The organism is Paraburkholderia silvatlantica (genome assembly GCF_003096715.1).
Taxonomy (GTDB): Bacteria; Pseudomonadota; Gammaproteobacteria; order Burkholderiales; family Burkholderiaceae; genus Paraburkholderia; species Paraburkholderia silvatlantica.
In genome coordinates this window covers 54,625-107,407 of sequence record NZ_QEOL01000030.1, presented here as the reverse complement: position 1 = coordinate 107,407, position 52,783 = coordinate 54,625, and the positions used below count along the sequence as shown (strand labels likewise).

Annotated in this window: 52 protein-coding genes and 2 pseudogenes (1 of these 54 cut by a window edge); 19 read left to right on the top strand and 35 right to left on the bottom strand. The window is 62.0% G+C overall.

Features of this window, described 5'->3' with window-relative positions; all coding sequences use genetic code 11:
- Nucleotides 1-226: 226 nt before the first annotated feature.
- Nucleotides 227-790, bottom strand: a complete 564-nt coding sequence (locus C7411_RS31545) for a YSC84-related protein (protein ID WP_110387972.1) — start codon at nt 788-790, stop codon at nt 227-229.
- Between the two features lie 312 nt (nt 791-1,102).
- Nucleotides 1,103-1,756, bottom strand: coding sequence for a hypothetical protein (locus tag C7411_RS31540; RefSeq protein ID WP_110387971.1), 654 nt, complete (start codon nt 1,754-1,756; stop codon nt 1,103-1,105).
- A gap of 564 nt (nt 1,757-2,320) precedes the next feature.
- On the opposite strand from C7411_RS31540, the gene C7411_RS31535 reads away from it, so the two are divergent.
- Both C7411_RS31535 and C7411_RS31530 read left to right on the top strand, forming a co-directional pair.
- A complete protein-coding gene (locus C7411_RS31535; protein WP_110387970.1) occupies nt 2,321-3,610 on the top strand; it encodes an LssY C-terminal domain-containing protein in 1,290 nt (429 codons plus the stop codon).
- The gene (locus C7411_RS31530; protein WP_110387969.1) at nt 3,607-4,860 is read left to right on the top strand and encodes an LssY C-terminal domain-containing protein; all 1,254 of its coding nucleotides are present in this window, start codon (nt 3,607-3,609) and stop codon (nt 4,858-4,860) included. Before C7411_RS31535 ends, C7411_RS31530 begins: the two co-directional genes overlap by 4 nt.
- A gap of 986 nt (nt 4,861-5,846) precedes the next feature.
- Here C7411_RS31530 and C7411_RS31520 read toward each other — a convergent pair.
- Together C7411_RS31520 and C7411_RS31515 are read right to left on the bottom strand one after the other, a co-directional pair.
- Nucleotides 5,847-6,761, bottom strand: coding sequence for a tyrosine-type recombinase/integrase (locus C7411_RS31520; RefSeq protein WP_243413414.1), 915 nt, complete (start codon nt 6,759-6,761; stop codon nt 5,847-5,849).
- A gap of 213 nt (nt 6,762-6,974) precedes the next feature.
- Nucleotides 6,975-7,397: a DUF3224 domain-containing protein gene (locus tag C7411_RS31515; RefSeq protein WP_110387967.1), complete on the bottom strand. Its 423-nt coding sequence runs from the start codon at nt 7,395-7,397 to the stop codon at nt 6,975-6,977.
- Nucleotides 7,398-7,526: 129 nt separating this feature from the next.
- Between C7411_RS31515 and C7411_RS31510 the strand changes: the two are divergent.
- Nucleotides 7,527-8,340: pseudogene (locus tag C7411_RS31510) on the top strand (IS5 family transposase).
- A gap of 333 nt (nt 8,341-8,673) precedes the next feature.
- Here C7411_RS31510 and C7411_RS31505 read toward each other — a convergent pair.
- Nucleotides 8,674-9,700: pseudogene (locus tag C7411_RS31505) on the bottom strand (IS110 family RNA-guided transposase).
- Nucleotides 9,701-9,756: 56 nt separating this feature from the next.
- Here C7411_RS31505 and C7411_RS31500 point away from each other — a divergent pair.
- Nucleotides 9,757-11,355, top strand: a complete 1,599-nt coding sequence (locus tag C7411_RS31500; protein WP_110387966.1) for a GMC family oxidoreductase — start codon at nt 9,757-9,759, stop codon at nt 11,353-11,355.
- Between the two features lie 556 nt (nt 11,356-11,911).
- Here the strand turns inward: C7411_RS31500 and C7411_RS31495 are convergent.
- The 5 genes from C7411_RS31495 to C7411_RS31475 form a co-directional block, all read right to left on the bottom strand.
- Complete coding sequence (locus C7411_RS31495; RefSeq protein WP_110387965.1) at nt 11,912-12,550, bottom strand: ANTAR domain-containing response regulator; 639 nt, start codon at nt 12,548-12,550, stop codon at nt 11,912-11,914.
- 16 nt (nt 12,551-12,566) lie between these two features.
- Nucleotides 12,567-13,688: a transporter substrate-binding domain-containing protein gene (locus tag C7411_RS31490; protein WP_110387964.1), complete on the bottom strand. Its 1,122-nt coding sequence runs from the start codon at nt 13,686-13,688 to the stop codon at nt 12,567-12,569.
- Between the two features lie 174 nt (nt 13,689-13,862).
- Nucleotides 13,863-15,638, bottom strand: a complete 1,776-nt coding sequence (locus C7411_RS31485; RefSeq protein ID WP_110387963.1) for a nitric oxide reductase activation protein NorD — start codon at nt 15,636-15,638, stop codon at nt 13,863-13,865.
- A gap of 11 nt (nt 15,639-15,649) precedes the next feature.
- The gene (locus C7411_RS31480) at nt 15,650-16,453 is read right to left on the bottom strand and encodes a CbbQ/NirQ/NorQ/GpvN family protein (RefSeq protein WP_110387962.1); all 804 of its coding nucleotides are present in this window, start codon (nt 16,451-16,453) and stop codon (nt 15,650-15,652) included.
- A 58-nt stretch (nt 16,454-16,511) separates the two neighbouring features.
- Nucleotides 16,512-17,549, bottom strand: a complete 1,038-nt coding sequence (locus tag C7411_RS31475) for an aliphatic amidase (protein WP_110387961.1) — start codon at nt 17,547-17,549, stop codon at nt 16,512-16,514.
- A 237-nt stretch (nt 17,550-17,786) separates the two neighbouring features.
- Between C7411_RS31475 and C7411_RS31470 the strand changes: the two genes are divergently transcribed.
- From C7411_RS31470 to C7411_RS31460, 3 genes are all read left to right on the top strand, one after another.
- Entirely contained in the window at nt 17,787-19,295 is a 1,509-nt protein-coding gene (locus tag C7411_RS31470; RefSeq protein WP_243413415.1) for a purine-cytosine permease family protein, read from the top strand.
- Between the two features lie 86 nt (nt 19,296-19,381).
- A complete protein-coding gene (locus tag C7411_RS31465; protein ID WP_110387959.1) occupies nt 19,382-20,398 on the top strand; it encodes an alpha/beta fold hydrolase in 1,017 nt (338 codons plus the stop codon).
- A gap of 156 nt (nt 20,399-20,554) precedes the next feature.
- The gene (locus C7411_RS31460) at nt 20,555-20,890 is read left to right on the top strand and encodes a porin (protein WP_110387958.1); all 336 of its coding nucleotides are present in this window, start codon (nt 20,555-20,557) and stop codon (nt 20,888-20,890) included.
- Nucleotides 20,891-21,378: 488 nt separating this feature from the next.
- Here the strand turns inward: C7411_RS31460 and C7411_RS31455 are convergent, their stop codons facing one another.
- A complete protein-coding gene (locus C7411_RS31455) occupies nt 21,379-22,065 on the bottom strand; it encodes a GntR family transcriptional regulator (RefSeq protein WP_110387957.1) in 687 nt (228 codons plus the stop codon).
- Nucleotides 22,066-22,184: 119 nt separating this feature from the next.
- Nucleotides 22,185-23,198 (bottom strand): multidrug resistance efflux transporter family protein, encoded by a 1,014-nt coding sequence (locus tag C7411_RS31450; RefSeq protein ID WP_110387956.1) that lies wholly within the window; start codon nt 23,196-23,198, stop codon nt 22,185-22,187.
- A gap of 89 nt (nt 23,199-23,287) precedes the next feature.
- Between C7411_RS31450 and C7411_RS31445 the strand changes: the two genes are divergently transcribed.
- The gene (locus tag C7411_RS31445) at nt 23,288-24,964 is read left to right on the top strand and encodes a B12-binding domain/radical SAM domain-containing protein (RefSeq protein ID WP_110387986.1); all 1,677 of its coding nucleotides are present in this window, start codon (nt 23,288-23,290) and stop codon (nt 24,962-24,964) included.
- On the top strand, nt 24,961-26,184 hold the full coding sequence (locus tag C7411_RS31440; RefSeq protein WP_110387955.1) for a PLP-dependent transferase: 1,224 nt from the start codon (nt 24,961-24,963) through the stop codon (nt 26,182-26,184). Before C7411_RS31445 ends, C7411_RS31440 begins: the two co-directional genes overlap by 4 nt.
- 172 nt (nt 26,185-26,356) lie before the next feature.
- On the opposite strand, the gene C7411_RS31435 is transcribed toward C7411_RS31440, so the two are convergent.
- Together C7411_RS31435 and hisN are read right to left on the bottom strand one after the other, a co-directional pair.
- Entirely contained in the window at nt 26,357-27,127 is a 771-nt protein-coding gene (locus C7411_RS31435; RefSeq protein WP_110387954.1) for a DeoR/GlpR family DNA-binding transcription regulator, read from the bottom strand.
- Between the two features lie 44 nt (nt 27,128-27,171).
- On the bottom strand, nt 27,172-27,963 hold the full coding sequence (hisN, locus tag C7411_RS31430; protein ID WP_110387953.1) for a histidinol-phosphatase: 792 nt from the start codon (nt 27,961-27,963) through the stop codon (nt 27,172-27,174).
- Nucleotides 27,964-28,251: 288 nt separating this feature from the next.
- Here hisN and C7411_RS31425 point away from each other — a divergent pair, with 288 nt between their 5' ends.
- The 3 genes from C7411_RS31425 to C7411_RS31415 all read left to right on the top strand — a co-directional run bounded on the left by C7411_RS31425 (nt 28,252) and on the right by C7411_RS31415 (nt 32,048).
- Nucleotides 28,252-29,268, top strand: coding sequence for an ABC transporter substrate-binding protein (locus C7411_RS31425; protein WP_181431398.1), 1,017 nt, complete (start codon nt 28,252-28,254; stop codon nt 29,266-29,268).
- A gap of 81 nt (nt 29,269-29,349) precedes the next feature.
- Entirely contained in the window at nt 29,350-30,366 is a 1,017-nt protein-coding gene (locus C7411_RS31420) for an ABC transporter ATP-binding protein (protein WP_110387952.1), read from the top strand.
- A complete protein-coding gene (locus C7411_RS31415) occupies nt 30,363-32,048 on the top strand; it encodes an ABC transporter permease subunit (RefSeq protein WP_207786578.1) in 1,686 nt (561 codons plus the stop codon). Before C7411_RS31420 ends, C7411_RS31415 begins: the two co-directional genes overlap by 4 nt.
- Before the next feature lie 282 nt (nt 32,049-32,330).
- Here C7411_RS31415 and C7411_RS31410 read toward each other — a convergent pair whose 3' ends face one another.
- From C7411_RS31410 to nifH, 19 genes are all read right to left on the bottom strand, one after another.
- The gene (locus tag C7411_RS31410) at nt 32,331-33,143 is read right to left on the bottom strand and encodes a TOBE domain-containing protein (RefSeq protein WP_110387951.1); all 813 of its coding nucleotides are present in this window, start codon (nt 33,141-33,143) and stop codon (nt 32,331-32,333) included.
- Nucleotide 33,144: 1 nt separating this feature from the next.
- Entirely contained in the window at nt 33,145-33,936 is a 792-nt protein-coding gene (locus C7411_RS31405; protein ID WP_110387950.1) for an ABC transporter ATP-binding protein, read from the bottom strand.
- Between the two features lie 12 nt (nt 33,937-33,948).
- Nucleotides 33,949-34,701: a molybdate ABC transporter substrate-binding protein gene (modA, locus tag C7411_RS31400; RefSeq protein ID WP_110387949.1), complete on the bottom strand. Its 753-nt coding sequence runs from the start codon at nt 34,699-34,701 to the stop codon at nt 33,949-33,951.
- 17 nt (nt 34,702-34,718) lie between these two features.
- Entirely contained in the window at nt 34,719-35,393 is a 675-nt protein-coding gene (gene modB / locus C7411_RS31395; protein WP_110387948.1) for a molybdate ABC transporter permease subunit, read from the bottom strand.
- A 113-nt stretch (nt 35,394-35,506) separates the two neighbouring features.
- Nucleotides 35,507-36,493, bottom strand: a complete 987-nt coding sequence (locus C7411_RS31390; protein WP_110387947.1) for an LLM class flavin-dependent oxidoreductase — start codon at nt 36,491-36,493, stop codon at nt 35,507-35,509.
- A gap of 73 nt (nt 36,494-36,566) precedes the next feature.
- The gene (locus C7411_RS31385) at nt 36,567-37,118 is read right to left on the bottom strand and encodes a DUF2325 domain-containing protein (protein ID WP_110387946.1); all 552 of its coding nucleotides are present in this window, start codon (nt 37,116-37,118) and stop codon (nt 36,567-36,569) included.
- Nucleotides 37,106-37,723 carry a globin family protein gene (locus tag C7411_RS31380; protein ID WP_181431397.1) on the bottom strand — a complete coding sequence of 206 codons (618 nt, stop codon included), beginning with the start codon at nt 37,721-37,723 and terminating at the stop codon, nt 37,106-37,108. Before C7411_RS31380 ends, C7411_RS31385 begins: the two co-directional genes overlap by 13 nt.
- A gap of 98 nt (nt 37,724-37,821) precedes the next feature.
- A complete protein-coding gene (locus C7411_RS31375) occupies nt 37,822-38,391 on the bottom strand; it encodes a nitrogen fixation protein NifQ (protein ID WP_110387945.1) in 570 nt (189 codons plus the stop codon).
- 10 nt (nt 38,392-38,401) lie between these two features.
- Nucleotides 38,402-38,707, bottom strand: coding sequence for a ferredoxin III, nif-specific (gene fdxB, locus C7411_RS31370; RefSeq protein WP_110387944.1), 306 nt, complete (start codon nt 38,705-38,707; stop codon nt 38,402-38,404).
- Between the two features lie 21 nt (nt 38,708-38,728).
- Nucleotides 38,729-38,926: a CCE_0567 family metalloprotein gene (locus C7411_RS31365; RefSeq protein WP_042270764.1), complete on the bottom strand. Its 198-nt coding sequence runs from the start codon at nt 38,924-38,926 to the stop codon at nt 38,729-38,731.
- Nucleotides 38,927-38,940: 14 nt separating this feature from the next.
- Complete coding sequence (locus C7411_RS31360) at nt 38,941-39,435, bottom strand: NifX-associated nitrogen fixation protein (protein WP_042270762.1); 495 nt, start codon at nt 39,433-39,435, stop codon at nt 38,941-38,943.
- Nucleotides 39,428-39,841, bottom strand: coding sequence for a nitrogen fixation protein NifX (gene nifX, locus C7411_RS31355; RefSeq protein ID WP_042270761.1), 414 nt, complete (start codon nt 39,839-39,841; stop codon nt 39,428-39,430). The genes C7411_RS31360 and nifX overlap by 8 nt, the downstream gene beginning before the upstream one ends.
- Complete coding sequence (gene nifN, locus C7411_RS31350; protein ID WP_110387943.1) at nt 39,838-41,253, bottom strand: nitrogenase iron-molybdenum cofactor biosynthesis protein NifN; 1,416 nt, start codon at nt 41,251-41,253, stop codon at nt 39,838-39,840. Before nifN ends, nifX begins: the two co-directional genes overlap by 4 nt.
- Before the next feature lie 21 nt (nt 41,254-41,274).
- The gene (gene nifE, locus C7411_RS31345; protein WP_110387942.1) at nt 41,275-42,771 is read right to left on the bottom strand and encodes a nitrogenase iron-molybdenum cofactor biosynthesis protein NifE; all 1,497 of its coding nucleotides are present in this window, start codon (nt 42,769-42,771) and stop codon (nt 41,275-41,277) included.
- A 266-nt stretch (nt 42,772-43,037) separates the two neighbouring features.
- Nucleotides 43,038-43,517, bottom strand: a complete 480-nt coding sequence (locus C7411_RS31340; protein WP_110387941.1) for a hypothetical protein — start codon at nt 43,515-43,517, stop codon at nt 43,038-43,040.
- A gap of 146 nt (nt 43,518-43,663) precedes the next feature.
- A complete protein-coding gene (locus tag C7411_RS31335; RefSeq protein WP_110387940.1) occupies nt 43,664-43,984 on the bottom strand; it encodes a hypothetical protein in 321 nt (106 codons plus the stop codon).
- A gap of 13 nt (nt 43,985-43,997) precedes the next feature.
- Nucleotides 43,998-45,557, bottom strand: a complete 1,560-nt coding sequence (nifK, locus tag C7411_RS31330) for a nitrogenase molybdenum-iron protein subunit beta (RefSeq protein WP_110387939.1) — start codon at nt 45,555-45,557, stop codon at nt 43,998-44,000.
- A 91-nt stretch (nt 45,558-45,648) separates the two neighbouring features.
- A complete protein-coding gene (nifD, locus tag C7411_RS31325; RefSeq protein WP_110387938.1) occupies nt 45,649-47,112 on the bottom strand; it encodes a nitrogenase molybdenum-iron protein alpha chain in 1,464 nt (487 codons plus the stop codon).
- Nucleotides 47,113-47,198: 86 nt separating this feature from the next.
- Nucleotides 47,199-48,080, bottom strand: coding sequence for a nitrogenase iron protein (gene nifH / locus C7411_RS31320; RefSeq protein ID WP_042270746.1), 882 nt, complete (start codon nt 48,078-48,080; stop codon nt 47,199-47,201).
- A 226-nt stretch (nt 48,081-48,306) separates the two neighbouring features.
- Here nifH and C7411_RS31315 point away from each other — a divergent pair, with 226 nt between their 5' ends.
- The 7 genes from C7411_RS31315 (at nt 48,307) to C7411_RS31285 (ending at nt 51,875) form a co-directional block, all read left to right on the top strand.
- Entirely contained in the window at nt 48,307-48,894 is a 588-nt protein-coding gene (locus C7411_RS31315) for a group II truncated hemoglobin (protein WP_373682717.1), read from the top strand.
- A gap of 80 nt (nt 48,895-48,974) precedes the next feature.
- Nucleotides 48,975-49,583 (top strand): hypothetical protein, encoded by a 609-nt coding sequence (locus tag C7411_RS31310; protein WP_042270742.1) that lies wholly within the window; start codon nt 48,975-48,977, stop codon nt 49,581-49,583.
- An 86-nt stretch (nt 49,584-49,669) separates the two neighbouring features.
- A complete protein-coding gene (locus tag C7411_RS31305) occupies nt 49,670-50,293 on the top strand; it encodes an ankyrin repeat domain-containing protein (protein WP_110387982.1) in 624 nt (207 codons plus the stop codon).
- Between the two features lie 126 nt (nt 50,294-50,419).
- On the top strand, nt 50,420-50,854 hold the full coding sequence (locus tag C7411_RS31300; RefSeq protein ID WP_110387936.1) for a thioredoxin domain-containing protein: 435 nt from the start codon (nt 50,420-50,422) through the stop codon (nt 50,852-50,854).
- Between the two features lie 19 nt (nt 50,855-50,873).
- Nucleotides 50,874-51,110 (top strand): FmdB family zinc ribbon protein, encoded by a 237-nt coding sequence (locus C7411_RS31295; RefSeq protein ID WP_110387935.1) that lies wholly within the window; start codon nt 50,874-50,876, stop codon nt 51,108-51,110.
- A gap of 76 nt (nt 51,111-51,186) precedes the next feature.
- Nucleotides 51,187-51,624: an Ohr family peroxiredoxin gene (locus tag C7411_RS31290; RefSeq protein ID WP_110387934.1), complete on the top strand. Its 438-nt coding sequence runs from the start codon at nt 51,187-51,189 to the stop codon at nt 51,622-51,624.
- A complete protein-coding gene (locus C7411_RS31285; protein WP_110387933.1) occupies nt 51,621-51,875 on the top strand; it encodes a hypothetical protein in 255 nt (84 codons plus the stop codon). The genes C7411_RS31290 and C7411_RS31285 overlap by 4 nt, the downstream gene beginning before the upstream one ends.
- A gap of 115 nt (nt 51,876-51,990) precedes the next feature.
- Here the strand turns inward: C7411_RS31285 and C7411_RS31280 are convergent, their stop codons facing one another.
- A complete protein-coding gene (locus C7411_RS31280) occupies nt 51,991-52,362 on the bottom strand; it encodes a Fis family transcriptional regulator (protein ID WP_243413413.1) in 372 nt (123 codons plus the stop codon).
- Between the two features lie 354 nt (nt 52,363-52,716).
- On the bottom strand, nt 52,717-52,783 hold the final stretch of the coding sequence (locus C7411_RS31275) for a hypothetical protein (protein ID WP_221207226.1). Its footprint extends 308 nt past the window's final position; 67 of the gene's 375 nt are visible here — the last part of the coding sequence; its start codon lies beyond the right edge, outside the window; its stop codon occupies nt 52,717-52,719.

Here is a 52,783-nt window from a genome sequence, read left to right as displayed (position 1 = left end):
TTTCCTCCATCGAGGCTTATTCGACGCCTGCCGACACGCGCGGAGGCACCGTCACATTCCTGTGGCCGATGGCAGGCATCGAATAACCCTTAACGATTTGCGCCGACCGCGTCGGGCGGTCATCGGCCAGTTGCAGTCGTCCATAATTTCGCTTCGACGGACACTCATGCGTCTCTTTCGCGCAAGTTTCAGACTTTCAATGGCGTACGTTGACACTCGGTAAAAATCAACGAGGCTTATAAGAGAATTTCTGGCCGCCCACGCTTGCCTCGTACATCAGCCCACCCTTGGCCACTGTAAATACGGCCACGCCTTTTCGATACCCGCCGGCAGTCTTCGCGTCTTTCTTGCCAGCGCTGACGTTAGCCGACGTGCCCGTCGTGCCTGCCTGTGCGCCCGCAGCCGCAGTGATCGCGATCGCATTGGCATCTGCGCCGAATTCGAAGTTGCCATTGGTGAATTCTTTGAGTGCTCGCTCATCTTCGAACAAGATGAGTTCACTGTACACCTGGCCGCCAAGTTGCAAACCCACAGTGACCTGAGTCATCGATGCATCGCCGATATGTTTCCCTTGCTCGTAGACGCGGCCCTTGCCGTGGGCTCCGCCTATACCGACCCCTCCCTTGCCAATCTTCGGAAACAACGCGTAGCCATAGGCACTATGCAGAAGACTGCCGCTTTCCCCCGCGTTCTTGAACAGGCTGAGCGCGTCCGCATATTCGTCGGCCCAAGCGGCAGAAATAGGCAACATCAGCAGGATCAAGAGCGTCGATATCAGACGTTTGAGCATGATATGTTTCTCCACGGATTGATCGCACGAATGGCCAACATGGCGTCATGGACTAGTGCGTCCGGTATTGACGAAGTCTTGGCGTAAGCACGCTGCGTGCAAATGCCTTCCTGCAATACGGATCGTGGTGAACTCGCAACAGCGGGTCAATAAGACTTAGGTCTTACTTTACGCGATGTCCCGTGTCGCGAAGTTAACATAGGATAACTTCGCATCCGCAGGACGCGAAGCCGACAATGTCGACGTGCCCGGCCAGCAGCGTCTGGCGGAACTCATCTAGCTCAATTACACGGCGCTCAATGGGTGAACACATCAGCCTGCGCCTTGTCTCTTTACGAGGAGAATGTAGATGCTAACCATCAGCGTCCATAGCGGAAACAGCATCACAATCCACAACCAGCCCCAGATGACGAGTAGAAGCGCCAGGCTGCCCGCATATCCGATGAACGCAATCCAGCGTGGGAGGATTGCTGTGCGCAAGGCAATGGCGCAGCCTGCACCCATGAAGACACCCGCCATCTTGACGGCGAATATGTTCATAAACGCATATGCGACTTCCCGCGCGAAAAAGTAAACTTCGCCGCTGGTCCGAACGGCCGATAGCGAGCTGATGGAACTTACAATTGCTCCGGAAACAGCAGCCGAGGCGAACAGGCATGCTACGAAAAGTAGTCCGCTCCCCAACATCAACGTTCCGGAGAAACGGTCTTCCAGCGCGCCGATCCTGTCGCGCAGCACGCCGAGTAGCCAAAGGAACGCTATGCCCGCAAAGGGTATGAGGTGCAGGGCAAGCGAGATGGCACGGCCAAAACCGTACTCCAGGGGCCCCTTTTCTGCCGTGAGATCCGGGACCGCAAGGCACATGATCACGAGACTGGTGATCAGCAACAGCGAAAAGACGAGCCCGGCGACCGCCGCTGCCGGTGGTACGGCAGGTGGTTGGGCTGCTGTAACGAGGCGCTTCATTGCTGACTGGCCCTCATCAACGTGGCCACACTTTGAAAAGTGACGTTGAGGGAGCAAACAACGCACTGCAAATGCCACTACTTACACGTGCGCATACACGTCGTGCGCGACGGCTACGAGACTCAAAGAGTAGTGCTGGAATGATCGCGAGAATTGACGCACTTCAATAGCCAAACTGGGCAGCTCATATTCTACGATCAGGGTGCGGGTGGAAACACGCTTTTAGGTTACGGGTACGGATCACCGGGCGCGGGGGCGATGCTGGTTGGCTGGCCCCCATCTGACAATCGGGCGCTTCCTCGTGAGCGGACCGACCGATTGCCCCAAATGAGGCGATCGCGACGGCGATCGTGCGCTTCGTGGCCAGGAACTCGATCTGTCAATGCGATTTGCTTGACACGTTCGGTGCAACACGCATGGTTCGGCCCCCAATCAACTAAACTGGGTTGTACATTTCGCGGATTGCTATGTGCGCGTTGCGAACAGCCTGTTTGCCTCTGGCAACAGGAGAAGCGCGATCGTCCCGCGAGCACCTCGACCGGGATTCCGCAAAGAGGTTTCCTCATGCACCGCATCGTGATGCAGACACTGGCTGTTGCCTTCGTCGGCTGCGTGCTGGCAGGTTGTCTCGCGATCCATTCGACGGCTTCCGTACCGGGATATCGAAATCGCGCTGTGCCGTACACCGAGGGTGGCATCGAAGTGTCGACCGCTGCGCTGTCGCCGGAGGAGAGCGCAGCGGTGTACGGCGTACCGCTTGCCGGCAGGAAGATTCAGCCCGTCTGGATCGAAGTCCGGAATCGCGAGGATCGCAGTTACTTTCTCCTGTCACCCGGCCTCGATCCGGACTTCTTTCCCGCGTCGGAGGCGGCCGAGGCGTTTTCCGGCACGGCTTCACACGAACAGCGGGCCGACCTCGACCGCCGCTTCCGTGATCTTGCTTTCCATAACCCTATCCGTCCCGGAGAAACTGTCTCCGGGTTTGTGCTGACCAATCTCAACGAAGGGGCGAAACTCGTACAGATTGACCTCGTCGCAAAGGAGCGCGCCCGGACATTTTCGATTTTCGTGGCCGTGCCGGGATTCGAGGGTGACTACACGCGCAGCGAGGTATTCAAACGCATCGCCAATCCGCAAGAGCCCCCCGTGAACTACACGGATGACGCGAGCTTCCGCGCAGCGCTCGAAGCCCTGCCGTGCTGCGCGACAAACGAAGACGGCTCGAAGGAGGGCGACCCGCTCAATCTCGTGATCGTCGGCAGCCGAGACGACGCCCTTCCCGCGCTCGTGCGGCGGGGCTGGAGCCTCACGGAGCAGAAGTGGTCGGGCGCGATCCGGCGGATGATTGGCGCTGCGCTGTCCGGTGAACCCTATGTCAACGCCCCTGTGAGCGACCTTTATCTGTTCGGACGCGCGCAGGACCTGGCGCTGCAAAAGGCGCGGAGCGACATCCACCAGCGCAACCATATGCGCCTGTGGCTCAGCAATATGCGCTACCACGACAAACTCGTGTGGGTAGGACAGGTCAGCCGTGATATCGGCATCCGTCTGACCTGGCACTCTTCAACGTTCACCACACACAAGATCGACCCGGACGTGGATGAGGCACGCACCGCGCTGACCGAGGACATGGCGTATTCGCAGAATCTCATGAAAATCGGTCTCGTGGCAGGGGTGGGTGCCGCGCAGGAAAGCGCGCATCGCACAAATCTGACGACCGATCCGTATTACACCGATGGCAATCGTGTCCTGCTGGTATTCGACCGCACGCCGAGGCCGCTATCGGAGATCGAAATCTTCCCGTGGATCACTCCGTACAAGGTCATGCACATGACGCCCGGAGCGAAGCCATGAGCACTGCACACACCCTGCATCGTGCACGGCTCCACGCGGGATGTGCACTATACCTTACGTTTGCGCTGGCCGGTTGTGTGACGTGGCATGCTCCGCCTGAGGCCGACGACGGACCGCTGCGTGAGCGCGAGGTCAGTGCTACCGGTTGGGGCGTGCGCGTAAGCGCAACTGTGCTCGGCAGTGAAGACAGCATTCGGATGTATGGCGTCGACGTCAACAGCAAGGGTGTCCAGCCGCTGTGGCTCGAAGTGCGGAACGGGACATCGCAGGCGCTGTGGCTGTTGCGCTCGGGCACCGATCCAGAGTACTTCTCACCTCATGAAGTCGCATGGTCCATGCATACGTTGTTCGGCGGTACAACAAATGCGCGCATGGACGACTATTTCCGCGACCTCGGATTCAGCAATCCGATTCCACCGGGTGCCATACGATCGGGCATTCTTTTCACCAACCCCGAACAGGGCATCAAGCTCGTCAATGTCGATCTGTTAGGAAACCAGACGTTGATTCCGTTCTCGCTCTTTCTGCGCGTGCCCGGCGGCACGATAGATCCAGAACTCGCGCAGATACCCTTTCCGTTCCCCGAATCTTCGATCACGGACTACCAGGACCTCGCGTCGCTGCGCGCCGCGCTTGAGCGACTGCCATGCTGCGCCACCGACGCGAGCGGGACGATTCAGGCCGATCCCCTGAACGCCGTTGGCATCGGCCAGCTCACCGACATCGGGGCCGCGCTGGTGCGGCGCGATTACAGGCGTGACGCGCGCGAGTCCGATCTCGCGCAGCGGGTCTTTGGACGCGAGCCGGACTTCGTCATGCGCAAGCAGGCGCAAGGTAGCGCGCCTGCGACCTGGATACGGGGATGGCTTGTCCCGATCCGCTTTCATGGGCAACTCATCTATGTCGCGCAAGTTGGCCGCCCAGTCGGCGGGCGTTTTGCGCCACGCGGCGAAACGCGCCTCACCCTGCATGAGAACGTAGACGAGGCACGCAACCTCCTGATCCAGGACCTCATGTACTCGGGCGGGCTTGACAGGCTCGGATACGTGAACGGTGTTGGCGTGGCATTGCCGACCCGTCCCCGTACGACGCTCGATGGCGCGACCTACTACACGGACGGATTGCGTGCAGTCGTGTTCTTCGCGACCCGGCCGCGCAGCCTCTCGGACGTGGACTTCCTCGACTGGGTGCCCTATCTGGAGGAGCGCGATACCCGTCAGCCTGGGGGAACCGGCGATGCACGTCAGTGATCCGAACCGGAAACCATCGCACGTGTCATCAGGACGGCAGGTTGCCGCCCTCAGTGCGTGGCGCCGGAACTGCAGCGTAGTGGCGACGATGATCTTGAGTGTCCTGTTCGGCGCGTGCGCTTCGAGGCCGCTTATCCCGTACTCGGCCGATACGCCGCCGATGGTTCTCATGCCCGCATCCCAGGCCGGGATCGTGGACAAGCGGGGGCGATTCCGGGAAATCTATTGTGCAGTGCTTGCAGCGCGCGCACCGGGGCTGCCTGACTACCGGCCCTGTGAGGACGCATTGACCCGCGTGGGCACCGAGCCCGCCGGCACGGGCGAGCCCGTCGATCTGGGTCAATCGCGACGGCACCTCATCGCGACAGTCGTGCCGGGCATTGGCTACGACTGCTTCAAGCCCTGGCTGAATCCGCCCGATACCGTCGTCACGCACCTGCGCCAGTTCGGCTTCGATGCAGCGCTAATCGACGTCGATGCGCTGTCGAGCTCCACCAACAACGCACGCCAGATTCGCGATGCGATCATGGCCATGCCTGCACCCGCTGGCGCGCCGCACATCGTGCTGGTCGGCTATTCAAAGGGTGCTCCAGACATGCTCGAAGCGCTGGTCAACTATCCGGAGATCCGGAGCCGCGTGGCGGCAGTGGTGAGTGCCGCCGGCGCGATTGGCGGGTCGCCGCTCGCCAACGACGCCGAGCAGTATCAGGCCGACCTGCTGCGATATGTGCCGGGCGCGACCTGCACATCGGGCGACGGCGGCGCCGTGCAAAGCCTGAGACCGGCGACCCGCAAGGCGTGGCTCGCCGACCACCTGTTTCCGGGCGAACTGCATTACTATTCGATCGTGACATTCCCGCAGCAGGAGCGCATCTCGTCTATCCTGAAGTCGAGCTACAACAAGCTCTCGCGCGTCGATTCGCGCAACGACAGTCAGGTCATCTTCTACGATCAGGTTATGCCCGGCAGCAAGCTTCTTGCGTACGTCAATGCGGATCACTGGGCACTTGCGGTACCCATTGCCCGAACGCATCCGATGATCGGTGCGCTCTTCGTGACACAGAACGCCTACCCGCGTGAGGCCCTGGTGGAGGCCATCCTCCGGTTCGTAGAGGAGGATCTCGAAAAGCCGAACCGCTAATGCCATGCGCACGGACACGTCCATTCATCCCCGAACGCGCCAACGTCGGAGGGTGCCGGCCTGAAAGCAGCAACGCCTCGTCAGTGGTGTCGTGGCGTTCGGCGGCGGCATGAATGGCTCGGTTCAGCTGTCGCGTGCTCAACTGATCGAGCGGATCGAGCCCGGGAAACAGCCACCCGCCATCGAGCAACCTGCCCTGCGCGCGCCACCACGCACGCAGACGCTCGAGCAGCACCGGCGAGAGCATCGCATAGCGGTCACGGCGGCCCTTGCCCTGCTCGATACGCAGTGTCATGCGTTCGCTGTCGACGTCGGTGGCCTTCAGCGCTACCACTTCGCTGGCGCGTAGCCCCGCGCCGTACGCGACCGACAGCGCCGTCTGATGCTTCAGGTTGGCGGCCGCCTCAATGAGGCGCCGCACTTCATCGGGGCTGAGCACGATGGGCAATACGCGGGGTACGCGCACCGGTTGCATCCTGACCATCAGCTCGGGCCCGTCAAGCGTGACCGTGAAGAAGAACTTCAAGCCGGTGATCGCGTGGTTCAGCGACACGGCCGATGTGCCGTGGTCGGCCAGATAGAGCTGGTAGCGCCGCAGATCCTCGACGGTGGCCGGGTCCGGTGAGCGTCCGAGAAACCGCGCGAACTCACTTACGATGTGCAGATAGATGGCCTGCGTCTTGGGAGCAAGCTGGCGCAGGCGCATGTCGTCGATCATGCGCTGGCGTAATGAGCTGGCGTTTGCCGGTAAGGAGGACATGATTCGGCTCCTGTTGAGGAACGAGGCGGATTGCCTCATTCGCCAACATAAAGCCGCGCGACCGGCCTCTCCCTGACCTCCAGTGTCAGACCGTCGCCCCTACCGCGCGAGCGGTTTAGTCCGTCGGACATGAAGCGTCGTTCGGCACGGTCGCCATATGGACATTCGAGCGGCTGCTCGCTCGTGAGCAGCCGCCTTACCACCACTGACTCGCTAGGCTGTCCAGTAGGTCAGTGTGTAGTAGTGCTTGCCGGCCTCACGTCGTATTAGCAATTGGCCCCTGAGCCCCGATAGCTCACCGGTTCCGGAGCCGGGCACTATGCCGATGCGCAACGCCTCGCACCCCGCATCCATTTCGCCGAGGTGGGCTAGTGCGAATCCACCATATCTACCGTCCAACGCACCTTCAAACGATTCAAGCTCGACGTAAGTTGCCTCGCCCTGTTGTGGCTGCCCCTCTGTTAGCATTTGCCCGAGTGCCCGACCCTTCAACCCACCACGGTATGCTTTTTCGATAACGTGGCGTCCTATGACCGAGGCATTGGCCGGAACGGCGATCATATCGGGGGGCGCGATTTTCACGTCATATTCGCCGACGGCGACAAATGACTTTTTGTCTGAAGGAGCAACGTTCATGGGATCTCTCACAAGGGATTTGCGGCGATAGCCGAGACTACTCTCACGCCGCAAACTAAAATTGCAGATATTGCTTCATCATCGACTAGGGTGTTAGGCACTTCGTGTAGAACCTGGTATCCTGGTCGAATGACAAAGGAAAAGCGCAAACCCTATCCGAGCGATGTGTGCGACGAGGAGTGGAGCTTCGCAGCCCCGTATATGACGCTGATGGACGTTGACGCGCCGCAGCGCAAATATGAGTTGCGCGAAATGTTTAACGCATTGCGCTGGATGGCGCGAGCGGGCGCACCGTGGCGCATGCTGCCCAACAACTTCCCGTCGTGGGAGTTGGTGTATCAGCAGACGCAACGGTGGCTGGCGGCGGGCTGTTTCGAAAGCATGGTCAGCGATCTGCGCTCGGTCATCCGGGTCGCACAGGGACGTCAGGGGCAGCCCAGTGCGGTGATCCTTGACGGGCGCACATTGCAGTCCACCTGCGAAAGCGGTCCACGTGCGGGCTATGACGGCTACAAGCGCAAGCGTGGCAGCAAAGTTCATATGGCGGTCGACACGCTGGGCCAGTTGCTGGCCGTACACGTGACACCGGCCAACGAGCAGGAGCGCGCGCAGGTGGCCGAACTGGCACGTCAGGTCCAGCAGGCTACGGGAGAAACGGTGAAAGTGGCGTTTGCGGATCAGGGCTATACGGGTGAGGAGCCCGCGAAGGCTGCACGTGATGAAGGCATTGAGTTGCAGGTGATCAAACTGCAGGAAGCAAAAAAGGGCTTCGTTCTGCTGCCACGGCGATGGGTAGTTGAACGCAGCTTTGGATGGCTTAACCGCTTTCGACGCCTCACGCGCGACTACGAACGATTGCCCGAAACGCTTGCTGATTTTCATTTCGTTGTCTTCGCCATGCTCATGCATGGTCCATGCAGTTCCAGTACTTCAAGGTTCCTAACACGCTACAAGGGCTTCCCCGTTGAGCACAAGCTCAATCGAGGTTCGCTGTTGATACATGCTGCAATGCCGCGCCGGTGCGTGTGAGAAGGTGAAGGACTGCGGTTCTACAACCGGTCATGTTGGGCCAATGGCCCGGACCCTGATGAAAGACGCGCGCAGGGGCCTCATTCTCTAGCCGGGAATGGATATCCCCGCCGTGTTAGCCAGGTACGCCCCGCGCGGGTCCAACCCGCTTCACATCACCGCTGGCAGTGCAAAGTGATCGTTTCTATGTGCTCATGATGCCCGTGCTCAGGTCCAGGCGTCGCTTGACCGACAGCTCTAGTCGAACTCACTCTGCCGAAGGTTCGAGCCTGAAGTCCTCGCCATATTTCAACGAGGCCCACGCCAATCTCGCGTTCTTTGCGGCAATCGCGATGGCGGCCCGCCAGTAGCCCCGGCGCTCGACCAGGGTTCGGACCCATCGGCTGAAGCGATCCTGTTTCTCGCCGAGGCTAGCTATAACGGCGCGGGCACCGTTGACCAGCAGGCCCCGTAGATAGGCGTCGCCGGCCTTCGTGATACTGCCCAGCCGCGCCTTACCGCCACTGCTGTATTGACCGGGCGTGAGTCCGATCCATGCGGCTACCTGTCGGCCGTTTCTGAAGTCGTGCCCGGCACCGATACTGGCGAGCAATGCACTGGCCGTGGTTGGGCCGATGCCGCGCAACTGCATCAGCCTCTTGCTGCGCGCATCCTCACGCGCGATCTCGATGATCGCACGGTCGTATTCGAGCAGGCGATCCTCGATATGGCCGGCATGCTCAAGCAGGTCGCTGATGCTGCGCTTCGCCCAGCCTGGTAAGGTATCCAGATGTTCAGTGATGTGCCTGCGCAACATCTCCGGGCTCTGTGGCAGCACTACACCGAATTCCGAGAGCAGGCCTCGCAACCGGTTGTAGGTCGCAGTCCTCTCTTCGACGAAACCCTGTCGTGTCCGATGCAGGCAAAGCGTCGCCTGCTGATGTTCGTCCCTTCAGCGGGACAAAACGCATGCTCGGTCGCATTACCGCTTCGCAGATTGCGGCGGCATCCGCCGCGTCATTCTTGCCGCGCTTGCCCGACATGCGATAAGGCGCGACAAGATTGGGCGCCATGAGTTTGACTGTACGGCCGTGCTGCTGAAACACACGGGCCCAGTGATGAGCGCCGGAGCACGCTTCCATCCCGATGAGGCACGCTGGCAACTGCGAGATCAACGCCACCAGTTGATCTCGCGGCACACGCGGCTTGATCAGCATCGCTTTGCCGGTCTCGTCCACACCGTGAACGGCGAATACATTCTTGGCAAAATCGATTCCGATAGTGACAATAGGCATGGATTTCCCCTCTCGCTGGTGTCGATGAACGTTCGCAACTTCATCCTGGCACATTGATGCCGACTCGCGGCTTCCACCGCAGCCTCGGGACGGGGAAGTCCCTTTCATTCTCTAACCGCCTCGGCGCCGATCCCGCCGTCAAGGTCTGCCTCGTAGAGGCGGGCCCCGGCGATCGGCGTTCTGTCGTACGCCAACTGGTGAACATCCCCGCCGGCACCCTTGGTCTGATTGCAAACCCGAGGTATGACTGGATGTACTCATTTGACGCCAATGACCAGGCGGGTCACCGGGACATCTTCTGCCCCCGCGGTCGGGTGCTGGGTGGCAGTAGCGCCATCAACGGATCGATATACATTCGTGGGGCCCGAAGCGACTACGATCGCTGGGCAAGCCTCGGAAACACCGGCTGGGGGTATCGCGACGTGCTGCCGTACTTCACTCGGCATGAAAACTTCGAAGGAGACAGCTCGCCTTGGCACGGAGTAGGCGGTGAGCTGAATGTGACCCGACTGCGCAGCCCGCATCGCGTAAGCAACGCATTTGTCGCCGCCGCACTGGAAGCTGGGCACCGGTTCAATGACGACTTCAACGGCGCAACCCAGGCCGGTTTTGGCCACTATCACGTCACCCAGCGCCACGGTGAGCGCATGAGTTCATCACGCAGCTTTCTCCACCCCGTGCTGTCACGGCCGAATCTGACCATTGTCACGGACGCACTGGTCGAAAGGATTCTGTTCCAGAATCGTACCGCAACTGGCATAGAGTTCGTTCACGATCGTGTGAAACACGTATTCAACGCCCGACGCGAAATCGTGCTGAGTGCCGGCACGATAGGCTCGCCGCAGCTCCTGATGCTCTCCGGTATCGGTCCGGCACAACACCTAAGCGACCTCGGGATACGCACGGTACATGCATTACCCGGTGTCGGCTACAACCTGCATGACCACCAGGATATCCTGATGGCATTCGACAGCCCACGCAGCGATCTGTTTGGCCTGTCGATCCGGGCGCTACCGTGGCTCGCTGCCTCGCCCTTCAGCTATTACCTGGACAGGAAAGGGCCGTGGACCTCGAATACCGTCGAGGCAGGCGGCTTCTTCAAAAGCTCGGCTTCACAAATCGAGCCGGACCTTCAACTCATTATTCGCCCACTGCTTGGCAATCAGCCCAAATCGAGAATTCCGCGTGGCCACGGTTTTTCCGTGCATATTTCCCTGATGCGGCCTGCGAGCCGGGGCCGGCTGCTGCTGCGCAGCGCCGATCCGGCAGACAAGCCTCTCCTGCAGTCCAATTTTCTGTCGGGTGGTGATGATGCGCGGCGCCTTTCCCTGGGAATCGCTGAAGTCCGACGCATCGTCTCGATGCCAGCAATGAGCGCCTTTCGCGGCGATGAAATCGAGCCCGGAAAGCACCGTCAATCGGAAGACGCCTTGAGCGACTACGTTCACTCCCACGTGGCCACAACATTCCATCCTGTCGGCACCTGTAAAATGGGAACCGATGCAATGGCAGTCGTGAACCCTGATCTTCGGGTGTGCGGAATTGACGGTCTTCGCGTCGCCGACGCCTCCATCATGCCCGCCATTACGAGCGGCAATACCAACGCACCATCCATCATGATTGGCGAAAAATGCGCGGCATTAATACTGGGTTGAACAGCGAAACGACATCAGCACACAGACGGGTGTGGTAATGCGTTCGACAGAAGATTTATGTAAAACTCAATAACACGGAGTCGATGGAATGACAATCGACGTATTGCGTATATCGAGCGATAAAAAGAACTGGATATCGATATCATTTACGCTTTCTGCACGACCACGCTGCATGGTCAAAGGGTATTTCAAGGGAAACCGTCGAGCGCGCCGATATCGATCGCTGCAGCATGTGAGTGGACTACGGAGATTTGCGCCGCGCTGCTGGCGCGTCGGGGTTTCCTTGCCGGCATGTTAGCCCTCCGCCGTGAGAATGGTCAGGTCGAAGGACGGACCAACGGGTTTGAACACCTTCCTGAACGGCATCGCCTCGCCGCGTCATCAATGCTGGGTCCCCATCAGTCCCTGGACCACATTCCATAACGGAATAAATTACCCAAGGGTAGACGGCCGCTCCCTCCGACGGCGCTCAGTATAACGGCCCGAGCACCGTTTCTGCCTTTCGAGAATAGGCACGCCCGCTTTGAGGCCTTTGAGGATGGTCCATAGGCAGTATCTAGCGGGCCGAGAAGATATCGTTCGCGTTGATGATCGCGGAGGCGATATCCTCGACCGTCATGCGCTTGGCCATCGCTTGCTCGCGCATGATTCGGTACGCTTCATCCTTGCTGACGCCGCGTTGACGGCACAGGATGTCTTGCGCCTCCGCTATCTTGCGGGCACTGCCGAGCTTTTCTTCGAGACGCACGATACGCTTGCGCAGCTTCTTTCGATCGCGGCCGATCTCGCGTGCGAGAACCATAGCGCTTAGCAAGCCAAATGAATGGATGGGCGACGTGATGACCGCCTTTGCATCGATGCGCAGCATTGCCTCGATGATGGTTGGGTTTTCGTAGTTGAGAACCGCGACCGACGGTGGCGCGTAATCGTCCATGCACCATTCGTAGACGAGATTCAAGGCGTCCGGATAGAGTGCGATGAACACGACGTCGGTTCCCGCTGGCGGTGAAGGCAGCGGCGGCCAGAATGCCTGCACGTGACACCCGATGCGCTGCAACTGCTGAGCGAGCTGCTTACCGTCGCGATCATCAGGATGGAACACGCACACGCGCAGCGAGCGCAAGTCCCTCAATACATCAGAGATGGGGAAAGCCGACGCTAACCCGCATCGACCGGCCTGGTCTTCTTCATTCATTCGCACCTCCCTCTCCTCATCGAACCACCCAGTCGCCGAGCGTATGGGTAACGAGATAAGGATCCGGTCGTACGGATGCTGCCGCTTCCCATACGATGTCGAATTGCCCCTCGCGGTTCACGCGTCCGATGCGCGGATTCAGATGCGTATGATGAGTTGATCGATCGATCGTGACGCAGCCTTGCGGCGCGTCGAATTCGCTGCCGAGCAACTCGGGCATCAGTGTTTCGGTGTCGGCGGAACCGGCTACACGCATCGCCCGCGCGAACAGATGGACTTGAAAGTAGGCCGCTTCCCAGCTCGCGTTGGGCGTCGTCCCGTACCCGAACTTCTCGGTGAATCTTTCCAGGCAGGTCTGATTGGCAGGTGAGTCAATCGAGCGAAAATAAGGCGCCGCCGTGTAATGACCTTCGGCGATGTCGGTGCCCATTTGCGCCACTTCGACTTCCGAGGTGGTCAGGCTCGCGATAGGGATCGATGCCGGATCGAGGCCGGCCCGTGCGTAGGCACGATAAAAGTGCTGCGTCGAGTTGCCGACAACTGTCGAGAATACGAAATCGGGGCGGATCTTGCGAATGTCCGCGACGATCTCAGTGAAGTCATCCTCGGCTGCATCCAGACGGACGTAGCGTTCGCCAACTTTCACGCCGCCCCGGTATTGCGAGACGAGGTCCGACATGATCCGGTTCGACTCGTACGGATAAATGTAGTTGGAGCCGACCATATAGACGCGCGCTCCAAAGCGCGACGTCATGAAGTCGGCGAGCTGCACGCTGTTCTGATTGGGTGCTGCGCCGGTATAGATGACGTTTTCCGAGTACTCGAAGCCTTCGTAAAGCGTCGCGTAGAAAAGCAGTCGATTCCAGCGCTCGACGAGCGGCAACACGGCTTTTCGCGCGCTTGACATATAGCAACCGAAAATCACCTGAACATCATCGGTCAGGATAAGCCGCTCCGCACAGGTGCGATACCTGGAAGGATCGGAGGCGGGGTCGTACCGGATCGGCACGAGCTCGCGTCCCCCTATGCCGCCCGCATCGTTGATCTCCTGTATCGCGAAGAGCGTGCCATTCAGTTGCGACGATTCGATCGCCGACGTGATGCCCGTTTCGGAAAACAGTACTCCTACTCTGATCATCCCAGTATCTGTCACGGTTGTACGCGCCCTCTGTTCAGTATTTGCCTGGTTCGCATGAGCCTGAGTTGACGCCAGCAGCCGCATCGCGGAGACTCGATTGTCCCCGGCCAAAAAAAGCCGCGCATCGGCTGAACCGGCGGTAACGCGCGCCACTAGCGCGGCACAGCTTCGGGCTCATCGTGCGCCCGAGAGCACCTTGCCTATTTGCGCTGCGAGGTTTTCCGCGCCGTCCAGCACAAGGTAGCGGTTGGCACCGAAAATCGTGCGGACGTAGCGGTCCGCATCGCGATCGAAGGCGAAGCAGAATGGCACGATGCCGCGTGACGAGAGTGCGGACACGGCATGGCGGGCATCTTCGATGAGGTGGTACGAGTCGAAGACGTCGACGTCCGAAGGTTCGCCGTCCGTCACGAGGACCAGCCACTTTGCTTCACTGCACTCGTTGGCAAGCAACGTTGCCGCATGCCGCAACGCCGCACCCATGCGAGTCGAGAAGGCGCCTTCCTGCGCCCGCAGACGCTTGCGCTGCGCTTCGCCGAATGGCTCATCGAAATCCTTGATGCGCACGTAGCGAACATCATGACGACCGTTCGATGCAAATCCCTGTACCGCGATACGAGTAACCGTCGATTCGAGCGCGCACGTGACCGTTGCCGCTGCCTCCTTTTCGACATCGAGCACCGTCGTGCCGTGCTGGCCGATCCGTTCGTTCGTCGACGCGGAAAGATCGAGCAGCAGCAACACGGACATGCCCTGCGGCGTACGCCGCCTTTGTTCGAAGATTCTCCCATCGCTGGCCACGCCTGTGCGTCGAGCAATGCCGTGCTCGACGACAGCGTCGAGATCGAACTCATCGCCTTCAAATCGGCGCCGGATGCGAGCGGCCGGTTGCTGCCACCAGAATGGGGGCGGATATCGGCTTGCAGATCGATTGCGACGGGTGCCTTGGCTGTCGTGCACGGAATCGACTATCCGCTCGCGGTCGTACACGCAGGTCCAGTCATCGAGCAGAAGCCCGATGCGAGCATGCCACTCTGGATACCGGCAAGCGCGCAGCACGCCGGTTTCATCCGGCGCATCGTCCTGTGTGGCCGGGCCGTCCGTCATGTTCGAACGTGCCGTGGTATCTTCGACGGCATCGGGCACCTGTTCCATTCTCGCCCTCACGGGTTCGCTCTCGATCGCCCACAGGTAGGTGTTGTCGTCGCGGTAGCAGGGCTCGACGCGGTAGGAGGACGCGTCGAACCGCACTCGCATCTGAGCAAGATCGACGGCCAGTATGTCCGCCACCTCTTTACATGCAGCGATATCGGCGGGACGCTCGGCGAGTGCATCGAACAACTCGCGCCCCTTGCGGATCCAGTCGTTCGGATCGTCGTAGCGGGGATCGTGCAGCGCCCGCGCGAGGCGGGCCGCGAGCGAGGCGAAGGTCAGCGCCCCGTGCTCGCCCGATGCCGTATGAAACGCACCCCATAAGTCACGCAGACCCGGATATTCCCGCATCAGCAAGCGCTCGACGCGCGCGTCCTCGATGAGCGATGCAACGGCGATCCTGAGCGCGCCGCGCGAGCTGATCGGCGACGCCGGACGCGAGTAGCGCAAATGCGCGAGTGCGTGAGCAACAGAGGCTTGATAGAGCCCCACGGCGCGGCTTTCGTCGGCGGCTTTGCCGTCGTGGGCGGTGGCTGGCGCAACACGTATCATTCCTTTGCTGATCGAGGTCCGCAACAGGCTGTCGCCGTGCCGCTCCCGGTTGCGCTCGTCAGCCTCGATCGAGACCGAGACACGTATCGGCACGTAGTCGCGCGCATTGTCGAACACGTCACCGCTCCGACGTTCGAATCCCGCTGCATAGCATTCGAGCATCCGTATCGTCGCCGCCGACGATGCGCGCACCTCGTCTTGCGGTGCTTTCGCCCGTTGCTCGTCGTTTTCGCGTACCGCCCGCATTGAGTTCAAGCTCAGAACTGCGCTCGGACGAAACCGTCGAGCGCCGTTCGCACCTCGTCGTCATCGGTGAGCGGGCACGTCATCGCGAGTGCACAGGCTGCGGGCGCATCGATGCCGCTGCGAATCAACGCTGCGGCTTGCACGAGCATGCGCGTCGATATGCCCTCGACCAGCCCGCGGCCGCGAAGCTGGCGCGATTGAGCGGCAATGCGCACTAGCCTGACAGCGATATTGCGCTCGACTTCGCCTTCGTGCGCGACGATATCGGCTTCCGCCGCTTCGTCCGCATAGTGAAACTCGATCGCGCCGAAGCGCTGCCGCGTCGATGGCTTGAGGTCCTTGCCGAATGCCTGATACCCGGGGTTATACGAGACCACGAGCTGGAAGTCGGGGTGCGCGTGAATCAGTTCGCCGCGCTTGTCGAGCGGCAGGATGCGGCGGTCGTCGGTCAGAGGATGAATGACGACGAGCGCATCCGCGCGCGCCTCGACGACTTCGTCGAGATAGCAGATCGCACCATGCCGGACTGCGGCGGTGAGTGGCCCGTCGTGCCAATCTGTGCTGTCGCCGCTCAGCAGAAATCGGCCCGTCAGGTCGGATGCAGTCGTGTCCTCGTTGCAGGCCACCGTCACGAGCGGCTTGTTGAGCTTTGCTGCCATGTACTCGACGAAACGCGTCTTGCCACACCCGGTCGGCCCTTTGAGGATCATCGGCATGCGCCGCGCATAAGCTGAGGCGAATAGTTCGACCTCTTGACCTATCGGTTTGTAAAAGTGCTCCGTCCCGATTCGATATTGAGCGAGGATATCCTGCATCGGCGTCGTCCTTCGTGAATCGTTGCGCCGGGTTCCCGGCGCATGGCAGCTGGCAGCCTTAGCGGTGTGCCGGATCGGCATGGGGAATGCCCTCAATCGGGCACTCGGACGTGCCTGGCATCGCCCGCGTTAGCGCTTCGACCGCGCGGCGCGTGCCCTTCGGGTCGTTCACCCACTTGCCGTAGAACTCGAAGGGACATGCCGCGACGCCGTGGATGTCCTCGCCGGAGTTGATCTTGCCCGTGTAGCCGCGATGCAGCAGCTTGTAGAGATGGTTCTCCGATTGCATGTTCCTGCGTGCGTCGCGCAGCAGGCTCATCGAAAGCTCGGCGTACTGCAAACCCATCTCTTCGGTCCCGCATTCGCCGAGCGTGCGTCCGTCAAAGCCGACGATCGCGGAGTGGCCGAAGTACGAGTAGACCCCGTCGAAGCCGGTCGCGTTCGCTACGGCGACATAGACGTTGTTCATCCACGCCATTGTCTTTGCGACCATGACCTGCTGCTCTTTCGCCGGATACATATAGCCCTGGCAGCGGACGATCAGCTCTGCGCCACGCATGGCGCAGTCACGCCAGATTTCCGGATAGTTGCCGTCGTCGCAGATGATGAGACTGATCTTGAGCCCTTTCGGCCCTTCGGAAACGTAAGTACAGTCGCCGGGATACCAGCCTTCGATGGGGGTCCACGGCATGATCTTCCGATACTTCTGGACAATCTCGCCGCGGTTGTTCATGAGTATGAGCGTGTTGTAGGGCGCCTTGAGCGGATGCTCCTCGTGCTGCTCGCCCGTCAGCGAGAAGACGCCCCAGACGTTCGCCTTCCTGCAGGCTGCACCGAAGATCTCGGTTTCGGCACCGGGCACCGTCGACGCCGTTTCGTACATCTCCTTGGAGTCGTACATGATTCCGTGCGTCGAATATTCGGGGAAGATGACGAGGTCCATGCCTGGCAACCCCTGCTTCATGCCGACGACCATGTCCGCGATCTTGCGTGCGTTCTCAATCACCTCCGCCTTCGTATGAAGGCGTGGCATCTTGTAGTTGACGACAGCCACTCCGACGCAGTCGTTGCTGCTGGAAATATCACCATGGCGCATGCTTTTTCTCCATGCTGGATCGATAACGACAAAAAAAAACCCGAACAGACTCTCGGTCTGCTCGGGCGTTGTTGCCTTTTCGCGTTGCCGGCAATGTTGGCGGCAACGCGATACGTTGATCGGAAAGTAGACTACAAAACTCGGGAAACGCTTGTCAAGCGATCAAAAACTTCGATCGGTGGCGAGCCATCGCTTGCGCTGAGTGAAATGCAGTAATTCCGAAATTTTGTGTTGACAGTGCTTTTTGGTCGCTCAATCCTCTGTCCTCATCACGACCGACTCGTCAACAGCGACGAATGTGAAGGGCAGCAGAGCCCACCCGGCACCCGAAAAGGTGCCGGGTGGGCTCTTTTTTTTGGCCAGACCTTGCCAGGGTTAGCGTCTTCGCCATCCCTGGTCTCACTGGTAAAGAACGTCATGTCATCTCCGCAATCCTTGGGCGCTGGTAACGAGACGGCGCTCGATCACGTGCTCGGCGAAGAGTACGAACACGCACCCGTACCACCTGCGGCGCGACGTAGTGTGGTATCGGTCGCGACGGTATGGATCAGCTTTCCAATGATCCTGACGAGTGCGATGACCGGTTCCATCCTTGTCGCGGGCATGGGCTTCGGCCGCGGGCTCACCGCGATGCTCGTCGGCAACCTGCTGATGTTCGCTTATGTCTGCCTGCTCGGCGGTCTGGGCGCGAAGCACGGCCTCAACTTTGCGCTGCTTGCGAGCCGCGTATTCGGGCGCAAAGGGTACGCACTGGCCTCGGGCCTGCTGTCAAGCCTGCTGCTTGGATGGTACGCGGTGCAGACCGGTATCACCGGTATTCTCATCCATTCGTCATCGGGTGCCAACTATCTGGTGATGACGTTTGTCGCGGGCGTGCTCTATCTCGCAGTGACGTTCATTGGCATACGGGGTCTCCACTGGCTCGGCATGATCTCGGTGCCACTCTTTCTCGCCCTCGGGACCTGGGTCGCCGTCGATGCCGCTGGCCATGCGGGCTGGAGCACCGTGCTCGCATACGGCGGCACGAACCCGGCGTCGTCGACGGCATTCGGCGTCGGACTGACCATCGTCATCAGCCTTTTCGTCGATGCGGGCACCGTTTCTGCCGACTTCAACCGCTGGGCGAAGAACGGCCGCGATTCGTTGATCGCGACGTTCACGGCATTTCCGTTCGCGAACTGCTATGCGATGCTGATGGGCGGCATCATGACTGCGGCCATTGCGTTGCCCAGTCCGCAGCCGTTCGCCATGGACAATATGTTCGGCTACATGCTCCAGCAGCATCGGACGTGGCTGAGTGCGATTGCCGTCATCTTTCTGTTCTGCAGCCTTGGCTCGGTCTGCGCGCACTGTCTTTACAACTCTGCCGTCGGCTGGTCACGGATTGCCGGCATCAAGATGCGCACGGCCGCGGTCATCCTGGCCGTCGTCGGCATCGCCGTAGCCGCAGCCAATGTCTGGGCGTTGTTCATCCCGTGGCTTTCTCTGCTCGGGATCATCGTTCCGCCGATCGGCTCGATCGTCATTGTCGACCTGTACCTGGCACGGCCAGGTGCCGAAATAGACCGGGACTGGCGCGCACAGGCGTTCGCCGCGTGGGCTATCGGATCGGTGACAGCCTATCTCGTCGAAAAGCAATTTCCCGAGATTTCGACAGCCATATCGGCCTTCGTCGTCAGCGCGATCGCGTACGGGTTGATTGCCAGGCTGTTGAAGAACGCGAGCACGTCTGCCAATCGCGCATGACGCGCCAGCAGTGCTCCGAGGGCGGGTGGGCCCGTGCCTGTGCCCACATATCCAAACCAATGTCTCTTCATCGAGGTCGATTCAATATGTCCGACTACAAAGTCTATTCACTCGGCGACGTCATGCTCCAAAGTGGCATGCGCATTCCCGACGCCAAGCTTGCCTACAAGACGTATGGCACGCTCAACAGCGCCAAAGACAACGTGATCGTCTACCCGACGTGGTATTCGGGACAGCATTACGAAAATGAGTGGCTGATTGGAGAGGACAAGGCGGTCGATCCTCGCAAGTACTTCATCATCGTGCCGAACATGTTCTGCAACGGGCTTTCGTCGTCTCCCAGCAATACGCCCGCTCCGTACGGCAGGGCACGCTTCCCGCACGTGAGCGCGTACGACAATGTTCGCATGCAGCATCGGCTCCTGGCAGAAGTATTCGGCATCGAAAAGATCGCGCTCGTGACGGGCTGGTCGATGGGCGCATTGCAGACGTTTCATTGGGGTGCGATGTATCCGGAGATGGTCGAGCGAATCCTGCCGTTCCAGGGATCCGCAAAATGCTCCCGGCACAACTTTGTGTTCCTCGAAGGCGTCAAGGCGGCACTGACCGCCGATGCCGCCTTCCTCGACGGGTGGTACGACGTGCAGCCGGAAAAGGGCCTGTGTGCGGCCGCGCGTGTTTATGCGGGATGGGGTCTTTCGCAGACGTTCTACCGGGAGAAGCTCGATCTTGAAAAGCTTGGCTATGCGTCGCTCGAGGACTTTCTGGTCGGCTTCTGGGAGGGCTGGCTGCTGGCGAAAGACGCCAACAACCTGCTCGGCATGCTCTGGACCTGGCAATACGGAGACATCAGCAACAACGAAATCTACACGGGTGACTTCGTCAAGGCACTTTCGTCGATTCGTGCGAAGGCGATTGTCATGCCTTGCAAGACCGACCTCTACTTCCCGCCCGAGGACAGCGCGTTCGAGGTCGCGCATATGCCTAACGCGGAGCTGCGCGTCGTCGATTCAATCTGGGGACACTTCGCGGGCGGCCCTGGTACGAGCCCAGTCGATATCGCCGTGCTTGACAAGGCGTTACGTGAGCTGCTCGCGAGCTGACCGGTAGCGCCGGGCTGGAACCGCATCGTCGAAAGACCGTCGAGGCGGTGCACGGCGATCAGTGCGGATCAACCGGCGCGTTTTCAGGCGCCCTCTTTTCCGTACATAATTAGCACTACTAAATTGTTTAATGGTCCGATCAAGGATCGGTCAGCGATGTCCAACATGAAGAAACCCCTGACGGCGGCCGCGCTTGCGGGCGCTTGCGTTTCCCTCGCCCATGCGCAAAGCAGCGCCACTTTGTACGGCGAGCTTGACGAAAGCCTTCAGTTCACTAACAGCGAAGGAAGCCATGGGCATACCGGTTCTGTCTTGGGGCTCGCGGACGGCGCGAACAACACGATGGTCTGGGGCATCAAGGGCAAGGAGGACCTTGGCGGTGGCCTGAGTGCCGTTTTCACGCTGGAAAGCCAGTTCGAGCTCAGCAACGGTGCGAACCCGTTCGGCAGCGACTTGTTCGGGCGGCAGTTTATGGGTCGGCCTCTCCGATAACCGCTGGGGATGTTGACCTTCGGCAAGCAGTACAGGCCTCTGACCACGATTCGGTCGATTTGCTTTCATAAACGCGGGGGGGGTTATAAGGCTACCTAAATTCCCCTTGGTTTCGGAATAAGCCGGTCATCCCGTAAATACCTGCCTGAACCGCCTCGCCCCGCTTCACATCGTCGGCATGCAGGTACATCAAATGTGCTGCAACGCAAACACTCATCGTGATCCGGGATCTATACGGCTACTATCGACGCCATTGTTCTGACCTCCAAGTGGCGTCTGCACGCATGTCCGAAACGCCCTCGAAAGCTTTCTGTCTGATTTGCCGTTTATGCGTGTCGGATACTTTTAACCAGGTAGAAGCGCACGGGCCGCACGTCGCGCGTTCTCGCGCCAGGAAAACCGGAAACTTCCGCGACACCCTTCATAAAAACCGTCGAAATCCTAACCCATCCCTGAGCGGCTCCGATCCCCGCCGCACATCCACTGCGTCAACCGTGCCGATCCCGCACAAAGCTCGCAAGCGCATTCCCTCCTTCAAGCAAATGCCGTGCAAGAATCGCGCACCCGCCCTCGACATCACGCGCATGGCAGCAGGCGAGCAAAGCGCGGTGCTCACTGTCCGACTTTGCCGAATAGCCCAACTGGCTCATCAGCAGGCGCAGATAGCGGTCGATCGTCGTGTTGAAAGAAGTCAGCAGCGATTTGGTGCGCTGCCGCTCCACGCCGGAATAGAGCTTCAGATGGAACTGCAGATTCAACGCGCCGGTATGCACTGGCGAGGGATGGGCCTCGATCTGGGCCTGCAGCATTTCGGCTTCGTGCAAAGCGGTATCGGTCAGATTCGGCATCGAAAGCCGCAACAGGGTGGGCTCGATCTGTGCCCGCAACTCGTAGATCTCGACGATGTCATCCGGTGAAAGCGCTGCAACCACCGCGCCCTTGCGCGGCTGGAAGTCAACAAGTCCCTCAGCCTCCAACTGACGGAGCGCCTCGCGAACGGGCATGCGGCTCAGATCAAGCTTCGCCGCCAGTTCGTCCTGGCGCAGTGGCATGCCGTCGGGGAAGCTGCCGCTCAGGATGCGTTCCCGAATGACGAGCGCAGCATACTCAGTGGCCGTCCGGTAGCCTCGTTGCTCCGTCGGGTGAAGTTCCGAGACACGGGGTGGTTCTTGCATGGCAATGTCGGATCCAGAATCCAGATAGTGCACGAAAGATACACTGGCGCACACCTCGCATCAAGAACGCGGCCCGCGTGATCCCGACCGTGTGGCTGGCTCTCGCGCATCACGCGCGTTCACTCTGTGGCACCGGGAGGATGGCCCGCACGGGCGAAGAGCACCAGCCCGATACTGATGATTCCGATGCCGGAGAATTCGGGGATATGTGGCATGGCGGCGCCGATGAACACCATCTCGCCGAGCAGCGCCAGAGGCACTTCAGCCGCCTGCGTCGCATCGACAGCCATGAGTCCGATTGGGTGCTGATTGAGGTTACGCGCGTAGAGAAACAACGGTGTCGCGATGCAGCCGGACAGCAGCGCGACCAGCGCCGTGCTCACGAGCTGGGAATTTCCGGGCAGGCCGGCGCGGCCGAGCAGCAGAACTGCGCCGAACACGGGAAGCGCTCCCAGCGTCAACAGCAGCACGCAGGCAGCGGGGTCTGCCAGCACCTCGCCCGTGCCGGCATCGGCGTTCGTACGCCTGAACTGCCAGATCATTTGGTTGCCGATCGGATAGGCGAACGCGGCCACCACTACAGGGAGACTGTTGAGCAGGATCTCGCCGGGTGGCGCACCGGCGGACAGACGGGTGACCTGGATCAGACAGACGCCGGACGCGATCAGCAATAAATAGCCGAACCCGCGTCGCGTGACGGGATGCCCGAACGCCCACAGGACCATCGGCGTGGCCAGCATCGTGATCTGCCATGCCGAGGCCACCACCCAGCCGGGGGAATAGCGCGCGGAAAAGCAGATGCCGGTATAGAACACGCCGTACCCGATGCCGCCGGATATCAGGAAAAACAGCGGTCGGGTGGCGAACAGCCGGCCGGTGCGCACCAGGAAAGGCAGCCCTCGCCGCACGGTGATCCACGACGCGAGCACGGGCACCATATAGAAGAAACGCAGCGCGGCAGTCCATTGCCAGCGCCCGCCCACGGTACTGATGAAGCGGTTCAGAAAGAATGTGGACGAGAACAGTGCGGCCGCAAGTACCCCCAGCGCGACGGCCATCAGGATCGGGTTCCCTTCCTTCAGCAAAGCTGCCCTGAGCCGACACACTTCACCGTTGCCCGTTCCTTGTTCCATCGCATTTAACCAAAGGGGTTGTAGAAAGCATTTATTGCCGATAGTCTATCCGAAATAAAATCGATTGGATCCAATCTACATGGATGAACATGGGCTACGCCCTCGATCGCAGGCCCCGTACCACGTGCGAGGTGAAAACATTGAAGAGCCTGAGAGTGGTGGCAGTGTCAGCTCCCGAGTCGCCAAGCGGCAAAAAGAGCGAGCGGGCGCTGAATAGTGAGGATCCGGCCAGCCTGTACAACGCATGCAGGTTGGCCGCGAGTCGGACATCCGACCCATCTTCCGCCTGGTGGCGAAGCAACTGGCGCGGCTCGCGTCGCACACGTCGCGACTGCTGCCTTCTTATGCATGCGGGCAGTGAGATGCCGGCGTTCGAGCGTCTGCTGCACAAGGAGCGGCCGAATCTCGTGCTGATCGGCGCGATGACGATCTGCCTGCGCGGCGCGATCGAGTGCGCGACCGTGGCCAGACAAATACTCGGTGAAGGGGTGCTGATCGTGCTCGGTGGGCGACATGCGAGTGAGACGATCCATCTGGGCGACGCCACGCTGCGTGCGCCGGCTAGCGTGAAGCATCACGCGGCCTCGCCGGCAACACTGATGCAGGCGGGAAAGATTCCCCACGTGTTCGATATCGTGCTGTCGGGCGACGGGGAGTATTTTATCGCCGAGCTGGGAGAGCATGTCGCCCGCGTGCCCGCAAATGTGGCGGGGCACGCGGCCGCGATCATGCGCTCGCTTGGCGATTCGAACCTGAGGGGCGACTGGATCGCGACGGCGCTCCACGACGGACAACTGGAGGTGGTGGTCAGCCGTGGGTTGCCGGTGCTCCATGCCGAACTGCCATCGCCCGTTTCCATGTTCGGCGTCTCGACCTCCTTCGAGATATTCGATGGTCGCCTGACCGCGCATTGCTACAGCGATACCGGACGCGGCTGCATCTACAGCTGCCAGTTCTGTAGCGAAGGCAGTGCGGTCACCGGCGCGCCGACAGATCTTGCGAACAGCGCGGACCGGCTGTATCGGCAACTGCGCGACGTGGTGAACGTGGTGTCCGAGGATCACCCTGGGCGCCGGGCGAGCGGTTTCGTGGAAGATTCGGTGCTGCTCAGCGGAAGCGCGAAGCTGCTGGAGCGGCTCGCCACGCTACTGGAGGGGAAGCCCCTTGATATCCACTGGGGCGCGCAATTGACAATTGATCTGATCTTGGCGAGGAAAGATCTGCTGAGACGGCTGCAAAAAGTTGGGCTACGTTATCTGTTCATTGGCATCGAAACGCTGGATCCAGCCGAGATCGGCGGGATGAGCAAGGACACGCGGCCCGCCACTGAGTGGCTGCGGCGCATTCGCGACACCTTCGAGTTCCTGCGTTCAGCGAACGTGAAATGCGGTTGTGCAGTTCTGTTCGGTCTAGGCGAATCACATGCCAGCCGTTTGCGGCTGCTCGACGAACTGCTGCAACTGCGAGAAGAACAACAGGCACCGCATCCGGTGAGCTTCAACTGGGCCGTGCAGCATCCGCTGCGTGGCTTCGACAACGGTGCCAACTACGAATACCTGGAGTGGCCGACACCGGAAGGGCCGCTGCTCGATCTATTCCAGCATTTCGGTGAGGCTTCGGCGCGCTACCCGATCCCGGCCGCAGGCCAGCCGCGCGAAGCGGAGGTTCGCGCAATCGTTGATCGCATGGTGTGCTTCTCGCAGCCGCCGGTTACACCCGCGCCGATCATTGCCGAGGCGCCAATGTCGGCGGCCCGTTGGGTATGAACGAGAAATCGTCGATGCGCACGGCTACGAGGCTCGTTGCGAACAACACTCTGGAAATCGCGGACGGTATCTCGTTGCCGGTTCCACAGGCTATCCAGGCCACCACGGTGCTCTTCGATTCGCCATCTCGAATGCTACCTATCGCGCGCGACTCGCTCGATTTGACGTCCACGGGACGCCATGCCGGGTTCTACTACGGCGGCGTCGGCACGCCGACCACGCAGGCGCTGGCCGCTAGCCTTTCTGCGCTGGAGGGAGGCGAGTCCTGCGCACTGTTCCCGTCCGGGCAAGCGGCAATCCATGCGGCGACGGCCGTCCTTGCCCAGCCCGGCACCGCGCTGCTGGTGAGCGACAGCGTGACCTACACCACGCGCTGGCTGTTCGATCAGGTGCTGGCGCGACAAGGCGTGCGTGTTCAGTATTTTCATCCGCTGCGGCTCGACGTACTGGCGCGAATGATCAGTGCGCCCGGTGTCGCGGCGGTGTTCATGGAATCGCCAGGTTCGATGTTTTTCGAGGTCCAGGACGTGCGAGCAATCTCTGGCTTGTGCCGCAGCCACGGTGTCGCCAGCATCCTCGACAACACCTGGGCAGGTTCCGTGCTCTTCGACGGCTTCGCGACCGGCGAAGTGGATGTAGTGGTGCTGTCGCTGTCGAAATATCACGGGGCGCCGTGCGGAGTATCGGGCGGTGCGATCATTACGCGCGAGCAGGACCACCACATGAAGTTTCGCAACTTCGGCGCACTGATCGGCGCCACGCTGACTTCGGATGCGGCGTCGCGCATCGCCGCCGGCCTGCCGAACCTGCCTCTGCGAATGCAGCGGATGGCCGATGGTGCCGATCACATCTTGGCCACTATCCTCGGACACTTCGGCACCATCGACATCCTGCGTCCATGCGCGGCGCTGTGCAGTCCGGATTCGCTGTGGCAGCGTGACTTTTCTGGCGCAAACAGCCTCATGACACTGCGACTTGACGGCGTGTGCCTACCGTCGATGCAGGCAGCGATCGAGCGGTTCCGGGTGGTTCGCCACGGTTACGGATGGGGTGGAGACGTCAGCCTGGTCAATCTTGTGCAACCGAATCTGTGGCGCGATTTCCCGTTTGGTGGCCGAGACGATGCATATCTGCGGCTGTACGTCGGCATGGAAGACCCGCTTGACATCGCGGACGACGTGCTCCGCGTTCTATCGAGCGTATTGCAACCGAGGGCATGAATGGAAAATGGCAACAACCTTTATCGTCGATTCGACCTTCGAGCATCACTTTTCCACCCCAGCCGTCGAGGAATCTGTCCTTGGCGGCCATCGCGTGAACCTGCGGCACATCACCGGCCAGGGTGACCTGGAAAGCCTGCCGCTGGAGGAGCCAGTCGAGAACGAGGCAGTCTCAGACGTACTCGATTGCAGGCACTACGCCGCCCAATGCCTGGGCTTGAGGCGACTTCGCCGCCCGACGGTTCGTGACGATGACCGACATGCGCTCAACGGGACACGACACCACCCTGCTGCGCACGCCGATCTTCGAGTAGTCCGCGAGGATGAGGGTTTGCTTCGCATTGCGGCTCATGGCGTCGGCCATTTCCGCTTCCTCCTGAACAAAGCTCGTCGCGCCATGCACCGCATCCACGCCGACCGGTGACAGCAAGGCAATGTCGGCGTGAAAGCGATGCACCTCGGCGATCGCGGCGCCGCCATACGTCGCGCCAACCGACGCATTGAATGCGCCTCCCAGCAGATGCACGGCGTGGCCGCCCGACTTGGCGGCGCGCTCGCCGGCCAGCTCGTTGGCGACGGCCACCGAGTTCGTGACGATGTGCAGACCGCTCAGCGAAGCGAGGGCTTCGGCAAGAATCGCCGTGGTGGTGCCTGCGTCGATGAACAGCGTCTGTCCGCTGCCGATATGCGCCAGCGCACCGCGCGCGAGCGCGCGCTTTTCCTTCACGCGAATGCCCGCTCGCACGCTGAGGGGCAATTCGCTCTCGACGAACATCGCACCGCCATGCACGCGGCGGATTTCGCCCGCCGTGTCGAGCTCGACGAGATCGCGACGAATCGTCTCGCGCGAGACACCGAGCGCCTCCGTCATATGATCGACCGACACGGTCCCGTGCGCCTTCAATAGCGCGCGAATGCGGCGATATCGCTCCTCAACCAGCATCGACTGCCTCCTCCCTCATCGCTTGTCCGGCTCCGCTTGCGCGCTCAAAGGCGGCGCGTGATCTCAAGGATCTGCGCATGCAGTTCCGGCGTGGCCGCAGCGATGATCCGCCCGTCACTGCCCATCCCCACCGTGCGGCCCTGCCAGTCCGTCACGCGGCCGCCCGCGGCCTCCACGACCGGCACGATAGCCAGATAGTCGTAAGGCTGCAAGCCCGCTTCGACGACGGCGTCGACGTAGCCCGCCGCGACCATCGCGTAACTGTAGCAATCGCCGCCGAACCGGCGGCTCGCGGCGGCACGGCACACCGCTTCGAACACCGGCAGTTCGGCGGCATCGAAGATGTCGGGCGACGTGGCATAGACATGCGCCGCCGCGAGGCGCGTACAGCCGCTCGAGCGCAACACCACGCCCTGCCCGTCGCACGCGCCCAGCTTGCCGCCGATCCACCGCTCGCCGGTCACGGGCGCATCGATGATGCCGAGCACCGGCTTGCCGTTGCGCAACAGCGCGAACAGCGTGCCCCAGATCGGCCAGCCCGTCACGAAACTGCGCGTGCCGTCGATCGGATCGATCACCCACACGTATTCCGCGTCAGTCCGCTCGCGCCCGTGCTCCTCGCCGAAGATGCCATGCGCGGGAAAGCGCTGCGCGAGCCGCGCGCGGATATGCGCCTCGATCTCGCGGTCGGCAATGGTCACGGGGCTCTCGTCCGACTTGGTCTCGATGTCGAGCTTCTTGCGGAAATATCTCAGCGAGATCTCGCGTGCCTCGTCGGCGAGCTGAACCGCAAATGCCTCGAATCCGCGCAGCACATCGTCGCTTTCCTGACTCATCTTGAATGCCCTTTTCTGGGGCAGCGCTGACGCTGCCGTGACGTGAACAGTGTCGCAAGCCCCCGCGCCCAAAGCGCGCGAGGCTTGCTTTCGTGGTGTCTCCATCATGGCAGCAGATATTTTTGATTGCTAGACCCAATGCCAATATTCTGCAAATATCCACAAAACCACACAACGCAAACACACGGTTCGACACAGACGGTAACGCGCGCGCCTTGTGACTTTGTGGGGTTCCGACTTTGTGGGGTTCCTTCTTCGGTCGCCTCTCACTCTTTCAGGAAGATCGCAATGCGTATCCGCAAGACACTGACTTCGCTTTTCGCCCTCGGGCTGCTCTCGTGCACGATCTCGAACGCCGCTCACGCCGGGCAGATCACCGTGTACTCCGCGCTGGAAAGCGACGAAATCGCCACGTACCTGGCCGCCGCGAAAAAGGCGCTGCCCGACGTACAGGTCAACGTGCTGCGTCTGTCCACGGGCGACCTCGCCGCGCGCATGATCGCCGAATCCGGCGCGCCGCACGCGGACGCGGTTTGGGGCGAAGCGCTCACCAATCTGCTCGATCCGCGCATCGCGGACCAGCTCGCACCGGTGAGCGGCAAGAACGTGTCGAGCCTGCCGAAGCAGTTCCGCGATCCGGCCGGCAAATGGTTTGCCGCGACCGGCTACATGGCCGCGCTCTGCGTGAACACCGACGCACTTGCCGCGAAGAAGCTGCCCATGCCGACCTCGTGGGAAGACCTCGCCAAGCCGGTCTACAAGGGCAACGTGGTGATGCCGGACCCGGCCTCGTCGGGCACGGGCTATCTGCAAATCGCCGCGATCCTGCAAGGCGCGGGCGAGGACAAGGGCTGGCAGATCCTCAAGGGGGTCGGCGCGAATGTCGCGCAGTTCACGCCGTCGGGCTCGCAACCGTGCAAGCTCGCGCGCACCGGCGAGTACGCCGTGGGCGCATCGTTCGCGTTCGTCGCCATGCAGTCGATCAAGGCCGGCTTCCCGGTGAAGATGGTGATTCCGTCGAAGTATGTTGGTTACGAGCTCGAAGGCTCGGGCATGCTGAAGAGTTCGACGCATCAGGCCGATACCGAGCGCTTCCTCGAATGGGTCGCCTCGCCCGACGCCGCGAAGCTCTATCAGCAATACAAGGAAATCGTCACGACACCGGGCATCAAGCCGACGCCCGAACAGATCGCCGAAGGTCTGCCCGCCGACGTCTCCAAGGTGCTGTACCCGATGGACTTCGCCGCTTCCGCAAAGATGCACGACACCGTACTCAAGCGCTTCAAGACCGACGTGATGCATTAAGCGCAGTCGCGCTTTCCCGTAGTCCGTTTCATGCCCGGCGCAACGCCGGGCAATCTAGCCTGGCCACTCTGGGAAGTCACCATGCATCTCACCGTCTCCGATCTCTTCAAGACATTTGCCGGTCACGTCGCGCTCGAACGCATTCATTTCGACGTGCAGGAGGACGAGTTCGTCTGCCTGCTGGGTCCGAGCGGCTGCGGCAAGACCACCCTGCTGCGCATCATCGCCGGCCTGCTCGACGCCGACGGCGGAAGTGTCACGATGGGTACGCGCTCGCTGCTGGAGATTCCCGCGCGCGAACGCGGCTTCGGCATCGTGTTCCAGTCCTACTCGCTGTTTCCGAACATGACGGTCGCGCAGAACATCGGCTATGGAATGAAGATTCGCGGCGTACCGCGTGCGCAGATCGACGCACGTTGCAAGGAACTACTTGAACTGATTCGCCTGCCGCATCTCGCCGGGCGCTATCCGGGCCAGCTTTCCGGCGGTCAACAGCAACGCGTCGCGATCGCGCGCGCGATCGCCGTCGATCCCTCGCTGCTGCTGCTCGACGAGCCGCTATCCGCGCTCGACGCGCAGGTGCGCGTCGAAATGCGCCGCGAAATTCACGATGTCCAACGCCGCCTGCGCATCCCCACCATCATGGTGACGCACGATCAGGAAGAAGCGCTCACGCTCGCCGACAAGATCATCTGCATGAATCACGGCCGCATCGAGCAGATCGGCTCGCCGCGCGAACTGTACGAGCGCCCGCGCACGCGTTTCGTGGCGAGCTTTATCGGCACCTCGAACCTGCTGCCCGCCTCGTGGGTACGCGATGCGTTCCCCGCCTTGATGGCGCACCATCCGGGCGGCGCCGATGCGGCATTCGAAGCCTGCGTGCGTCCCGAAGATCTCACGGTGTCGCCGGGCGCGCACAGCGAAGGCGCGAGCGCCCGCGTGATCGACTCGACCTTCCTCGGCAGCACCACGCGCATACGCGTGCACTGGTGCGGACGCGAACTGCTCGCCGAACAGCCGCGCGGCCTGCCGATGGAAGCGGGCACGCCGGTCACACTATCCGTGGCCAACGACCGCTGCGCATGGGTGGCGGCATGAGCGCCTCGCTTGCTGCCACGAATCGCCCGCGCATCGAGCGCCCGGGCCGCACGATGGGCGCCGTGCTGCGCGTCGCGATGGTCGCGGTGCCGCTCGCCTGTCTCGCGCTGTTCTTCCTCTATCCGCTTGCGGTTATCGCGTGGCATAGCCTGCTGAATGGCGACGCGAGACTGGGCGTGAGCAACTATGTCGCGCTCTGGCGCACGCCCGGCATGCTGGAGGCGGCATGGCACAGCCTCGTGCTGAGCGCCGCGACGACGCTCGTGAGCATCGTGCTCGGCTTCATGATCGCGTTCACCTTGCAGCGCTCGCGCCTGCCTGCGCCGAACATGATCCGCGCGACGCTGCTGCTCCCGATGCTCGCGCCTTCGCTGATGCAAGGCCTCGGCATGCTGTTCCTGCTCGGACGCAATGGCCTCGTGCACAAGTGGACCGGCTGGGATGTCGAAATCTACGGTTTCTGGGGACTGCTGATCGCCGATGTGATCTACGCGTTGCCGCAGGCGGTGCTCATTATCGGTGCGGCGCTCGCGCAATCGGACGCCCGCTATTACGACGCCGCCGATGTGCTGGGCGCGCGACGCTGGCAGCAATTCTTTGCACTCACGTTGCCGAATGCGCGCTTTGGCCTGCTGTCGGCGGCCTTCGTCGTGTTCACCGTGACGATCACCGACTTCGGCAACGCGGTGGTGATCGGCGGGAACTATCACGTGCTCGCCACGGAGATCTATAACCAGGTGTCCGGGCAAATGAACTTCGGCATGGGCGCCGCGGTCGGCATGGTCTTGCTGCTGCCTTCGCTCGCCTCGGTGTATATCGAGCGCATCGCTTCGCAACGGCAGTTCGGCGGTGCATCGGAAAGCCGTGTGCCGGTGACGCCTCGCGCGAATCGCCTGCGTGACGGGCTGCTCGGCGTCGGCTGCCTGCTCGCGCTGCTGCCGATCGTGGCTTCCGTCGCGACCGTCGTCTTTGCAAGCCTCGTACGCTTGTGGCCGTACCGGCTCGAACTGACTCTCGCCAATTACCGGGGCGAATTGTCGGGCGGATATGGCGCGATCGTCACGTCGCTGGAAATCTCGCTTGCGGCGGCCACACTGGGCGTGCTGTTGCTGTTCTGCCTGAGCTATGGCGCACGCCGCATGCCGGGCGCGGTGTCGCGGCTGATTTACACCGTGGCCGTGCTGCCGGCCGCCGTGCCGGGGATGGTTGTGGGTCTCGCTTATATTCTCGCATTCAATAGCGGTCCGCTGGGGACATGGCTCTATGGCAGCGCCACCGTGATCGTGCTCTGCAACTTCTATCACTATCACACACAGGGCTTTCTCACGATGAGCACGGGCTTGCGTGCGGTGCCGGCTGCGCTCGAGGAAGTCGTGGATTGCCTGGGAGGCGGCCTGCGCCATGCACTCCAGGATGCCGTGCTGCCCTTCGTCGCCGCAACTGCTGTGAGCGTGTTTTTCTTTCTGTTCATGCGCTCGATGGTGACACTGTCCGCTGTCGTCTTTCTCGTTACGCCGGCGCTGAATCTCGCTTCAGTCGCTGTCATGCAGCTCGATGAAAACGGCTTCGTCTCGCAGGCCGCCGCTTACTCCACGTGCATCATGGTCGTGACGTCGCTTGCCCTGATGCTCATGCGCCTTGCCATGAAGCGCGTGATGCTGCGACGCGACGTCGTGCGATGACGATCGCATCTCTATGCGATGTATGACCGTGCATCCAGTTCGCGCGGGTGCACGGCGCAGTCTTACAGACTGATATTGGCAGATCGGCGCCAAATTCCGACACCGCCCAGAATGCGCCGTTCAGAATGCGCCATTCAGATCGATGGTTCGCCGACGTACAGATGTCGTCTACGTTAACTGCAACCGCCCATTCGACTGAACGGGACGAAGGGTCATCCGGCGGCCTTTGCTGCCATCACTGGCTGGGCTGCTTTGGCGTAATCGCCGAAAGGCCGCCTAAGGTCACGCCGTGGTGGCCACCATCACAGAATATGCCTTGAATACCGCTGTCGCCTGCATACCGACTGCCAGCGACAGCGCATCGACCGCATCGTTGGTGACGCTCGCCGTCAGGCTGGTGCCACCCGGCAGGGTCAGCACAACCAGCGAAGAAACCGCACCGCGTTCGACCCGCGAGATCGTTCCGGAAAACTGGTTGCGCGCGGACAGCGTATAACCGGCGAAGTCGATCACGAGCACGATCGCCGACGACTTGATCAGCAGGATCGCCTCCTTCCCGGGCTCAAGCTTCAGGCGTCCGGCAGCGGCCGTTGTGATGGTCGCGACCACCTGCTGGCCACCCGGTATCGTCACCGACACCTGGGTAGTAACCGGCCCTGGTATAACAGCGTCAATTGTTCCGGCGAACTGGTTACGCGCGGTCGTTTTCATTGCGATTCTCCTGAGAAGGCCGGCCACCGCCGGCAACTGGTTGAGCCACGCTTCCTGCTCGTGCAGGAAAGCCTGGTTTGCGGCCTCCAGCCGACGCCACGCGTCGAGCAGCGTGAATGCCGCCGGGGTCAGGCGCGTGCCGCCGCCGCCCTTGCCGCCCGTTCCTGTTTCGATCAGCGGCTGGCTGGCAAGATTGGCCGCGCTTTCCAGCAACAGCCACGCGCCCTTGTAGCTGTAGCCTGCCGTTCGGGCCGCGCGATTGATTGAGCCAGTGTGGTCGATCGCCTCCATCAACGCGAAGAAGCGCGCATCGAGACGACCGGCCAGCTTCAGCTCGGACCCGAGCAACGTCGCTCCGGCGGCGACGGACGCGTTCCGGCGCATGTCAACATTCCACCTGCACGTGGAGCAGTTCGCGCGCTCGGTACGCGTTCGCGGTGAGCGGCTCCGCCGTACGTTCCGGCAACAAGGCGCAGGTCGTCACCGAGCGGGGCTGGTCTCGCCGAACGTCGACTTCGCGGGTCACGCTACCGCGCTCCACGACAAACGCGACCTGCGCCAACGCGAGAACATCCTCGACGTCGTGCGTGATCATGACGACTGGCAAATTCCAGCGCGCAAACACGCAGGCAAGCTGCCTGCGCAGATCCTCGCGCAGCAGTGGGTTCAGTGCGGCGAACGGCTCGTCGAGCAGCAGCAGACCGGGACGACACGCGAGCGAGCGCGCCAGCGCGACGCGCTGCTGCTGACCGCCTGATAACGTCGCCGGACGGCTCGCCGCCAGCGCGGCGAGCCCGAACATCTCCAGCAATTCGTCGACACGATGAGTGTCGTCCGGTGAAAGCCTTCGGCGCCGCCAGTTCGTCAACCCGAACGCGACGTTCTCCCGCACGCTCAGGTGCGGAAACAGCGCGTAGTGCTGGAACAGATAGCCGATGCCGCGTTGCTCGGGCGGCAGATCAATGTGCTGCACAGAATCGAACAGCACGCGGCCGCCGATCCTGACATGTCCACGCTGTGGCCTGAGCAGCCCCGCGATTGCCTGGAGGGTCATCGACTTTCCGCCGCCCGAAGGTCCGTAAAGCGCGATCACCGTCGCGTCGGAAACGAAACGCATTCCAAGCGTGAAATGTCGCGCGCCATCAGAGATGGTCGCCTCGAGATCAATGTCAATCATGGTGCGGCGGCGTCAGGACTGCGAGAAGCCATAGCGCTTCAGGATATCCTGCGCAGAAGGCGTCAACAGATAGTCCAGGAACGCCTTGGCGAGCGCCTTTTCGCGGCTTGCGCTGACCGCGATGACCGGGTAGGTCACCGGATCGTGTCCGCCAACCGCCTGCACGATCTCAACCTTGCCCGGCATCAGCGCGGCGTCGGTGCGATAGACGAAGCCCGCGTCAGCTTCCCCCCGGGACACGTAATCCAGTACCTGGCGCACGCTGTCTGCCTGCGCGAACTTCGGCGCAAGCGCATCCCACAGCATCGCCTTTTCGAGCGCCTGTTGCGTGTAGCGGCCTACCGGCACGGTCGACACCTTGCCGATTGCGATGCGCCGCACCGCCGGATTCGACAGGTCCATCACGCTCTTCACCGGCGAACCCTGTGCGGCCGGCACGATCAGCACCAGCGCGTTCGTTGCGAAATCGCGGCGTGTGGATTCGTCGAACAGCCCGGCTTCGACGCCGCGCGTGACAGTCTGCTCATCGGCACTCGCGAACACGTCAACCGGCGCGCCTTGACGGATCTGCTGCAACAGCATGCCCGATGCTCCGAAATTAAAGCGTACCGTCACGTCCGGATGTGTCGCCTCGAACTTCGCGCCCACCTCCTTGAACGCGTCGGTCAGGCTGGCTGCGGCAGAAACGGTAAGCTGCTGTGCGAGCGCGACACACGGCGCTGCCGCGACCAGGCCAACGAACAGGAAGGCGAGAAGACGTTTCACGAGAGGGCTCCACGAAATCAGCGAAGGGAAAGAAAGCGGCCAGACAGCACGAGCACCGTAATGGACAGGATCGATGTGACGAACACCAGCAACAGCGCAGCCTGATCGCGACCGTCCTGCATCGCGTCGTAGATCGCCATCGACAGCGTCTGCGTCTGATGCGGAATGTCGCCCGCCACCATCAGCGTCGCACCGAACTCGCCCATCGCGCGTGCAAACGCGAGCAGCGTGCCGGCAAGGATGCCGGGCCACGCGAGCGGCAGAGTGACGCGCACGAACACCGACCACTGCGACTGGCGCAGCGTCCGCGCTGCGGCCTCGAGCGAACGGTCCACGCCCGCAAACGCCGCGTTCGCGGACTTCAGCACGAGCGGCAACGCGACGATCGCCGACGCGAGCACAGCGCCGTGCCAGTTGAAGACGATCGTGTAGCCGACCTGCTGGTAGAGCCAACCGCCGACGACGCTGCGCCGCCCGGCCGCGACCAGCAACGCATAGCCGATCACGGTCGGTGGCAACACGAGCGGCAACATGCAGACAGCTTCGACGACAGTGCTGCCGGGGAAGCGCCGACGCGCGAACAACCAGCCGAGCGCAATCCCGGCGACGAGTGCAAACACCGTCGCGACGCCCGCGACGCGCAGCGACAACCAGAGCGGCGACCAGTCCATCCGGTGAAGGGAATCCGACATTACCGACACTCCACGTTATGAATCAGGCTTCACAGCACCTGTTGCAAGATGTGGGCCATTCGTGGTGTGGGCCATTCGTGGGCCGGTGCGGGCGCAGGAGCGCGCCCGCCGGATCAGATCAGGCCCGCCGCACAAGCGAACCGTGCGAGCGAGGCACGCGCCTCGTGGGCATCGTGTGTGGCGGGCTTGAGCAGCAGCCGGTGCGGGCCAAGCCGTTCGCCCAGCTCTTTCGCGCGCGCCACGCACTGCCCAGGATCGCCGATGATCGCGTTCGCGAGGATCACGGCTTCCGTTGCGTCAGGCGAGAACATAGGCGGCAGCTTGCCCGGAGGGAACCGCACGCCCATCAGACGGGGATACGCGCGCACTGCCGCGACACCGTGCTCGATCGCGCGACGGCTATCGTCGCCGCAATGAAAAAAACGCGCGATCGCAAACGGAAAGGCGCCGCGCCGCGCACGCTCGTCGGCCACCTGCTGCGCAATCTGACCGAGATCCGAGGAAGGCGTAGCCATCAGGCCATAGCCGTGCTCCGCCGCAATACGCAGTGAGTCCCCACCAAGGCTCGCAAGCCAGACTGGCATTGGGCGCTGCAACGGACGCGGATAGACTGCGACACCTTCATACCGGAAGAAGCGTCCGTCGAAATGTGTTTGCGGCTCGCTCCATAGCCGCCGGATCAAACCGAGCGCCTCATGCATGCGTTCGCGCGCGACATCCGCGGACTGGATCCCCGAGGGACGATACTGCTCCGGAAACGGCCCACCGCGCGCGACACCGAACTCGATGCGCCCGCCACTGAGCAGGTCGAGTGCAGCGATATCCTCCGCAACGCGAAGTGGGTCGTTCAGTGCGAGCAGCGATGCGCCGCTGCCGAGCCGGATCGTCGACGTCAACGCCGCGATGTGTGAAAGCAGCACGGTCAGCGCGCTGCCGATCGCGAACGGACTGTAGTGGTGCTCGGCCACCCAGACGTCGTGGAACCCCATCTGCTCCGCCTCGACGCCGGTCCGAACAGTCTGCCGGAGCGCGTCGCGTGGGTCGTTGTCGGGGTTCTCGACGTTCAGAAACACACCATAGCGTTGTAGTAATTCCGACATTTTGTGGCTTCACCGATTCAAGTCGTCGTTTGGCTCCGGTGAAACGCCGGAACCAGACAATCCGCAGGCACACTCAGCGCAGCCTGCGGCACCCGTGTGCGAATGGCGGCAGCGCTGCAAGCCGTTGCCGCCGATGATCCGCCCGCGCCAGCCCGGCGACAAAGCTCGCCAGGTTCGACGTGCGCAGCGCCACCCACGGAACGCCGTGGTGTGCACAGATGTTGCGCAGCGCGGCGAGGGACCCGGGGTCGATGGTGTCGAGCGGGCACAGCACCGCATCCGTGCGCGGCAACAGCGCGGCAAACCGGGTCGCCCGGTCGCCGGGATCCACGTCGATCAGCGCGACGTGATGCACGAACACGCCTCCGGCGCGCGCCAGCCACTCGCGCAGCACCGCGTTGCTCCGGGGCCGGCCACCGACATAGACGAAACGCCGCCCGCGCAGCAACGCGTCGATCGTGCCGCTGTCGAGCAACGTCCGTTCGATCCATTGCAACTCATGCGCCAGACTGGCGACGTGCGCCCGCAATCGCTCGACGTCCGCTTCCGTGGCCGTGATCGGGGCGGCGTGGTTCACAGCCGTGCGCCCGCATTCCGGGCGGCCTGCTCCAGTCAGCGCTGCCATGATGCTTCATCGTCCAGCGAACGCGCCCGTGACGTCGACGTCGTGAACCAGCTGCGTACCGTGTCATACGTATAACGGGTAAGCGCCTCATGACGCGCGCGCGGTGCAAGCAACTGCACGGACAGCGGTTCGGCCCAACCCCAGAAGTCCGCGCGTAGCGCGGGCGGAAAGTTCACGTCGTCGAACGCATGCCACAGTTGCACCAGCCATAGTTCCCGCCCTTCCTCGTCGAGCAGCAGCGGGAGCCCCGCCCCAGCCTGCAGATGCGCATGGCGCTGACTGTAGTAGAGCGGCCCTCCGCAGGCCTCGACAACATAGTCCGCCACCCGCTCGGTCACACAGTCGAAGCAATCGCCCGCATGCGCGAAGAGCGGCGTCGTACGCAGGCGCCTCATGTGCTGCCGCACCAGCTCGCGCAGACCGGCTTCCGCACAGATCGCAAGCAGGCGGTGCGGCGGCGCCGGCAGTGGCGGGCAGACGGCTCGCATGCCCTGCACAGGCCGATCGCGGGACGCATGCGCCACAGGCCAGTGCAATGTCCGGTAACAGGCGCGCGTACAAGGTGTCCAGCGCGCCCGTGGCGCGCCTTCAGATGTTGGGTCCATGGCGTGTCGGATATCGTGTCCAGTTTGTCGGTTATATACCGAAATACATAACGGCAACCAGAACGAAGCAAGGACTACGCCTGGATCACCGAGCCGGCCTACTCCGGCCCGAAACAGTGCGCGTAGTCCGAGCACACACCACAGCTCGGCGCCTTGCAGACAAGCAGTCCTTCCCGTTCGCACAATTGCTTGTAAAAGAACTTTTTCCACTTCATGTCATGGGTATTTTTGGCGGCAAGCCGTGGAAACCAGTAGCCGAGCAAAGCAGAGAGTTCGCGTCGCGAAGGCAGTTGCAGGTCCTGCCACAGATGATTGGCGCCCAGGCACGCGCCGGCCAGCGCATGCGCAATGCATTCAGCCTCCTCGGCCGTACCGGCACCGGGATCGGCGTGGTCCTTGAACAGCGTCACCAGATCTTCCACTTCGTCGTAACGCGACCCGCGCCGCGACGTACCGTCCATCCCCTCCCACGCGAACGGCAACGCGGCATCGCCCCCTGGGAACCAGTGCGAGAGCAGCCAGCGGGTCTTGCTCGCGTCGAGTCCCCGGATCGGCAGCACGTGCGCGCCGTATTGATCGAAGGCGCCCGACAATACACCCGCTAGAGCCAGTACGGTGGGGTCTCCTGGATTCACCGCATGGCGCATCAACGTGGCGTGAAAATCCATGACGGCATGCTCAGACATGCGCCGCCGAGTGCGTGTAGCACTTCTTCGGACAGATCTTCGCGCAGGCGGTACAACCGATGCACAGTTCCCGGTGGGCAATGGTCATGACTTTCTTTTCGTATTCGTCGTCTTCGTCCTCGCCGTCGAGCGCGACGTGCGCGCCCTCCTCGTCGAGCCCCACGAGCTCCAGAACACCCCGCGGGCAGACCTTGAAGCACCGGCCGCAGCCAATGCACTTCTGCTGGTCGAGTGTGGACACGAAAGTCGGCGTCCAGATCTCCCCGCTCGGCAGCTTCACGCTGAAGGTATCGCTCATCTTTGCCTCCTGCGAGCGGGGTTACGCGCAAGCCGCGGCGGCGGCCTTGCGCGCTTCCATCAACGCGGCGTGCGCATCGTGGCAACGCTGCGCGACGGTGAGAATCTGCTCCCAGTTCGTCGGCAGTTCCTCGGACAGGTCGTGCAGATCCATCTTCGCCTGCGTGGCCTGCGCGTTGAGCTTCTTCAAACGCGCCTTCAGTTCGACAGCATCGGTCATCGTGTGCTCCCTGCTCAGGCGCCGTACTGCGCAACGGCCGGATAGGCCCGGATCATCCCGACGGCATCGGCCAGGAACCCGCTTCCGGCCGCAGCCAGTTTCGCAAGCGAAGGAAAGCCGAAGCGGTGCACGTCGCGCAGTTGCTTGTTGACGACGACGAGCCTCCCCGCGATCAGCACCATGCGGCCGAATCCCTCGTGGCTCATCTTCATCATGGGCGATACCATCTGCCCGGTCTCGCGCTCGATCGCCACCGCGATGGCGTTGTAGAACAGCTCCAGATGCCACAGGGTCTCGGGGTCCGGGTCGCCCATGATCGGAATCGCGCGACGCTCCTCCGGCGTGAGGATGTACGGCTTGAGCAACTGCAGGTCTGTCCTGCCTTCCCACGTGCCGTGGGTATCCTGCGCGCGCATCTGCCTGACAAGTTGCTGGATGAACGGCGTTGCAAGCAGCGCCTCGTCGCTGGCCGCGTCCGCGGCCGTGTGCTCGGTGATGGCTTCAGCCATGAGATACCTCGTCGTCTTCGAAATCGTATGTGCGTTCGCCGTCCTTCGCGAGCGCCTTGCGCAGCCATGGAGGCGGTGTGCCCTTGAGCACGCCCAGCAGCCTGGCGAGAATCTCTTCGATGGGTTCCGGCTGCGGCACCTTGATCGGATGAATCTTCAGCGCCACCACGCGCGCGGCACCTGAACCACCAATCGCGGCAACGTACAGGATCGCGCAGTCCTTTACGGCTTCAAGCTTCGGCGCAAGCTTGTCCTCGTCGCCGTCTTCCTCGAGCTTGCCGCCGAAGTCGAATGCCTCAACAAACTCATACCCGCCGGGCGTGACGTTGTAGATCACGATGCTCTTCGCCCAGCCAAAGTGGGCGTCGACGTGCTGCCGGTCCTGGGTCGCGAAAGCGATCTTCATGCTGTGTGCTCCTGGTTGGGTTCGGGCATGGCCGTGACGACCGGAATCTTCACTTCGCGCGACGGATCGCGCGCTGCCAGATCGACCGACGATTGCGGCAACGGCCAGTCGCCCGGACGGTGATGGGCGATCTGCTCGATCATCAGGTTCGCGATTTCGAAGATCAGGTTCATCGTGCCGCGGTAGCCGACCTGGCAGCGGTGTGCGTTGCCTACGCGATCGAACACGGGGAAGCCGACGCGCATTAGCGGCTTGCCCAGTCGCTCCGCCATCTGCCGGCCGTGCGAATGCGTGATCAGCAGATCACAGTCGCCCGCGGCTCGTTCCATGTCTTCCAGGTCGCCCAGCACGACCTCGGTCGCCGGCAGCAGCGCGTGCGATGATGAAGCGGTCGTGCTGACGCAGACTCTCAACTCAGCGCCCATTTCGTGCAGCAGCGCACCGAGCGCGAGCAGCAGGTCGGGTTCGGCGCCGAGCGCCACCTTGATGCCACCGGTGTAGAAGTGGCCGTCGAGCATTGCGTCGAGCAACTGGCTGCGCTGCCGACGGTACTTCGCGGGCACAGGCCGGCCAGACAATTGCGCGAGGCGCTGCAACAGCCGGTCGTTGGGTTCGAGCCCGGTGAGCCTCTCGAATATTTCGAACGGCGTGCCGGCAATCGCCTGCAACGCCTGCGCTCCCTCGCGCGTCTGCTCGCCCACCCCGATCGTGAAGGCCGACGCGCCGGCTGCACGAATCTGCTCCAGCGTCGTGCCACCGAGCGTCGTACCCCGCCAGTCCGGTGCGATGTGGCCGTCGAGCGAACCGGACAGGTCCGGCAGGACAATCACATCGAGCCCGAACATACCGACGATCTCGCGCAGCTCGTCGATATCGCCAGGCGAAAGATGGCTGCCTGGCAGCAGCGTGACCTGCCGCGCGACGCTCGGCAGCGGCTTGACCATCGCTTTCACCACAGCGGTAACGGCGTGGCTGTAGCCGTCCTCGAACCCGCCGACATAGTCGGGCGTGGACACGTACACGAGTTCGGTGTCGTCGAGCTCGGGCTTGCGCTTGCGAACCATGGCGAGATAGCCCTCCACGTCGTCGCCCTTGGTTTCGGTGAGTCCCGTCGAGCAGATTGCGATGATCTTCGGCGCTGCCCGCTTGCGGATGTTCAGCAGTGCCGTTTCGATGTTCTCGTATCCGCCAAGGATGGTCGTGACCTCGTTCATCGCCGTGGTCTGTAACGGAATCGCCTCCTTGAAATGGCGCACCAGCAGCACGAGGCCGAACGACGTGCACCCCTGCGAGCCGTGCATCACCGGCATGCAGGCGTCGAGCCCCATGAACGCAAAGCTCGCACCGAGCGGCTGACTCATCTTCAGCGGATTGACCGCACAGGCTTTCTTCGATTCGACGACGATGGCCATGGTGTTCGCTCTCCGTCGCGTTCAGGCCGCCACGCCCGGCTCGAGGCCCATCGCCCACGCATGCACGCCTGCAACCGGCGCCGCGGCCTGCACAACCGGCAAAGCAGATGCGAAGGCTCCGAGCGTCTGCCCGTCGTCGCCCCACGGCGCCGGAATGCGCACCTGCTGCCACACCGGGTTGTAGATCGCGCGATCGATTTCACGCACCAGTTCGACGATGCCCTCGTAGCCGCCGTAGGGATGATGGCGTTCCTGGTTGATGTCGAGCCACGGCATGCGCGCCTTCAGTGCAACGAACTGTGAGCGACCGCCAGAGAGCATGATGTCCGCCTTCGCGTCGCGAAGCATGCTGTACATCTCACGCGGCGTCATGTCGTCGATCATGTGCGCGTCGTCGCCCATGATCTCCTTGATCTTCTCCTTGTCTTCCTTCGTGCTCTTCTTGACGCTCGTGCCGACGATCTCGAGACCGGCCTCCTGAAGCGCGGCGACCACCGACCATGACTTCACGCCACCGGTGATCAGCAGCACGCGCTTGCCTTCGAGCCGATCGCGAAAGCGGGCAATCCGCGCCCAGGCCCGTGCTTCCTCGGCTTGTATCAGGCACTCGGTACGCCCGATCAGGTCCTTGGGCGCACCCTGCTGCACCAGCAGCTTCGCGATCTGGCGCAGCGTATCGCTCATGTCGCCGATTCCGTAAAACGAACCTTCGAAGTACGGAATGCCGTAGCGCTGCTGCATTTTCGTCGCGATGTTGATCATCGACTTCGAGCACACCATCATGTTGACTTTCGCGCGATGCGAGCTCGCGATCTCGTTGTAGCGTCCGTCGCCGGAAATGCACGAAAGGACGCGGATACCGAGCGCGTCGAGCAGCGGCTTCGTCTGCCACAGCTCGCCCGACAGGTTGTACTCGCCAATGATGTTGATGTCGTATGGCGTCGTATATTCCGGCTCGCGCGTGCCGATCACGTAGTCGAGAATCGCCTCGCCGCCGAGCTTGTTGCCGAGGTTCTTCGGCCCCGCGAAGCCTGGTGAGTTCACCGGAATCACCGGCTTGCCGAACTTCTCCGACGCGCGCTTGCAGACCGCCTCGATGTCGTCGCCGATCAGCGCGGTCACGCAGGTCTGGTAGACGAATACGGCGGGCGGATCGTACTTCTCAATGATCTCCCGCACGCTCCGGAACAGCCGCTTCTCGCCGCCGTAGACCACGTCGAGCTCGTTGATGTCGGTAGTGAAGCCGGTACGGTAAAGCGTCGAGCCCGACGACGCGGCGTGACGGTTGTCCCACGAGTTTCCCTCGCACGCGATCGGCCCATGCACGAGATGCGCGACGTCGACGATCGGCTGCAATGCGATCTTCGCGCCATCGAACGCACAGCCGCCCGCCGCCGCGCCGGGCGACAACTGCTTGGTGCAACCCTTTTTGCGCTCCTTCTCGTTTTTTCCCTGGTTCTTGTCGCAACCGGGTTCATCAAACACTTCGGCAATCTTGGCCTTGAGCGAGGCGGACATGGCAGGCTCCTGACGATACGGGTTTCATCACGACTGGCAAGTTCTGTACCACGGCTGTGCTGCACGCCAGGCGGCGTCCTCGGGGGTCGTCCCGTCGCCGATTGTCGACATCGGAACGCCGTTTGGAGGATTTGAACGGATCGCGACACGGCTGAACGAAGCAAACGCGACAGCGGCTGACGGCCGCCGTCGTCATCCTGCGCCGCGCTCGCGCGGTCGGGACACTAACCGGGTAACGGCGCACACCCCGCTCTCCCCGCCACGCATCAGTTGTCATCCGCGAGAACTTCAAGCGCCACCAGTTGCTCGTACAGCGCCCGCCGCGCAGACCAGTGCGACTTGCCCGCAAGACGTGGATCTGCCCCCTCGAATGCACTGATGGCGGCGCGATCGTTCAAGTAGACAAGACAGTGTCCGCGTGCATTGAGCGCCGCCAACGACGCGTCGAGCAGCGTCACTGGCTCATGCTGGCAAAGGCCACGGCCGAGCAGATAGTCCGCGCGGTAGAGCGGCGTGTCCCAGCCATGCGCATCGCCGATTGCGCAAATCGACGGGTATTGCGTCCGCGCGCCGACATCCGGCGCGTGTCCGCTGAATTCGAGGAGTTCACGGGGTGTCACCGAATCGTATATTTCCTCCGGCCGAAGCGGGTCCGATGCTGCGACCTTGCGCGCGAAGTCCGCCTCATCGTACGCAAACCAGGCTTTGGGCTTGCCACCCACAGGTAGTTCCACCACGTAGATCACGAGTCGCCCCCAGTCCGCCGATGCATTAAAGTGCCAATGGATCCCGTATCGGCGTCCGCCGGAAACCCGCCGCGAAACGCACTCCCGGACATCAGCTGTCGCGTCGCACGCTACCCCACTGCCCGCTCCAGCACGAGCCACGCATGCTATTCGACGCCCTCGGCAGCGACCTTCGCCCACACAGCCTTTCGAATACGCTGGGCTATGCCGGCCGGACTTGCGTCGAACTGGCGCTGCGCGGCGCAGAGCGCTCCCAATGCGATTGCCGCCTCTGCGTGCGTGAGTGGCAAGCGCCCCGCCACGTGCGTCGCTCCCGGCACCTCGCGCGCGATCGCCTGCCGGTTCGGGTGTTCGGGCAACGGCACCAGTTGGTCCGCCTCGCGTACGCCGGCCAGGCAGACCCAGCCGTCGATCACCTCGACCCTGCGGCCGTCCTGCGTGAACCTGATCAGTACCGGATCTGCCATGACCGCGCTCCAATCAACGGATGATGTCGTAGCTGTAGTCCGTCTTCGCGGCTACGATAGTGTTCGCGTCGAGGGTCTCGAAGAACTCGTCGAGCAGCATCACGAGCGTGCGCAGCGCGCCGTCGTAGCCCCACGTCGGATAGCGGTGATAGTGGTGACGGTCGAAGATCGGGAACACCATTCGGATCAGCGGTGTTTTCGTGTCCCGTTCCAGGTACTTGCCGTACGTATTGCCGATCAGGAAATCCACCGGTTCCGTGAAGAGCAATGAACGCATGTGCCACAGGTCTCGCTTCGGATAGACCTTGCAGCCCGCACCGTAAGGTGACGCATCGAAGAGCGCCTGAACCTTCGCCGCCCAGGCGTCGTTGCCATTGGTCGCGAGCACATGCGCCGGTTCTGCGCCAAGCTCAAGCAGGAACTGCGTGTAGCCGAGCATCTGGTCCGGATCGCCGTACAGGGCGAAGCGCTTGCCATGCAGGTGCGCCTGGCTGTCCGCCATCGCGTCGACGAGCTGGCCACGCTCCCTTTCGAGCGCAGCGGGAATCGGCTTGCCAGTCACGCGCGAGATTTCCATCAGGAAGCGATCGGTTCCCGCGACGCCGACCGGCGCGTTCAGCACTACGACCTCCTGCCCGTGCTCCGCGATGAACTTGCTGGTCTTCTCGCAGCAGTATTCCTGAAACACGAACGTCGCCTTCGCGTGCAACGCCTGCTCGACCTCCTCCTTCGTCGTGCCGCCTTCATACATGCGAAATTCACCGTCGGTCGGGGTGTTCCACGTCTCGGACGGATCGCAGATCACATTGACCTTCACTCCGAACAGTTCGAAGATCCGCCGGATTTCCTTCATGTTGCCGACCACGAAGCCGTCGAAGCCGCCAATGAAGTTCACGCTGTCGTCCGGCACGCGCACCAACGGCTGCGTCGTGCCTGCCTTGCCGTCCCAGAAATGCTTGAGAATCCCGAGCAGTGCGTTGTCGTAACCGGTCACGTGACTGCCGACAAACGCTGGCGTGTGCGCGAACGGAACGTCGTATTCCTCCGGCACACTGCCCTTCTGCTTGCTGTTCTTGATGAACGCATCGAGATCGTCCCCGATCACCTCCGCCATGCAGGTGGTCGACACCGCGATCATTTCCGGCTTGTACAGGTTGTATGCGTTCGCGAGCCCGTCGATCATGTTATTCAGCCCTCCGAACACTGCGGCATCCTCGGTCATCGACGAACTGACACACGAGGTGGGCTCCTTGAAGTGCCGCGAGAAATGCGAACGGTAGTACGCGACACAGCCCTGCGAACCGTGCACGAAGCTGAGTGTCTTGTGAAAGCCGTTCGCCACGTATACCGCACCCAGTGGCTGGCATGCTTTAGCCGGATTGACCGTCAGCGAATCGCGGGCAAAATTCTTCTGCCTGTAATCTTCGGTCTTCGTCCATTCAACCACCTGTTTGACGGTTTCGTCCGGATGGTTGAATTCGAAGTGCTCTTTTTTCGTGCGAAAGATTTCCTGGTATTCCGGCTCACGGAACAGCAGTTCATGATCGAGAATCTTGTCGGCAGATTGTGGCATGGCGAAACTCCTGAATCGATATCGATGAGGTCGGCGACCGAAGCGGCAGCCTCGCAGGCCGCCGACCGCTTGCGCCTGGAAAAGGGGGTTTTTATGCGGCGTTTTTCCACGGCGCCTTCGCGAGACTCCACACCGGGCTCGAGATCGCCATGTCCATGTCGCGCGCGAAGATCGCAAAACCGTCGTAGCCGTGATAAGGGCCGGAATAGTCCCAGCTGTGCATCTGGCGGAACGGCACGCCCATCTTCTGGAATACGTACTTCTCCTTGATGCCCGAGCCGACAAGGTCCGGCTGAACCTGCTCGACAAACTTCTCGAATTCGTAGCCGGTCACGTCGTCGTAGATCAACGTGCCATCCTTCACGTAGTGCGTCGTGCGCTGATAGTCGTCGTTGTGGCCGAATTCGTAGCCGGTGCCGACGACGTCCATGCCGAGGTCTTCGTAGGCGCCGATCACGTGGCGCGGACGTAGCCCACCCACAAACAGCATGACCTTCTTGCCCTCCAGGCGCGGCTTGAACTTCGCGATCACTGCGTCCACCAACGGACGGTACTTCTGAATAACCTTCTCGGCATTCGCCTTGATCGTATCGTCGAAGTGGCTCGCGATCTCCCGCAGGCTCTTCTCGATCATTGTCGGGCCAAAGAAGTTGTATTCGACCCACGGAATGCCATACTTCTCTTCCATGTGCCGGCTGATATAGTTCATCGAGCGGTAGCAATGCAGCACGTTCAGCTTCGCCTTCGGCGTGTTCTCCAGCTCGGCGATCGAGCCGTCGCCCGACCACTGCGCGATCACGCGCAGGCCGATCTCCTCGAGCAGGATGCGACTGGACCACGCATCACCACCGATGTTGTAGTCGCCGATGATCGCAACGTCGTACGGTGTCGACTCGAATTCGGGGCGCTTTTCCGGATCCGCCTTGTCGAACACCCAGTCGCGGATCGCGTCGTTCGCGAGGTGGTGCCCCAGCGACTGGCTCACGCCGCGAAAGCCTTCGCAGCGCACCGGCACGATCGTATGGCCGTTGTACTGCGTGCTCTTCTTCTTCGACACGGCCTCGATGTCATCGCCAATCAGACCGATCGGACACTCGCTCTGGATCGAGATGCCCTTGTTCAGCGGGAACAGTTCCTGAATCTCGTCGATGATCCTGTCGAGTTTCTTGTCGCCGCCGAACACAATGTCCTTTTCCTGGAAATCCGACGTAAACTGCATCGTGACGAACGTGTCGATGCCGGTCGTGCCGATGTAGTAGTTCCGGCGCGCCGCCCACGAGTACTGGCCGCAGCCGACCGGACCGTGGCTGATGTGGATCATGTCCTTGATTGGGCCCCAGACGACCCCCTTCGAGCCGGCATACGCACAGCCACGAATCGTCATCACTCCGGGCAGCGACTTGATATTGGATTTCACGCCACAGTCGGGCTTGCCTTCCTCGAAGGTGCCCAAATGCTTGGCGCGCCGCTTGGCCATTTTTTCGGGATAGGCCTTCAGCACTTCGTCGATCAGGGCCTTGTTCGCGGCCTTGCGCTCTTCAACCGTGGCGGTCATGGATTGCTCCGTATGTGAGGAATGGGCTTCGCCGAAAGCCGGCCCGGCGCGCCATCTGTGCACCGGACCGACGTCTCGGCATTGGTTCAGGCGGTCAGTTCAGCCGCGCTCTTGCCGACCTGCGATTCGTCGATGGCCTTCATGATGCCGTGTTCCATCAGCAGGTCTTCGAGCTGGTCCATCGTGATAGGCGTCGGAATCGTGCCGTTGCCCGCGTTGTTGTGGATCTTGCTCGCAAGCTGACGGTACTCGTTCGCCTGGTTCGAATCCGGCGCGAACTCGATCACCGTCATGCGACGCAGCTCCGCGTGCTGCACGATGTTGTCGCGCGGCACGAAATGGATCAGCTTCGAGCCGAGCATGCCCGCGAGCGCCTCCGCGAGTTCGAGCTCCTTGTCGGTCTGGCGCTCGTTGCACACGAGACCGCCAAGACGCACACCGCCGCTGTTCGCATACTTCAGAATGCCTTTCGAGATGTTGTTCGCCGCGTACATCGCCATCATCTCGCCGGACATCACGATGTAGATTTCCTGCGCCTTGTTCTCGCGGATCGGCATGGCGAAACCGCCGCACACCACGTCGCCGAGCACGTCGTAAGAGACGTAGTCGACGCCGTCGTAGGCGCCGTTCTCCTCGAGGAAGTTGATCGACGTAATGACACCGCGGCCCGCGCAGCCGACGCCCGGTTCCGGACCACCCGACTCGACGCAACGGATGTCCTTGTAGCCGATCTTCATCACGTCCTCGAGTTCGAGGTCCTCCACCGAGCCGGCTTCTGCGGCAAGCGAGAGAATGGTGTCCTGCGCCTTCGCGTGCAGGATCAAGCGGGTCGAGTCGGCCTTCGGGTCACAGCCGACGATCAGGATCTTCTGCCCGAGGTCAGTGAGCGCCGCGAGCGTGTTCTGCGACGTGGTGGACTTGCCGATCCCGCCTTTGCCGTAAAAGGCGATCTGACGAAGTTGAGACATTGACGTTCTCCAGTTCTGGAAAGGTTGAAAGCTGGGTTAAAAATCAGGGTTGAGCTTCAGGGCTGCCAAGCCGCGACCATGTCCTCAGCCTGCGGTGTCCGTATGGTCTTCTTCTGTCGAGTCACGCATCGGCCGGAGTGTGTCCGCGCGGACTGCTCCAGTGCAGCTTTCATGCCAATTCGCAGCGAATCTTCGGAATCCCCGATAAACCGGACCTGTCACGCGTTTGCAGCGTCCCCTGCGCTCATACCGGGTGGGGACCGCGGTTGTCGTCTTCCTGACAAACCGTGCGCGTTTCGTCGCAAACAACACCGCCGCCGCGCGGCCTGACCCACGCATACAGGTCGGATCCGGCTATTTTGTAGTTGGTACGTTTGTTGCACTGAACGACGCCATGAACCCGCTCACGACTCCTGCCGTCGACGTGCGACGCACCTCGACCCATTTCGATGCCATTGGCGGAGAGCCGGCGGTGACGCGCATCGTCGACGCGTTCTACCGGCATATGGACACACGGTCCGACGCACGCGGCATTCGCGCGATGCACGCCCCTGACCTCGCGCCGGTAAAGACAGTGCTGGTCCGCTACCTGTGCGAATGGCTCGGCGGCCCAAAGCGCTATTCGGACGAGCGCGGACATCCGCGACTGCGCATGCGCCACGCCGCATTCCCGATCGGAGCGGCCGAGCGTGATGCGTGGCTCTCCTGCATGCGTGCGGCGCTCGACGAAACCGGCACCGCCCCGGCGCTACGCGACGAACTGATGCATGCATTCTTCAGGATTGCAGACTGGATGCGAAACACCGGAACCTGACTCGCGATTCGCGCCTTTTTACCCAACGATTCTGGATATTTTCCGCCCGCCCCAACTTTTACGATGCAAAGGACTCCGTCATGACCGCTACGCTTGCCCGCAAGGAACTCGACGACACCGCATTCGCCCGCCTCGAACATGAAGGCCGGCTGCTCAATCCGGTTCTCAAGGGACTCACGAACCAGTTCGGCCGGGTCGGATTCCGCGGCGAACTGGCGTTGCGCTTCGCGCCAAAGCTCGCCGACGAGGCGCGCCCACCCGAACTGACGTGTGATCAGGTCATGGCCGTTGCCTCGATCGGCGAGAAACATCTGCCGTTTTTCGCCGGCTGGCTGCTGAGCTTCGAATATCTGAAGGATGTTGCCGACGTGCTAGGCGACACGCTAAGCGCCGGCGGAAAATACTTTCTGTTCTGCGACAACATCGACCTGAGCAAACGCTACCAGGTACCGTACAGGGGCGCGATGTTCTACGTGCTGCCGATTCTCGAATCGACGGTCTATAACGAAATGCTCGAACTGCTCTACCTCGAGAAGAACGATCTGAAGAAAAAGGACACGGCCGGCAAGCTCGACGCGGTCGCCGATGCAGCAATCCGGTTCGATGTGACGTTCGACACGATCACCTACAGCGAAGGCCTCGAACTGATGGGACCGGTGCGCAACCCCAACGAAAACCGTCCCGTTTGACAATTTTCCGTGCCCACGCCGGGGATCGCGTCGTTGCCGCTCCCCCGCGCCCCCACAATGCCCATTTTCGGAGCCGCAGCGTGATCATGACACTGCACACCGATACCGTCCCCGGCGTGTGCGAAAGCCGGAACCTCCGCAGCACGCCTTCCTCCGACGCGAAACCGCGGGGCAGCGTACCTGCGGCGCTCGCGACATGGCTCTCGAACCACGACTTCCCCAACGCCCATTCGCGCGGCATCGAAGGTAGGACGCCGCTGATGCTGGCGGCGCTGCACGGCGATGACGGTCTGGTAGAGGCGTTGATCGCCCACGGCGTGCGCATCGACGCGCTCGACGACAGCGGCAATCACGCGCTCTGGTATGCGTGTCTTGGCGGAGCACCCGCGCCGATCCTGCGACTGATCAACGAAGGCGCCGAGATCGACCACGCGAACGACGACGACATTACCTGCCTGATGCAGGCCGCGGCCAGCGGCCGCGTCGAACTTATGCAACTCCTGCTCGCTCATGGCGCAAGCGAGGGTCTCTATGCGCCTGACGGACGAAACGCACTCGACATGGCGGCGGAACGCGGTTTTGAACTACTCCGCGTATCCCGCCGGCTAGGTGGCGAGACGAAAGCGTCTCCTGGCGCGCCTCGGCGGCAACACGCCGATCCACTACGTGGAGAAATCGAGGCCCATATTGCAGGAGAGAAAGCTGCATGACAATCACTGGCAGATGCGTCCTCGACGCCGATCCGCTCATCCGCACCGAGGACGATTTCACAGCACTCGACATGGCAGCCACGTTCGAGTGCCTGGAACTGCTGCGCCCACGCTAAAGGCCCTTTCATGGCTCACATTACGTTCTACGAAAAACCCGGTTGCGCTGGCAACGCGAAACAGAAAGCGCTGCTCGTCGCTGCGGGCCACACGCTGGAGGCTCGCAATCTGCTGCGCTGGCCCTGGACACCCAAAACGCTGTTTGCTTTTCTCGAACCGCTTCCCGTTCGTGAATGGTTCAACCGTGCGGCGCCGGACGTCAAATCTGGGCGGCTCGTGCCCGAATCGTTCGATGCCGCCGATGCGCTCGCACGACTGCTCGCCGACCCGCTGCTGATCCGCAGACCGCTGATGGAATTCGCCAATACGCGCATGGTGGGCTTCGATGCCGCGCGCGTGCATGCATGGGTCGGGCTCGGCCCACATGCGCCGGCCAGCAATGCTGCACGACCGCTCGAAGGCTGCGCGGCGGCGACGGAAGACTGCGCGGCATCCGCCACCTGATCTGGGAGAGATTCTCACCATGCCTCTATACGACTACCGATGCCGGGCCTGCGGACAGCAATTCGAAACGCTGGTGCGCGGCGGTGCGGCCCCCGTTTGCCCGCATTGCGGCAGCGCTGCCCTCGACAAGCAGGTCAGCGCACCGGTTCCGCCCGGACGCAGCAAGTCCATCATCGCTTCCGCTCGCCGTCAGGCCGCACGTGAAGGACATTTGAGCAATTATTCGGCGGCCGAACGCAGCAAACTGCTGCGGTAAGTCTGCGCAACCACCATCTGGAATGAAACCGGAGTAAGGCGCTCAAACACCCACTGCGGTCAACAGGAGAAGCGACATGGATCTCGTCTACAAAACCACCATGCTGACCCAGGGCGGTCGGGCCGGCCAGGTGCAGAGCGACGACGGTGACCTCAAGCTCAAACTCGCCCTGCCACGGGAAATGGGGGGCAAGGAAGGTGGCATCAATCCCGAGCAGCTCTTTGCCGCTGCGTTCTCCGCATGCTTCGAACATTCGCTACGGCATATCGCGAGGCAGGACAGGCTGCCGCTGCGCGGCTGCTACATGGAGTCGACGCTGTCGATGTACGTGAACTTCGAAGGGGCGTACCGGATGGCACTCAGCCTGACGGCGTTCATGGCCGGCACCCTCGATCAGCCCACCGCTGACAGCCTGATGGAGCGCGCGAAAGGCATCTGTCCATACGCCGACGCGACAAGAGGCAACATGACGCTTAACCTGAAGGCGGTGCTCGACACACGAGTAGCGGCATGAGCCATGCCGACGCAAGGGCAACGGGATATTTCATCGACTGGGACGGCAATGTCCGTCGCACCGATGACCCCGGTGGCGATTACCGGTGCGAGATAGACAGGGCCGCGCGCTATGTCGGCGTCACGACGAAATCCGGAACGCTGGTACATGAGGCAACGTTCTACCGCGATCTGGATGCACTTGCACGCGCCGGCATCAAGGCCTGCGTCGTCGCCGGCAGTCACCCATGGGGCAAGTGCAACGACTTCTGAATCGCACGCGTACACCGCCAGACAGTTCCCCGGCCAGCTCGCCATTGCGCCGTATGATTTCGGTGCCAACCGCTCTCCACATCACTGCAACTGCCAGCGCCGCCTGCGACGGCGTCTACGCCGCCTTTTGTATCAGGGCGCCCGTAACTGCCGTCTTCGCAACCAGCTGCCACAGGCGCTCGGTCGCAAACGCGACCGCCTGAAGCGGGGCACATGCAAGCTGCTGATCGTGCACCGTTAGCAATTGCGCCACGCGTACATGGTCATCGTCGTCCGTGATGTGCCAGTCCCCCGTCGTGTTACCGCGTTGACTGCACCTTGCCAGTGCCGCTTCGATCTGCTCGAATCGTTCTGGATCCCCGTCTCCATATCCCGCTTCGTGGAGAAACTCGGCAAGAAACAGGATCTCGACCAGCCTCGATGCCATGCGGCCATCACCGTGACCGGTGCGCAACGCTTCCAGCATCAGGTGATACTCGAGCGACATACGATCGAGTCTGGCTCGGGGCATGGGCAACAGCAAAGCCTTACAGCGGGGGGAAGCGAACGGGCGTTGGGTCATGTCTGAAAGGCGCGATAGCGGTGAACCGGGTTGCAAGTCGGGGCATGACGTCATTGCCATATCCAGACTCAGGGGCCGAAGCCACGTCATCAACCGGGCAACAAGGGCTGGAGCGTTGTCCCCCGTAGCGATGAAGCGACACAAGATCCGGTGAAGAGAAATACGCATCAATCTTTCAGGCTGGACAGCCGGACTCCGGTGCTTGCCTGGTGCCTGCCTTTCCGGCACCGGCATTGTGAATCGGGCGGCGAGCGTTACAGTGCGGGATCAGCCGGTCGTTCATGGCGCCATCTGAAACAGCGCGCCCTGACTCTGCCGATGCACGCGCAACCACAGCAGCGTCGCT

Coding starts and splice junctions, on each gene's coding strand:
- C7411_RS31545 (WP_110387972.1), bottom strand. CDS start 790: ATGCTCAAACGTCTGATATCGACGCTCTTGATCCTGCTGATGTTGCCT.
- C7411_RS31540 (WP_110387971.1), bottom strand. CDS start 1,756: ATGAAGCGCCTCGTTACAGCAGCCCAACCACCTGCCGTACCACCGGCA.
- C7411_RS31535 (WP_110387970.1), top strand. CDS start 2,321: ATGCACCGCATCGTGATGCAGACACTGGCTGTTGCCTTCGTCGGCTGC.
- C7411_RS31530 (WP_110387969.1), top strand. CDS start 3,607: ATGAGCACTGCACACACCCTGCATCGTGCACGGCTCCACGCGGGATGT.
- C7411_RS31520 (WP_243413414.1), bottom strand. CDS start 6,761: ATGTCCTCCTTACCGGCAAACGCCAGCTCATTACGCCAGCGCATGATC.
- C7411_RS31515 (WP_110387967.1), bottom strand. CDS start 7,397: ATGAACGTTGCTCCTTCAGACAAAAAGTCATTTGTCGCCGTCGGCGAA.
- C7411_RS31500 (WP_110387966.1), top strand. CDS start 9,757: ATGCCGACTCGCGGCTTCCACCGCAGCCTCGGGACGGGGAAGTCCCTT.
- C7411_RS31495 (WP_110387965.1), bottom strand. CDS start 12,550: ATGAATGAAGAAGACCAGGCCGGTCGATGCGGGTTAGCGTCGGCTTTC.
- C7411_RS31490 (WP_110387964.1), bottom strand. CDS start 13,688: ATGATCAGAGTAGGAGTACTGTTTTCCGAAACGGGCATCACGTCGGCG.
- C7411_RS31485 (WP_110387963.1), bottom strand. CDS start 15,638: ATGCGGGCGGTACGCGAAAACGACGAGCAACGGGCGAAAGCACCGCAA.
- C7411_RS31480 (WP_110387962.1), bottom strand. CDS start 16,453: ATGCAGGATATCCTCGCTCAATATCGAATCGGGACGGAGCACTTTTAC.
- C7411_RS31475 (WP_110387961.1), bottom strand. CDS start 17,549: ATGCGCCATGGTGATATTTCCAGCAGCAACGACTGCGTCGGAGTGGCT.
- C7411_RS31465 (WP_110387959.1), top strand. CDS start 19,382: ATGTCCGACTACAAAGTCTATTCACTCGGCGACGTCATGCTCCAAAGT.
- C7411_RS31460 (WP_110387958.1), top strand. CDS start 20,555: ATGTCCAACATGAAGAAACCCCTGACGGCGGCCGCGCTTGCGGGCGCT.
- C7411_RS31455 (WP_110387957.1), bottom strand. CDS start 22,065: ATGCAAGAACCACCCCGTGTCTCGGAACTTCACCCGACGGAGCAACGA.
- C7411_RS31450 (WP_110387956.1), bottom strand. CDS start 23,198: ATGGAACAAGGAACGGGCAACGGTGAAGTGTGTCGGCTCAGGGCAGCT.
- C7411_RS31445 (WP_110387986.1), top strand. CDS start 23,288: ATGGGCTACGCCCTCGATCGCAGGCCCCGTACCACGTGCGAGGTGAAA.
- C7411_RS31440 (WP_110387955.1), top strand. CDS start 24,961: ATGAACGAGAAATCGTCGATGCGCACGGCTACGAGGCTCGTTGCGAAC.
- C7411_RS31435 (WP_110387954.1), bottom strand. CDS start 27,127: ATGCTGGTTGAGGAGCGATATCGCCGCATTCGCGCGCTATTGAAGGCG.
- hisN (WP_110387953.1), bottom strand. CDS start 27,963: ATGAGTCAGGAAAGCGACGATGTGCTGCGCGGATTCGAGGCATTTGCG.
- C7411_RS31425 (WP_181431398.1), top strand. CDS start 28,252: ATGCGTATCCGCAAGACACTGACTTCGCTTTTCGCCCTCGGGCTGCTC.
- C7411_RS31420 (WP_110387952.1), top strand. CDS start 29,350: ATGCATCTCACCGTCTCCGATCTCTTCAAGACATTTGCCGGTCACGTC.
- C7411_RS31415 (WP_207786578.1), top strand. CDS start 30,363: ATGAGCGCCTCGCTTGCTGCCACGAATCGCCCGCGCATCGAGCGCCCG.
- C7411_RS31410 (WP_110387951.1), bottom strand. CDS start 33,143: ATGCGCCGGAACGCGTCCGTCGCCGCCGGAGCGACGTTGCTCGGGTCC.
- C7411_RS31405 (WP_110387950.1), bottom strand. CDS start 33,936: ATGATTGACATTGATCTCGAGGCGACCATCTCTGATGGCGCGCGACAT.
- modB (WP_110387948.1), bottom strand. CDS start 35,393: ATGTCGGATTCCCTTCACCGGATGGACTGGTCGCCGCTCTGGTTGTCG.
- C7411_RS31390 (WP_110387947.1), bottom strand. CDS start 36,493: ATGTCGGAATTACTACAACGCTATGGTGTGTTTCTGAACGTCGAGAAC.
- C7411_RS31385 (WP_110387946.1), bottom strand. CDS start 37,118: ATGGCAGCGCTGACTGGAGCAGGCCGCCCGGAATGCGGGCGCACGGCT.
- C7411_RS31380 (WP_181431397.1), bottom strand. CDS start 37,723: ATGGACCCAACATCTGAAGGCGCGCCACGGGCGCGCTGGACACCTTGT.
- C7411_RS31375 (WP_110387945.1), bottom strand. CDS start 38,391: ATGGATTTTCACGCCACGTTGATGCGCCATGCGGTGAATCCAGGAGAC.
- fdxB (WP_110387944.1), bottom strand. CDS start 38,707: ATGAGCGATACCTTCAGCGTGAAGCTGCCGAGCGGGGAGATCTGGACG.
- C7411_RS31365 (WP_042270764.1), bottom strand. CDS start 38,926: ATGACCGATGCTGTCGAACTGAAGGCGCGTTTGAAGAAGCTCAACGCG.
- C7411_RS31360 (WP_042270762.1), bottom strand. CDS start 39,435: ATGGCTGAAGCCATCACCGAGCACACGGCCGCGGACGCGGCCAGCGAC.
- nifX (WP_042270761.1), bottom strand. CDS start 39,841: ATGAAGATCGCTTTCGCGACCCAGGACCGGCAGCACGTCGACGCCCAC.
- nifN (WP_110387943.1), bottom strand. CDS start 41,253: ATGGCCATCGTCGTCGAATCGAAGAAAGCCTGTGCGGTCAATCCGCTG.
- nifE (WP_110387942.1), bottom strand. CDS start 42,771: ATGTCCGCCTCGCTCAAGGCCAAGATTGCCGAAGTGTTTGATGAACCC.
- C7411_RS31335 (WP_110387940.1), bottom strand. CDS start 43,984: ATGGCAGATCCGGTACTGATCAGGTTCACGCAGGACGGCCGCAGGGTC.
- nifK (WP_110387939.1), bottom strand. CDS start 45,557: ATGCCACAATCTGCCGACAAGATTCTCGATCATGAACTGCTGTTCCGT.
- nifD (WP_110387938.1), bottom strand. CDS start 47,112: ATGACCGCCACGGTTGAAGAGCGCAAGGCCGCGAACAAGGCCCTGATC.
- nifH (WP_042270746.1), bottom strand. CDS start 48,080: ATGTCTCAACTTCGTCAGATCGCCTTTTACGGCAAAGGCGGGATCGGC.
- C7411_RS31310 (WP_042270742.1), top strand. CDS start 48,975: ATGACCGCTACGCTTGCCCGCAAGGAACTCGACGACACCGCATTCGCC.
- C7411_RS31305 (WP_110387982.1), top strand. CDS start 49,670: ATGACACTGCACACCGATACCGTCCCCGGCGTGTGCGAAAGCCGGAAC.
- C7411_RS31300 (WP_110387936.1), top strand. CDS start 50,420: ATGGCTCACATTACGTTCTACGAAAAACCCGGTTGCGCTGGCAACGCG.
- C7411_RS31295 (WP_110387935.1), top strand. CDS start 50,874: ATGCCTCTATACGACTACCGATGCCGGGCCTGCGGACAGCAATTCGAA.
- C7411_RS31290 (WP_110387934.1), top strand. CDS start 51,187: ATGGATCTCGTCTACAAAACCACCATGCTGACCCAGGGCGGTCGGGCC.
- C7411_RS31285 (WP_110387933.1), top strand. CDS start 51,621: ATGAGCCATGCCGACGCAAGGGCAACGGGATATTTCATCGACTGGGAC.
- C7411_RS31280 (WP_243413413.1), bottom strand. CDS start 52,362: ATGTCGCTCGAGTATCACCTGATGCTGGAAGCGTTGCGCACCGGTCAC.